General features: G+C 60.4%; 60 protein-coding genes, 1 tRNA gene and 1 pseudogene (2 of these 62 cut by a window edge). 29 read left to right on the forward strand and 33 right to left on the reverse strand.

The features are described 5' to 3' along the window. The 7 genes from QTL96_RS07370 to QTL96_RS07400 form a co-directional block, all read left to right on the forward strand. Positions 1–9: the 3' end of a metal-dependent hydrolase gene (locus QTL96_RS07370; protein WP_289727244.1), read on the forward strand. It extends 696 nt beyond the left edge of the window; 9 of the gene's 705 nt are visible here — the last part of the coding sequence; the start codon falls outside the window, past its left edge; it ends in the stop codon at positions 7–9. 121 nt (positions 10–130) lie between these two features. Then, a complete protein-coding gene (gene gatC / locus QTL96_RS07375) occupies positions 131–418 on the forward strand; it encodes an Asp-tRNA(Asn)/Glu-tRNA(Gln) amidotransferase subunit GatC (RefSeq protein ID WP_113199602.1) in 288 nt (95 codons plus the stop codon). Positions 419–472: 54 nt separating this feature from the next. Then, positions 473–1,954: an Asp-tRNA(Asn)/Glu-tRNA(Gln) amidotransferase subunit GatA gene (gene gatA, locus QTL96_RS07380; protein WP_018900163.1), complete on the forward strand. Its 1,482-nt coding sequence runs from the start codon at positions 473–475 to the stop codon at positions 1,952–1,954. 20 nt (positions 1,955–1,974) lie between these two features. Further along, positions 1,975–2,439 (forward strand): GNAT family N-acetyltransferase, encoded by a 465-nt coding sequence (locus QTL96_RS07385; protein WP_289727245.1) that lies wholly within the window; start codon positions 1,975–1,977, stop codon positions 2,437–2,439. A 23-nt stretch (positions 2,440–2,462) separates the two neighbouring features. Continuing rightward, positions 2,463–2,732 (forward strand): hypothetical protein, encoded by a 270-nt coding sequence (locus QTL96_RS07390; protein ID WP_289727246.1) that lies wholly within the window; start codon positions 2,463–2,465, stop codon positions 2,730–2,732. Positions 2,733–2,898: 166 nt separating this feature from the next. Beyond that, the gene (locus QTL96_RS07395; protein WP_289727247.1) at positions 2,899–3,981 is read left to right on the forward strand and encodes a glycosyltransferase; all 1,083 of its coding nucleotides are present in this window, start codon (positions 2,899–2,901) and stop codon (positions 3,979–3,981) included. A gap of 14 nt (positions 3,982–3,995) precedes the next feature. Continuing rightward, positions 3,996–5,465: a glycosyltransferase family 39 protein gene (locus QTL96_RS07400; protein WP_289727248.1), complete on the forward strand. Its 1,470-nt coding sequence runs from the start codon at positions 3,996–3,998 to the stop codon at positions 5,463–5,465. A 40-nt stretch (positions 5,466–5,505) separates the two neighbouring features. Here the strand turns inward: QTL96_RS07400 and QTL96_RS07405 are convergent, their stop codons facing one another. Continuing rightward, entirely contained in the window at positions 5,506–5,763 is a 258-nt protein-coding gene (locus QTL96_RS07405; protein ID WP_289727249.1) for a YjhX family toxin, read from the reverse strand. Between the two features lie 308 nt (positions 5,764–6,071). Between QTL96_RS07405 and QTL96_RS07410 the strand changes: the two genes are divergently transcribed. Beyond that, positions 6,072–6,578 carry a GNAT family N-acetyltransferase gene (locus tag QTL96_RS07410; protein WP_113199595.1) on the forward strand — a complete coding sequence of 169 codons (507 nt, stop codon included), beginning with the start codon at positions 6,072–6,074 and terminating at the stop codon, positions 6,576–6,578. 1 nt (position 6,579) lies between these two features. Here the strand turns inward: QTL96_RS07410 and QTL96_RS07415 are convergent, their stop codons facing one another. Then, entirely contained in the window at positions 6,580–6,879 is a 300-nt protein-coding gene (locus tag QTL96_RS07415) for a DUF1294 domain-containing protein (RefSeq protein WP_289727250.1), read from the reverse strand. Between the two features lie 147 nt (positions 6,880–7,026). Between QTL96_RS07415 and gatB the strand changes: the two genes are divergently transcribed. The 5 genes from gatB to QTL96_RS07440 all read left to right on the forward strand — a co-directional run bounded on the left by gatB (position 7,027) and on the right by QTL96_RS07440 (position 10,619). Beyond that, positions 7,027–8,532 (forward strand): Asp-tRNA(Asn)/Glu-tRNA(Gln) amidotransferase subunit GatB, encoded by a 1,506-nt coding sequence (gene gatB / locus QTL96_RS07420; RefSeq protein WP_289727251.1) that lies wholly within the window; start codon positions 7,027–7,029, stop codon positions 8,530–8,532. A 63-nt stretch (positions 8,533–8,595) separates the two neighbouring features. Continuing rightward, on the forward strand, positions 8,596–9,102 hold the full coding sequence (locus QTL96_RS07425) for a GNAT family N-acetyltransferase (RefSeq protein ID WP_289727252.1): 507 nt from the start codon (positions 8,596–8,598) through the stop codon (positions 9,100–9,102). A gap of 10 nt (positions 9,103–9,112) precedes the next feature. Next, positions 9,113–9,577, forward strand: a complete 465-nt coding sequence (locus QTL96_RS07430) for a GNAT family N-acetyltransferase (RefSeq protein WP_289727253.1) — start codon at positions 9,113–9,115, stop codon at positions 9,575–9,577. A 105-nt stretch (positions 9,578–9,682) separates the two neighbouring features. After that, positions 9,683–10,081 carry an NADH:ubiquinone oxidoreductase subunit NDUFA12 gene (locus QTL96_RS07435; RefSeq protein WP_289727254.1) on the forward strand — a complete coding sequence of 133 codons (399 nt, stop codon included), beginning with the start codon at positions 9,683–9,685 and terminating at the stop codon, positions 10,079–10,081. 106 nt (positions 10,082–10,187) lie between these two features. Beyond that, on the forward strand, positions 10,188–10,619 hold the full coding sequence (locus QTL96_RS07440; protein ID WP_113010746.1) for a DUF2155 domain-containing protein: 432 nt from the start codon (positions 10,188–10,190) through the stop codon (positions 10,617–10,619). A gap of 10 nt (positions 10,620–10,629) precedes the next feature. Here the strand turns inward: QTL96_RS07440 and QTL96_RS07445 are convergent, their stop codons facing one another. The 6 genes from QTL96_RS07445 to QTL96_RS07470 form a co-directional block, all read right to left on the reverse strand. Further along, positions 10,630–11,559, reverse strand: a complete 930-nt coding sequence (locus QTL96_RS07445; RefSeq protein ID WP_289727255.1) for a DUF2167 domain-containing protein — start codon at positions 11,557–11,559, stop codon at positions 10,630–10,632. A 67-nt stretch (positions 11,560–11,626) separates the two neighbouring features. After that, entirely contained in the window at positions 11,627–12,247 is a 621-nt protein-coding gene (gene aat, locus QTL96_RS07450; protein ID WP_289727256.1) for a leucyl/phenylalanyl-tRNA--protein transferase, read from the reverse strand. Positions 12,248–12,252: 5 nt separating this feature from the next. Continuing rightward, positions 12,253–13,599, reverse strand: coding sequence for an acetyl-CoA carboxylase biotin carboxylase subunit (gene accC, locus QTL96_RS07455; protein ID WP_289727257.1), 1,347 nt, complete (start codon positions 13,597–13,599; stop codon positions 12,253–12,255). Positions 13,600–13,609: 10 nt separating this feature from the next. Then, on the reverse strand, positions 13,610–14,089 hold the full coding sequence (accB, locus tag QTL96_RS07460) for an acetyl-CoA carboxylase biotin carboxyl carrier protein (RefSeq protein ID WP_289727258.1): 480 nt from the start codon (positions 14,087–14,089) through the stop codon (positions 13,610–13,612). A gap of 18 nt (positions 14,090–14,107) precedes the next feature. Beyond that, positions 14,108–14,545, reverse strand: coding sequence for a type II 3-dehydroquinate dehydratase (aroQ, locus tag QTL96_RS07465; RefSeq protein WP_047510061.1), 438 nt, complete (start codon positions 14,543–14,545; stop codon positions 14,108–14,110). 143 nt (positions 14,546–14,688) lie between these two features. Continuing rightward, positions 14,689–15,447 carry a DsbA family protein gene (locus QTL96_RS07470; protein WP_112941509.1) on the reverse strand — a complete coding sequence of 253 codons (759 nt, stop codon included), beginning with the start codon at positions 15,445–15,447 and terminating at the stop codon, positions 14,689–14,691. Between the two features lie 212 nt (positions 15,448–15,659). Here QTL96_RS07470 and QTL96_RS07475 point away from each other — a divergent pair, with 212 nt between their 5' ends. Then, positions 15,660–16,823: an aminotransferase class I/II-fold pyridoxal phosphate-dependent enzyme gene (locus QTL96_RS07475; RefSeq protein WP_289727259.1), complete on the forward strand. Its 1,164-nt coding sequence runs from the start codon at positions 15,660–15,662 to the stop codon at positions 16,821–16,823. 77 nt (positions 16,824–16,900) lie between these two features. Here QTL96_RS07475 and QTL96_RS07480 read toward each other — a convergent pair whose 3' ends face one another. Beyond that, entirely contained in the window at positions 16,901–17,905 is a 1,005-nt protein-coding gene (locus QTL96_RS07480) for a 2-dehydropantoate 2-reductase (protein ID WP_289727260.1), read from the reverse strand. A gap of 77 nt (positions 17,906–17,982) precedes the next feature. Next, the gene (locus tag QTL96_RS07485) at positions 17,983–18,195 is read right to left on the reverse strand and encodes a hypothetical protein (RefSeq protein ID WP_026283302.1); all 213 of its coding nucleotides are present in this window, start codon (positions 18,193–18,195) and stop codon (positions 17,983–17,985) included. Positions 18,196–18,418: 223 nt separating this feature from the next. Here QTL96_RS07485 and ftsZ point away from each other — a divergent pair, with 223 nt between their 5' ends. The 3 genes from ftsZ (at position 18,419) to QTL96_RS07500 (ending at position 20,751) form a co-directional block, all read left to right on the forward strand. Then, positions 18,419–19,450: a cell division protein FtsZ gene (gene ftsZ, locus QTL96_RS07490; protein WP_051110811.1), complete on the forward strand. Its 1,032-nt coding sequence runs from the start codon at positions 18,419–18,421 to the stop codon at positions 19,448–19,450. 207 nt (positions 19,451–19,657) lie between these two features. Next, positions 19,658–20,506 (forward strand): oxidoreductase, encoded by an 849-nt coding sequence (locus tag QTL96_RS07495; RefSeq protein ID WP_289727261.1) that lies wholly within the window; start codon positions 19,658–19,660, stop codon positions 20,504–20,506. A gap of 44 nt (positions 20,507–20,550) precedes the next feature. Continuing rightward, entirely contained in the window at positions 20,551–20,751 is a 201-nt protein-coding gene (locus QTL96_RS07500) for a hypothetical protein (RefSeq protein ID WP_018900141.1), read from the forward strand. Between the two features lie 79 nt (positions 20,752–20,830). Here QTL96_RS07500 and QTL96_RS07505 read toward each other — a convergent pair whose 3' ends face one another. Further along, positions 20,831–21,157, reverse strand: coding sequence for a hypothetical protein (locus QTL96_RS07505; RefSeq protein WP_018900140.1), 327 nt, complete (start codon positions 21,155–21,157; stop codon positions 20,831–20,833). Between the two features lie 501 nt (positions 21,158–21,658). Between QTL96_RS07505 and QTL96_RS07510 the strand changes: the two genes are divergently transcribed. Further along, on the forward strand, positions 21,659–21,838 hold the full coding sequence (locus QTL96_RS07510) for a hypothetical protein (protein WP_047510070.1): 180 nt from the start codon (positions 21,659–21,661) through the stop codon (positions 21,836–21,838). Positions 21,839–21,905: 67 nt separating this feature from the next. On the opposite strand, the gene QTL96_RS07515 is transcribed toward QTL96_RS07510, so the two are convergent. Next, positions 21,906–22,088 (reverse strand): DUF1508 domain-containing protein, encoded by a 183-nt coding sequence (locus QTL96_RS07515; protein WP_289727262.1) that lies wholly within the window; start codon positions 22,086–22,088, stop codon positions 21,906–21,908. 186 nt (positions 22,089–22,274) lie between these two features. Between QTL96_RS07515 and QTL96_RS07520 the strand changes: the two are divergent. Further along, positions 22,275–22,759 (forward strand): annotated as a pseudogene (locus QTL96_RS07520) (BON domain-containing protein). An 80-nt stretch (positions 22,760–22,839) separates the two neighbouring features. On the opposite strand, the gene QTL96_RS07525 reads toward QTL96_RS07520, so the two are convergent. The 5 genes from QTL96_RS07525 to QTL96_RS07545 form a co-directional block, all read right to left on the reverse strand. Next, positions 22,840–26,661 carry a vitamin B12-dependent ribonucleotide reductase gene (locus QTL96_RS07525; protein ID WP_289727263.1) on the reverse strand — a complete coding sequence of 1,274 codons (3,822 nt, stop codon included), beginning with the start codon at positions 26,659–26,661 and terminating at the stop codon, positions 22,840–22,842. Positions 26,662–27,254: 593 nt separating this feature from the next. Next, entirely contained in the window at positions 27,255–27,842 is a 588-nt protein-coding gene (locus QTL96_RS07530; RefSeq protein ID WP_289727264.1) for a hypothetical protein, read from the reverse strand. Positions 27,843–28,027: 185 nt separating this feature from the next. Further along, entirely contained in the window at positions 28,028–28,525 is a 498-nt protein-coding gene (gpt, locus tag QTL96_RS07535) for a xanthine phosphoribosyltransferase (RefSeq protein WP_111561338.1), read from the reverse strand. A gap of 191 nt (positions 28,526–28,716) precedes the next feature. Then, positions 28,717–29,559, reverse strand: coding sequence for a universal stress protein (locus QTL96_RS07540; protein WP_289727265.1), 843 nt, complete (start codon positions 29,557–29,559; stop codon positions 28,717–28,719). A gap of 109 nt (positions 29,560–29,668) precedes the next feature. Then, positions 29,669–30,442: a competence/damage-inducible protein A gene (locus QTL96_RS07545; RefSeq protein WP_289727266.1), complete on the reverse strand. Its 774-nt coding sequence runs from the start codon at positions 30,440–30,442 to the stop codon at positions 29,669–29,671. 294 nt (positions 30,443–30,736) lie between these two features. Between QTL96_RS07545 and wrbA the strand changes: the two genes are divergently transcribed. From wrbA to QTL96_RS07560, 3 genes are all read left to right on the forward strand, one after another. Next, positions 30,737–31,333, forward strand: coding sequence for an NAD(P)H:quinone oxidoreductase type IV (wrbA, locus tag QTL96_RS07550; RefSeq protein WP_289727267.1), 597 nt, complete (start codon positions 30,737–30,739; stop codon positions 31,331–31,333). 735 nt (positions 31,334–32,068) lie between these two features. After that, positions 32,069–32,758 carry a DUF4886 domain-containing protein gene (locus QTL96_RS07555; protein WP_289727268.1) on the forward strand — a complete coding sequence of 230 codons (690 nt, stop codon included), beginning with the start codon at positions 32,069–32,071 and terminating at the stop codon, positions 32,756–32,758. A 93-nt stretch (positions 32,759–32,851) separates the two neighbouring features. Further along, the gene (locus tag QTL96_RS07560) at positions 32,852–34,009 is read left to right on the forward strand and encodes an acyltransferase family protein (RefSeq protein WP_289727269.1); all 1,158 of its coding nucleotides are present in this window, start codon (positions 32,852–32,854) and stop codon (positions 34,007–34,009) included. A 40-nt stretch (positions 34,010–34,049) separates the two neighbouring features. Here QTL96_RS07560 and QTL96_RS07565 read toward each other — a convergent pair. Both QTL96_RS07565 and QTL96_RS07570 read right to left on the reverse strand, forming a co-directional pair. Then, positions 34,050–34,135, reverse strand: a tRNA-Leu gene (locus tag QTL96_RS07565). Positions 34,136–34,197: 62 nt separating this feature from the next. Next, positions 34,198–34,554: a VanZ family protein gene (locus QTL96_RS07570; protein ID WP_289727270.1), complete on the reverse strand. Its 357-nt coding sequence runs from the start codon at positions 34,552–34,554 to the stop codon at positions 34,198–34,200. Between the two features lie 196 nt (positions 34,555–34,750). On the opposite strand from QTL96_RS07570, the gene ilvA reads away from it, so the two are divergent. The 3 genes from ilvA (at position 34,751) to QTL96_RS07585 (ending at position 37,907) form a co-directional block, all read left to right on the forward strand. Beyond that, on the forward strand, positions 34,751–36,001 hold the full coding sequence (ilvA, locus tag QTL96_RS07575) for a threonine ammonia-lyase (protein WP_289727271.1): 1,251 nt from the start codon (positions 34,751–34,753) through the stop codon (positions 35,999–36,001). A 61-nt stretch (positions 36,002–36,062) separates the two neighbouring features. Further along, the gene (locus tag QTL96_RS07580; protein WP_289727272.1) at positions 36,063–36,392 is read left to right on the forward strand and encodes an HlyU family transcriptional regulator; all 330 of its coding nucleotides are present in this window, start codon (positions 36,063–36,065) and stop codon (positions 36,390–36,392) included. Positions 36,393–36,626: 234 nt separating this feature from the next. Beyond that, positions 36,627–37,907, forward strand: coding sequence for a GGDEF domain-containing protein (locus QTL96_RS07585; RefSeq protein WP_289727273.1), 1,281 nt, complete (start codon positions 36,627–36,629; stop codon positions 37,905–37,907). A 69-nt stretch (positions 37,908–37,976) separates the two neighbouring features. Here QTL96_RS07585 and QTL96_RS07590 read toward each other — a convergent pair whose 3' ends face one another. Beyond that, positions 37,977–38,591 (reverse strand): FMN-dependent NADH-azoreductase, encoded by a 615-nt coding sequence (locus QTL96_RS07590; RefSeq protein ID WP_289727274.1) that lies wholly within the window; start codon positions 38,589–38,591, stop codon positions 37,977–37,979. A 144-nt stretch (positions 38,592–38,735) separates the two neighbouring features. Between QTL96_RS07590 and QTL96_RS07595 the strand changes: the two genes are divergently transcribed. Beyond that, a complete protein-coding gene (locus QTL96_RS07595; protein ID WP_289727275.1) occupies positions 38,736–39,704 on the forward strand; it encodes a LysR family transcriptional regulator in 969 nt (322 codons plus the stop codon). Between the two features lie 301 nt (positions 39,705–40,005). Here QTL96_RS07595 and QTL96_RS07600 read toward each other — a convergent pair whose 3' ends face one another. The 4 genes from QTL96_RS07600 to QTL96_RS07615 form a co-directional block, all read right to left on the reverse strand. Then, complete coding sequence (locus QTL96_RS07600; RefSeq protein WP_289727276.1) at positions 40,006–41,994, reverse strand: bifunctional 2',3'-cyclic-nucleotide 2'-phosphodiesterase/3'-nucleotidase; 1,989 nt, start codon at positions 41,992–41,994, stop codon at positions 40,006–40,008. A 124-nt stretch (positions 41,995–42,118) separates the two neighbouring features. Then, on the reverse strand, positions 42,119–42,451 hold the full coding sequence (locus QTL96_RS07605) for a PilZ domain-containing protein (RefSeq protein ID WP_113199570.1): 333 nt from the start codon (positions 42,449–42,451) through the stop codon (positions 42,119–42,121). 89 nt (positions 42,452–42,540) lie between these two features. Beyond that, complete coding sequence (locus QTL96_RS07610; protein ID WP_289727277.1) at positions 42,541–43,422, reverse strand: DMT family transporter; 882 nt, start codon at positions 43,420–43,422, stop codon at positions 42,541–42,543. Between the two features lie 73 nt (positions 43,423–43,495). Then, positions 43,496–43,957 (reverse strand): Lrp/AsnC family transcriptional regulator, encoded by a 462-nt coding sequence (locus QTL96_RS07615; RefSeq protein ID WP_112425295.1) that lies wholly within the window; start codon positions 43,955–43,957, stop codon positions 43,496–43,498. A 162-nt stretch (positions 43,958–44,119) separates the two neighbouring features. On the opposite strand from QTL96_RS07615, the gene ald reads away from it, so the two are divergent. Next, entirely contained in the window at positions 44,120–45,238 is a 1,119-nt protein-coding gene (gene ald, locus QTL96_RS07620; RefSeq protein WP_111561353.1) for an alanine dehydrogenase, read from the forward strand. A gap of 63 nt (positions 45,239–45,301) precedes the next feature. Here ald and QTL96_RS07625 read toward each other — a convergent pair whose 3' ends face one another. The 5 genes from QTL96_RS07625 to QTL96_RS07645 all read right to left on the reverse strand — a co-directional run bounded on the left by QTL96_RS07625 (position 45,302) and on the right by QTL96_RS07645 (position 49,098). Next, positions 45,302–45,772, reverse strand: coding sequence for a DUF1203 domain-containing protein (locus tag QTL96_RS07625; RefSeq protein ID WP_289727278.1), 471 nt, complete (start codon positions 45,770–45,772; stop codon positions 45,302–45,304). An 87-nt stretch (positions 45,773–45,859) separates the two neighbouring features. After that, positions 45,860–46,420 (reverse strand): GNAT family N-acetyltransferase, encoded by a 561-nt coding sequence (locus QTL96_RS07630; protein WP_112941487.1) that lies wholly within the window; start codon positions 46,418–46,420, stop codon positions 45,860–45,862. Positions 46,421–46,422: 2 nt separating this feature from the next. Further along, positions 46,423–47,292 carry a 3-mercaptopyruvate sulfurtransferase gene (gene sseA / locus QTL96_RS07635; protein WP_289727279.1) on the reverse strand — a complete coding sequence of 290 codons (870 nt, stop codon included), beginning with the start codon at positions 47,290–47,292 and terminating at the stop codon, positions 46,423–46,425. Between the two features lie 21 nt (positions 47,293–47,313). Beyond that, the gene (locus tag QTL96_RS07640) at positions 47,314–48,051 is read right to left on the reverse strand and encodes an alanyl-tRNA editing protein (RefSeq protein ID WP_289727280.1); all 738 of its coding nucleotides are present in this window, start codon (positions 48,049–48,051) and stop codon (positions 47,314–47,316) included. A gap of 6 nt (positions 48,052–48,057) precedes the next feature. Next, positions 48,058–49,098 carry a cysteine synthase A gene (locus QTL96_RS07645; protein WP_289727281.1) on the reverse strand — a complete coding sequence of 347 codons (1,041 nt, stop codon included), beginning with the start codon at positions 49,096–49,098 and terminating at the stop codon, positions 48,058–48,060. Between the two features lie 230 nt (positions 49,099–49,328). Here QTL96_RS07645 and QTL96_RS07650 point away from each other — a divergent pair, with 230 nt between their 5' ends. After that, positions 49,329–49,973: a ChrR family anti-sigma-E factor gene (locus tag QTL96_RS07650; RefSeq protein ID WP_026283300.1), complete on the forward strand. Its 645-nt coding sequence runs from the start codon at positions 49,329–49,331 to the stop codon at positions 49,971–49,973. Between the two features lie 100 nt (positions 49,974–50,073). Beyond that, entirely contained in the window at positions 50,074–50,907 is an 834-nt protein-coding gene (locus QTL96_RS07655) for an SDR family NAD(P)-dependent oxidoreductase (protein WP_289727282.1), read from the forward strand. Positions 50,908–51,031: 124 nt separating this feature from the next. On the opposite strand, the gene QTL96_RS07660 is transcribed toward QTL96_RS07655, so the two are convergent. The 4 genes from QTL96_RS07660 to QTL96_RS07675 form a co-directional block, all read right to left on the reverse strand. Next, positions 51,032–52,291 carry a class I SAM-dependent methyltransferase gene (locus QTL96_RS07660; protein WP_289727283.1) on the reverse strand — a complete coding sequence of 420 codons (1,260 nt, stop codon included), beginning with the start codon at positions 52,289–52,291 and terminating at the stop codon, positions 51,032–51,034. Between the two features lie 163 nt (positions 52,292–52,454). Further along, positions 52,455–53,297 (reverse strand): DUF1365 domain-containing protein, encoded by an 843-nt coding sequence (locus QTL96_RS07665; protein WP_289727284.1) that lies wholly within the window; start codon positions 53,295–53,297, stop codon positions 52,455–52,457. Next, positions 53,294–54,631, reverse strand: coding sequence for an FAD-dependent oxidoreductase (locus QTL96_RS07670; protein WP_289727285.1), 1,338 nt, complete (start codon positions 54,629–54,631; stop codon positions 53,294–53,296). Before QTL96_RS07670 ends, QTL96_RS07665 begins: the two co-directional genes overlap by 4 nt. After that, a protein-coding gene (locus tag QTL96_RS07675) for a deoxyribodipyrimidine photo-lyase (RefSeq protein ID WP_289727286.1) crosses the window boundary here: on the reverse strand, positions 54,628–54,931 show its 3' end. Its footprint extends 1,142 nt past the window's final position; the window shows 304 of its 1,446 coding nt (coding positions 1,143–1,446); the start codon falls outside the window, past its right edge; the stop codon is at positions 54,628–54,630. The genes QTL96_RS07670 and QTL96_RS07675 overlap by 4 nt, the downstream gene beginning before the upstream one ends.

The raw sequence follows: 54,931 nt of genomic DNA on the forward strand, positions 1-54,931 counted from the left end.
GTTCTCTGACGCATTGGCACTTCGCCCCGACTTGAAAGGGCGGAAATCTGAATGAACGAAAGGCCATGCCCGTTGCACACAGCGGGCATGGCCTTTATAGCGTGTGGGAAAATCCCATCCGGAGAATATGATGTCCGTCGACCTAGCCACCGTTAAGCGCGTTGCGCGCCTTGCCCGTATTGCCGTCTCCGAAGATGAGGCAAACCGCATGGTCGGCGAGTTGAATGGGATCCTGGGCTTCGTCGAGCAGCTCTCCGAAGTCAATGTCGAAGGCGTCGAGGCGATGACCTCGGTCACGCCGATGCTGATGAAGAAGCGCACCGACGACGTCACCGACGGCAACAAGGCCGCCGATATCGTCGCCAACGCGCCCGTTACCGATCAGAATTTCTTCCTGGTGCCCAAAGTCGTCGAATAAGGCCTTCCGCCGCTTTCCGACCCCGTTGCCATTCAAGATTTGAAGCGAACCATCATGAGCGAACTGACCAGCCTGACCATTGCCGAAGCCCGCACCAAGCTGCGCGCCAAGGAAATCAAAGCAACCGAACTCACCGAGGCCTATATCTCGGCGATCGAGGCGGCCAACGACAAGCTCAACGCCTATATCAAGGTGACGCCTGAAAAGGCGCTGCAGATGGCCGAAGCCTCCGACGCCCGTCTTGCCAGCGGCAAGGGCGGCGAGCTCGAAGGCATTCCGCTCGGCATCAAGGATCTCTTCGCCACCGAAGGCATCCACACCCAGGCCTGCAGCCACATCCTCGACGGCTTCAAGCCGCATTACGAATCGACCGTCACGCAGAACCTGTGGGACGACGGCGCCGTCATGCTCGGCAAGCTGAACATGGACGAGTTCGCCATGGGCTCCTCCAACGAGACATCGCATTACGGTGCGGTCATCAACCCCTGGCGCGCTGCAGGCTCGAACCAGCAGCTGGTTCCCGGCGGCTCCTCGGGCGGATCTGCCGCTGCCGTTGCAGCACATCTCTGCGCCGGCGCCACCGCCACCGACACCGGCGGCTCGATCCGCCAGCCCGCCGCCTTCACCGGCACCGTCGGCATCAAGCCGACCTATGGCCGCTGCTCGCGCTGGGGCACGGTTGCCTTCGCCTCGTCGCTCGATCAGGCCGGCCCGATCGCCCGCGACGTCCGCGACGCCGCCATCCTCCTGAAGTCCATGGCCTCGGTCGACGCCAAGGACACGACCTCGGTCGATCTGCCTGTTCCGGATTACGAAGCCGTGCTCGGCCAGTCGCTGAAGGGCATGAAGATCGGCATTCCGAACGAATACCGCGTCGCCGGCATGCCGGAAGAAATCGAAACGCTCTGGCAGCAGGGTATCGCCTGGCTGAAGGATGCCGGCGCCGAGATCGTCAACATCTCGCTGCCGCACACCAAGTACGCGCTGCCGGCCTATTACATTGTCGCACCGGCTGAAGCCTCTTCGAACCTCGCCCGCTACGACGGCGTGCGCTACGGCCTGCGCGTCGACGGCAAGGACATTGCCGACATGTACGAGAAGACCCGCGCCGCCGGCTTCGGCCACGAAGTCAAGCGCCGCATCATGATCGGCACATACGTTCTCTCGGCAGGTTACTACGACGCCTATTACATCCAGGCGCAGAAGGTCCGCACGCTGATCAAGCGTGACTTTGACCTTGCCTTCCACGCCGGCGTCGACGCCATCCTGACGCCTGCCACCCCGTCGTCCGCCTTCGGTATCGCCGACGAGGACCTGGCATCGGATCCGGTGAAGATGTACCTGAACGACATCTTCACCGTCACCGTCAACATGGCCGGCCTTCCCGGCATCGCCGTCCCTGCCGGCCTCGACCACAAGGGCCTGCCGCTCGGCCTGCAGCTCATCGGCAAGCCGTTCGAGGAGGAAACCCTCTTCAAGACGGCCCACGTCATCGAACAAGCCGCCGGCCGCTTCACCCCCGCCAAGTGGTGGTAAGCGGACTGAAAATCAGAGACATGACGATCGCCGACCACATGCTGGTCGGCGAAGTCGGTTTTGCGGCTTGGAAATCCAGCGACGCCTTTAAAGGCAGCGATCTCGCCGTGGAGATTTCCGAACGCGTCCGGCACGAATTTTCGATCTTCGCAGAGAGCACATCGGGTGATGTGCACGTTGCCGAACTCGATGGCGTAGTCGCCGGCTGGGCAGCGCGGGACGGTGCGCGCGATTACGTGTCCGACCTTTGGGTTCATCCGGATCATCAGGGTAGGGGTGTTGGACGAGCGCTCGTCCTCCACGTCCTCGAACTCATCTCGGCAGACGGCCATCCATTGGCTCGCATCGATACCCATGCCAGCAACACCGGCGCGGTCCGGCTGTATGAACGTTGTGGTTTTGCTATCGTGTGGCGCGGGATCGAGTTTTCCAAGAGTATGGGGATCGATCTCGAAAAGGTGCATATGGAGAAGGCGCTGCCTTAACATCCACGAACAGGAGTAGGTCTATGGCATCGCGGATTTCAACGCTCGTCGAGGCTTTCGACCGCCTGGCCGCCGCGGATTTCGTGATGGGAGCCGAATGGAAGGCCGTGCATGACATCTGCCAGGCCCACGAAGGCGAACAGCCTTTCGATTGGGGGCACGCGCTCTGTCATCGCGTCGAGGGTAATAAGTGGAATGCCGGTTACTGGTATCGGCTGGCGGGCAAGTCGGTTGCGACTGGTTCGTTTGGCGACGAGTGGGCAGCCATGCGTGCGGCGTTGCTGGCAAAGTGAAAAATGACGTGGCATCCGCAGCGACGTGTGTTTGTCACCGGTTCCCTAGCTCGGGTACATCAGTCCACAAGCAACCAAATTGCTGACATCGGCCATCCATGTATCTCGCTGGATTTTTATTTGGTGACCTGCTAGGTGCGGTTGCTTTCTATTGGTGGATAACGCTTTGCCTGCAAGTCGTATTTCTATTATCGCGCCGACATACAATGAGTCGGGAAACGTCATTCCTTTCATCGAGCGTACGAAAGTCGCCCTCTGTGATAAGGATTGGGAGATTATCTTTGTCGACGATAACTCTGCCGACGGCACGGCACAGAAGGTATTCGACTACGCTGCGGATGATCCAAGGATACGGATAATCACGCGTCTCACAGATAGGGGACTCGCGAAGTCAAGTATTCAGGGCATGCTGTCTGCAAAGGGCGGACTGCTCTGCGTAATGGATGTCGATGGTCAGCATGATCCTGAAGTGGTCAAGGAACTGGTCGATCGATTGCATCAGGATGATCTGCACATCGTAAGCGCCGCCCGCAGATTGGACGATGAGCGCCAGGCGGATGCATTGTCGCCGTTGCGCAACACGCTGTCCAAGGTCGGAAACTGGCTGAGCAGCTTTGTCCTGGGGCGCCGCCTCGCCGATCCGTTGACCGGATTCTTCGTTATCAAGCGCGAGGTATTTCTGCGTGTGGCACCGGAGCTTGGAGACGCAGGCTTCAAACTCCTTCTCGATATTCTTTATTCCCACAAAGAACTGCGCCACGCCGAAGTGCCTTTCGATTTTCAGGCGCGGCTTAGCGGCGAATCGAAGCTCGACAGCTATGTCATCTGGAAATTCGTCACCTTCCTTCTTAGCAAGATGACCCGCGGCATCGTGCCTGCGAACCTGATCTCCTTCCTGTTCGTAGGAGGCTCAGGCCTCTTCGTTCACTTGGCGGTTCTCTACAGCGCACTGGCGCTTTCTGTGCCCTTTATGGCAGCACAGACGGTGGCGACGCTGGTAGCTGCCACCAGCAACTTCCTGCTCAACAATCTGCTGACTTTTCAGGATCGACGACTGCGCGGCCGGGCAAAGTTCTGGGGCTATCTCAAGTTTTTGTTCGTGTCGTCTGTCGGCATCGTCGCCAATGTTTCGGCCGCGACCCTTGCCTATGAACGGCTGGTGCACGTGGTCTTCCTTGCCACTCTAGCGGGCATCGCCATCGACACGGTCTGGAAGTTCGTGATCGCCAACAAGTTCATCTGGAAATAGACGAGGCCCACCCCATGCAGTCCAAGACCGTGGATGCTGAAAAGCCTCTCTGGATTATTCTTGCTATCGTCGTCTGCCTGCTGGTGTTGCGTCAGCTGATGCATCAATCGATGTTCTTTGACGGCGCGATCTACGCCAGCATCGCGCGCAACCTGGCCGAAGGCGCTGGTTCACCGTGGCGGTTGCAGTTCTCGGATACTTTGTTTTCGCTCTTCTCCGAGCATCCGCCGTTGATGATGTGGCTCGAAGCGATTGGTTTTCTTCTGTTCGGCGACACGATCGCCGTTGAAAAATGCTTCTCGTTGCTGACGCTGATCGCCAGCGGCTTCATTCTGCTGAAGATCTGGCAAAGGCTTCACGCTAGCGATCCGGAGCTTCGCTTTGCAGGTCCCATGGTTTTGGCCATGGCGCTCGGTGCAGGACGTGTGAGCTGGGGGTTTACCAATGGAATGCTCGAAAACCTGCTGATCGTTTTTACCTCTCTGGCGATTTATTGCGTTGTCGTTGCCTATGGCGGCGCCGATCACAAGAAGGCTCTGTCGCGTTCGGTGTTGATGATCGCCGCAGGGGTTTTGGTGGCGTTGGCGCTGATGACCAAAGGACTGGTCGGCCTGTTCCCTCTTGCAACGCCGGGAATATGGTGGCTGGCATTTCGTCGTCGAAACCTAGTCTCAGTCATCGTTGACACCTTGGTCATGACCGCGACGGTTGTCGTTTTCTTTGCCGCTCTCTGGCAGTTGGACGATGCCCGGGACGCGATCCAGCGCTATCTCTCGATACAGCTATTGCCGAGCCTGACCGGTCAGCGCGGCAGCGGTGGCGGCAACTGGAACGCCGTGCGCGCTTTCATACGCGTCAATGCTTATCCGGCGATCATCACGCTCATCATCGTGCTTTGCGATCGCCGTTGGGGAAACCGCTCCGAAATGCCGCGTGATGTAAGTCAGGCGCGACGCAGGACCGCCGTCTTTCTGGCGCTCGTCGGCTTTTCCGCTTCGCTTCCGTTGCTAGCCAGCCCGCGCGTTGCCAGCTTCTATTTCAATCCGTCGCTCGCCTATTTCGCATCTGCCTTCGCGATTGCGGGCGCACCGGCCGTTGTTCGAGCAATTCGAGCGCTGAACGCACGGGCATATCGGCAGCTGTCGGTCAGCTTGACTGTAGCACTCGCGCTGAGTGCCATTCTCGTCGGCTTCAACTTCGGTCGGCCAGGAACAGATGCGGATACGATCGTCAACGCCGCGCGCATTGCGGATCATGTCTGCCCGTCGTCGGGAACGTGCGAACGCGCAGTCGCGGTCTGCGGCGCGGGAGCCGAAGATTGGGCACTCTACGGCTACCTGGAGCGTCGGCATAAGATTAGCCTCGCAACTATGGATGCCGCCGCGGGCAACCATATCGTCGTGGACGATAGCTGCGGCGCAGAAACGACCGGCTACAGCGACACCGGTCTTCAACTTTCAAAATATCGCCTGCTTCAACGCTGAGGCGATAAAACAGCGCCACCTCAGCGGCGCCGTTTCCCTGTCATCGGTTGTCGAGCTGCGAGCGCACCAGTCGCAGCCCGCGTTCGGTGATCCGGTATGGCTGTCCGGTCTGCGATCTGATCGCTTTCAGCCGTTTGAGCCTTCGAAAGAGCTCGAGGTCGAAGCCGGGGTAGAGCCAGCCGTCGCGGGTGAGGCAGTTGACGGCCTCGATCTTGTGTCTGTCGTCGCGTTCGATTTCGATGCGGCCGCCTTGGGCCAGCAAGTGCAGGATGCGCTGTTCCGCGCGTGAAATATCCATGGAGATGTTGATCCGGTCTCGCGCCGTTTAAGGCGCACAAAAAACGATCTGGCGTCCGGGTGGGACGTCAGGGCTTCGTTCTCGTCGGGCCCGTGCGCGCAAGAAAACTTGCGGGCAGGGCCTTTACCGGGTCTCTGATTGCGAGTTCAACATGAGGATTTGATAGGCTTCGGCCTCGTCGGCGTCAAGGTCGGCGCCAAGCGAGCTCCCTCTTTCGCAATGCGAGATAAGCTTCGCCTGACGTTACGGAAGGCTTTGAGATGGCCTGATTCGGTGGTTTACTTTCCTCGGTGTTTCGGAGGTTCTGATTGATCACTATTCGCAATGCCCATGAGGGCGAAGCCGAGGTTTTGAGCGAAATCGGGTTGCGCGCCTGGCAGAAGGCCATGGCGCCGATCGGCGAGGCGGATGCGATGGCGTCGGCTGCCCGCAGCGCCTTCATGAATTTCGCCGAGACGCGCTGGCTCACCATTACCGTCATCGAATGGAACGGCCACACGGCCGGATGGGCCGCGCGCGAAAATCTCGACGAGACGATTTCCGACTTCTGGATCGATCCGTCATTCACCGGCCATGGGCTCGGCTCGGCTCTGCTGCAGTCGATCGAAAAGGAGGTGGCGGAGCAGGGGCTCGACAGTGTGATGATGCAGACGCACGCCGAAAACAACGAGGCGATCACCTTCTTCAAGAAGAACGGCTATTCAATTCACTGGCTGTCGGTCGCCTATAATCCCAAGCTCGACCGTGACGTCCCCTCGGTTGGGCTATCGAAGCCGGTATCATCGCAGGGCGAGGGGCCTTACGGCGCCTTCTAGATCAGTCCAAACACCCTCGCGTGATTGCTGCTATGAGCGCGACCACGGCAAGCAGATGAAAAACGCAGATCGCCATAAGCTCCGAGCGAAACGGCTCCTTGCGGGTCTTGTGGCGCAGCAGCTGTTGGGCACTCACCGCACCGGGACTGCCGGCAAGGAAGGCAAGCGTCAGAAGCGTCTTTTCGCTGATGCGCCACCGGCCATAGCGCGCGGCCTGCTTGTCGACGAAGTAGATCGCGAACACCAGCCCGTTCCAGGCTGTGAACAGTCCGATGATTTTGGCGAGATCGGTGAGAAGCATGGGCGGACTCTAACGGTGGCCCGTTAACAACCGAAAAATGCCGGCTGTCCGGCCCGCAATGGCCGAGACCATGCCGAAAGCCTTGCACCGGAAGGTCATTTCCGTTACCTCACCAGTTGAATAAGATAGCCTCAAAAGAGCATTTCCATGACCCTTGTCGACGTTCGCACGCCTGATCCGAAACGCTTCATTCCCGGTGCCACTGGCGATTGGGAAGTCATCATCGGCATGGAAGTCCATGCGCAGGTGCTGTCCAATTCGAAGCTGTTCTCCGGCGCTTCGACCGAGTTCGGCAAGCCGCAGAATTCCAACGTCTCGCTCGTCGATGCCGCCATGCCCGGCATGCTGCCCGTCATCAACGAGGAATGCGTCGCCCAGGCGGTCCGCACGGGTCTCGGCCTGAAGGCCCAGATCAACAAGCGTTCGATCTTCGACCGCAAGAACTACTTCTATCCCGACCTGCCGCAGGGCTATCAGATCTCGCAGTTCAAGGATCCGATCGTCGGCGAGGGCCAGATCGTCATCTCGCTCGGCCCGGATCGCCAGGGCCAGTTCGAGGACATCGAGATCGGCATCGAGCGCCTGCACCTGGAGCAGGACGCCGGCAAGTCGCTGCACGATCAGCACGCCACCATGTCCTATGTCGACCTCAACCGTTCGGGCGTCGCCCTGATGGAAATCGTCTCCAAGCCGGACATGCGCTCGTCGGATGAGGCCAAGGCCTACATGACCAAGCTGCGCTCGATCGTGCGCTATCTCGGAACCTGCGACGGCAACATGGACGAAGGTTCGATGCGCGCCGACGTCAACGTCTCCGTGCGCCGCCCGGGCGAAGGTTTCGGCACGCGTTGCGAGATCAAGAACGTCAACTCCATCCGCTTCATCGGCCAGGCGATCGAATACGAAGCCCGCCGCCAGATCGCCATCCTCGAGGATGGCGGCGTGATCGATCAGGAAACCCGCCTGTTCGACGCCGGCAAGGGCGAGACGCGCTCCATGCGCTCGAAGGAAGACGCGCACGATTATCGCTATTTCCCCGATCCCGACCTGCTGCCGCTCGAATTCGACGACGCCTTTGTGGCGGCGCTGGCGGCCGACCTGCCGGAACTGCCCGACGACAAGAAGGAGCGCTTCGTGCGCGAACTCGGTCTCTCGATCTACGATGCCTCCGTGCTCGTGTCGGAAAAGGCGATCGCCGATTATTTCGAAGCCGTCGCCGAGGGGCGTGATGGCAAGATGGCTGCCAACTGGGTCATCAACGACCTCCTTGGCGCCTTGAACAAACTCGGCAAGGATATTGAATCGACTCCGGTTTCCGCCGCTCAGCTCGGTTCGATCATCGACCTCATCAAGGCCGAGACCATCTCCGGCAAGATCGCCAAGGACGTCTTCGAAATCGTTCTGGCCGAAGGCGGCGACCCGGCCGAGATCGTCGAAAGCCGCGGCATGAAGCAGGTCACCGACACCGGCGCCATCGAAAAGGCCGTGGACGAGATCATCGCCGCCAATCCGGATCAGGTCGCCAAGGCGCAGGCCAAGCCCGCTCTCGCCGGCTGGTTCGTCGGCCAGGTGATGAAGTCGACCGGCGGCAAGGCGAACCCGCAGGCCGTCCAGGCTCTGGTCAAGGCCAAGCTCGGCATCGTCGAGGAATAGGTCATCCGGCATCGCCGAAAAGTGTGAAGCGGTTTTCGGATAGCCGATGCCGGAAGGAAGAAAATGGTCTACTTCGTCCGCACCGCCAGCGAGCGCGATCTCGAAAAGGTTCGCGCTCTCCTGGTCGAAACCTTTCATGCGACCTATGACGCGCTGCTCGGCGCGCCGAAGGTCGATGAACTGGTCGCGACGCTCTTCTCGCCCGCGGCGTTGAAGACGCGCATGGCAAACAAGAATGCCGAATTCCTGGTGGCCGACGACGGCAAGGAAATCGGCGGCGTCGGCTATGCCGCGATGTCCGGCGAGATGACCAAGACGGTCATGCTGCACCTGCTTTACGTTCGCCCCTCGCTGCAGCGCGAGGGCATCGGTCGTGATATCTTCGCCGAGCTCGAAACCTGCTTTCCGGCAGCCGAGATCATGCGGCTCGAGGTCGAGCCGCGCAACGAAGCGGCGATCAGCTTCTACCACCGGCTCGGCTTCGCCGATGTCGGTCAGAGCGAAAACAACGGCCCCGGCCAATCCGGCATCCCGGCGCTGATCCTCGAAAAACCGCTCGCCAGCTACTGAGGCATTTCCCGTGGCCAAAGAGATCATCATTCGCGAAGCCCGCCGGGACGATCTGAAGGCATTGATCGCCATGTTCGCCGACGATGATATCGGCGGGCACGGCGACACCCAATCCGAAGACGCGCTGCCGGATTACGAACGCGCCTTCGAGACCATCGCGGCCTCTCCCGATCAGACACTGTTCGTCGCCGAACTGGCCGGCGAAGTCGTCGGCACCTTCCAGACCGCGGTCACCACGACGCTGACCGGCCGCGGAACGTCCTTCATGATCATCGAAGCAGTACAGACGCGCAGTGACATGCGCGGCCAGGGCATCGGCGCCCGGATGATCGAGTTCTGCATCGAACAGGCGAGGGCGCGTGGCCTGCCGCGCGTGCAGCTCATCTCCAATGCCAAGCGCAAGGATGCCCATCGCTTCTATGAGCGGCTCGGTTTCGAGCCCTCGCATCTCGGCTTCAAGATGGCGCTGAAATGAACCCTTTTGCCTTCGGAATCACTGGACAACAGGCGCTGCTGGCGGCATAAGCGAAGGATCGAATTCTGGTCCCGCTTGCTCCCAAGGCAGGCACAAGGAAAAGACATGAAAACTCTCCTCCTGCAAATCTTCACCTGGTGGAACGGTCAGACGATCGGCACCCGCTTCGCGACCTGGCGTTTCGGCAAGCGCGTCGGCGAAGATGAATTGGGCAACGTCTATTACGAAGGCGGCACCACCTCCTTCGGCCTTCCGCGCCGTTGGGTGATCTACAAGGGCTACGCGGACGCATCGGCGATCCCGCCGGGCTGGCACGGCTGGATGCACTACCGCACCGACGTGCCGCCGTCCAAGGAGACCTATGTCGCCAAGGAGTGGCAGAAGGGACACCGCGCCAACCCGACCGGTTCGCCGCAGGCTTACCGCCCGCCGGGTTCGCTCTCCGTTGCCGGGGAACGTCCGCGCGTCACTGGCGACTACGACGCATGGACGCCCGGCAGCTGATCGCAGCCAGTCCGGCCCGGTTTTTGGCCACAATTGACCTATACCCGCAGAATGGCCGCAGACACTGCGGCCTTCTATTTTTGAAATGCGGTGGAGACGGAAAGATATGAAGCTTCTCACGCGGAACCCCGTCCTGCGTGCCGCCGGCATTGCCCTGGCGCTTGGCTCGTCCTTCCTGCCGCAGACGGTTCTCGCCGCCCGCATCGACAATCCTGTCGCCGTCTTTTCCGGCCTCGACAAGATCACCGGCCGCATCACCACCTTCGATGTCTATGTGAACGAAACGGTCCAATTCGGCGCGCTGCAGGTGACGCCGAAGGCCTGCTATTCGCGCGACCAGAGCGAAGTGCAGAAGATCGACGGTTTCGTCGAAGTCGACGAGATCACGCTGGATCGCAAGATCCGCCGCATCTTCACCGGCTGGATGTTCGCCGATAGCCCCGGCCTCAACGCTGTAGAGCACCCGATCTATGACGTCTGGCTGAAGGACTGCAAGGCGACGTCGGACGTGCCTGCGCCCGACGCCAAGACGAACTGACCCTCTGCCGTTACGCCGAGGGTTTCTTGCGGGAGAATATTCCCTTGAGGGCCCGCAATAGCGCTGCTCCCGCGACAAGAACAAGCACGCCGGCCTTCTTGAAGAAAACGGCTGCCATTGCGAGCAGTCCGACTTTAGCCGCGACCTTTGCGCCGGCGGCAGCCGCGATCATGCCGGCCATGCCGTAGGCCGCCAGCTTGTCTCCGCTTTCGTAATCCTTGTAGGTCTTGCCGCTGTCGAATTTGACCATGGTCAGCACGTTGGGGACGGCGGACTGGATTTCCTTCAGTTGGTCCATTCCCGCCACGAAATTGAACATGAAGACGCCTTCGCGCCCAAAGACGCGCACGGAATAGTTCAGCGTGTGCGCTTGGCTCATGTCGTCGCCGAAGATGAGATCGCGCGCCCAGTGCAGCGCATGCGCGGATTGGTCATAGTGCGGGGGTGAAGCCCAGCCGACGAGCGTGATCTTCTCGAAGCCCTGCTTCTCGCGTTCGGGGTTGGATTCCGCGATCGAGTCCTTGATGTTGCGGAGCAGTTCGTCGTAGTCGGTGGATGCGGCATCCACGTCGGAGACGTAGCCGTCAGCACTGTATTCGACGACGGAGCCCCATGATCCGCCCTCAACGGGAGCGTATTTGGCGGGGAAGACCATCCCCATCGTTCCTTCGCCCGCTTGTGGCGGATTGCCCCAAATGTCGACGATCACGCGGCGAGCGTCGGCCGGGCTGAGATAGTAAAATTGCTCGGGAATATTGAGGGTGGCATTCGCGCCCGGAATCTTGATCGCGCCTTGCTGAAAGTCGATCTTTTCCAGGATAGCCTTGTCGGCATCTCCGAAACGATCCGCACCCGGAAACATCTCCTGATATGGTTTCGCCTGAGCCAGCGTTGCTGCCAGAACGAAGAGGGACGTCAGTGCGGCAATTTTCAACTTCATGAACAATACTCCCGTTAAAGGCGCGACAATAGGCGACTTGGGAGTAACGTCAACGTGAACGTGTATTTTATTGTGCAAAAGACAAATGCGGCGAATCCATCGCCGTGGCGAGCATGTGCTCGTACTCGTCCTTCGGAACGTCGATGGCGCCGAAGGTCTTGAGGTGCTCGGTGGTGAACTGGGTGTCGAGCAACACGAAACCGTTCTCCTTCAGCCGCTCCACCAGATGCACGAGGCAGATCTTCGAGGCGTCCGTGCGCCGCGAGAACATGCTCTCGCCGAAGAAGGCGGCACCCAGCGACACGCCGTAAAGCCCGCCGACAAGCTGGTCACCATCCCAGGCCTCGACGGTATGAGCGTGTCCCATGCGGAAGAGGGAGGCGTAGAGCGATCTGATCGTCTGATTGATCCAGGTGCTCGGACGACCTGACGTCTCCTCAGCGCATGCCGCGATCACAGCCTCGAAGTCATGATCGAAGCGGATATCGAAGGGTTGGCGCCGGATGGTCTTGGCGAGGCTTTTGGAGACGTGGAAATCATTGAGCGGCAGAACACCGCGAAGATCGGGCTCGACCCAGAAGATCTCGGGGTCGTCAGCCGATTCTGCCATCGGGAAGAGGCCGATGGAATAGGCGCGCAGGAGAATTTCCGGTGTGATGCCTGGAGATTTCCTGCGCGACCCTGCCATTGCGGTTAAGCCGGCTTGCTGGCCAGATAATTTTCCAGCCAGTGGATGTCGTAATCGCCGTTGGCGATGTCCTGGTTGTCGACCAGATCCTGGAAGAGCGGCAGCGTCGTCTTGATGCCGTCGACCACGAACTCGTCAAGCGCACGACGCAGGCGCATCATGCATTCGACGCGGGTGCGGCCGTGCACGATGAGCTTGCCGATGAGGCTGTCGTAATAAGGCGGGATCTTGTAGCCCTGATAGACGCCCGAATCGATACGTACGCCAAGACCGCCAGGTGCATGGAAATGCGTGATCGTGCCGGGCGAGGGCACGAAGGTGCGCGCGTCCTCGGCGTTGATGCGGCATTCGATGGCATGGCCATGGAAGTGGATCTCATCCTGGGTCACGGACAGGCCGCCGCCGGAAGCGACGCGGATCTGCTCGTGCACGAGGTCGATGCCGGTGATCGCTTCGGTGATCGGATGCTCGACCTGAAGACGGGTGTTCATTTCGATGAAATAGAACTCGCCGTTTTCGTAGAGGAACTCGATCGTGCCGGCGCCGCGATACTTCAGCTTCTTCATGGCGTCGGCGCAGACCTGGCCGATCTTCATGCGCTGTTCGACGTTGAGGGCAGGCGAGTTGGCTTCTTCCCAGACCTTCTGGTGGCGGCGCTGCAGCGAGCAGTCGCGTTCACCAAGATGGATGGCATTGCCTTCGCCGTCACCGAACACCTGGATTTCGATGTGCCGCGGCTTGCCGAGGTACTTTTCCATGTAGACGGCTTCGTTGCCGAATGCGGCAGCCGCTTCGGTACGGGCCGTCGACCAGGCCTCAATCACGTCGTCAGCGCTCTTGGCGACCTTCATGCCGCGTCCGCCACCACCAGCAGTCGCCTTGATCAGCACGGGATAACCGATTTCGGCGGCCGTCTTGATGGCCTCTTCCTCGGTCTTCACTTCGCCGTCGGAGCCCGGAACGACGGGGATGCCGAGTTCCTGCGCCGTCGTCTTGGCGGTGATCTTGTCGCCCATGATGCGGATGTGTTCCGCGGTCGGGCCGATGAAGGTGATGCCGTGCGCTTCGAGAATATCGGCGAACTTGGCGTTCTCCGACAGGAAGCCGTAGCCGGGGTGTACAGCGTCGGCGCCGGTGATTTCGCAGGCAGCAACGATCTGATGAATGTTCAGATAGCTGTCGCGCGACGGCGGCGGGCCGATGCAGACGCTTTCGTCGGCCAGGCGCACATGCATGGCGTCGGCATCGGCGGTCGAGTGAACGACGACGCAGGGAATACCGAGTTCCTTGCAGGCACGAAGCACGCGAAGGGCAATTTCCCCGCGGTTGGCGATGAGGATTTTCGAGACCATGACGTCCGCCTTATTCGACGACCACGAGAGCTTGGCCGTATTCGACGGGGCTGCCGTCCTCGACAAGAATTTCAACGACCTTGCCCGACTTCGGGGCAGGGATCTGGTTCATCGTCTTCATCGCTTCGATGATGAGCAGCGTCTGGCCTTCCTTGACCGTCGCGCCAACTTCGATGAATGCGCGCGCACCCGGAGCCGGTGCCATGTAGGCGGTGCCGACCATAGGAGCGGAAACCGTGTTGGCCGGGTTGCGGGCCGGTGCGGCGGAAGCGGCAGGCGCTGCTGCGGCCGGAGCTGCAATCGCTGCCGGAGCGGCGGCGTAGGCAGGAACACCCATCGGCGCCTGGATATACTGCGTGTTGCCGGCGCGCGAAACGCGGATGCGCAGATCGTCCTGCTCGACTTCAATCTCGGTCAGATCCGTGTCGTTGAGGATGTTCGCGAGATCGCGGATCAGTGCCTGGTCGATACCGTTCTTTTTTTCAGCCATGAGTTTTGCCCTGTCTTTTTATGCGGTGACGTTCTTTAGCGCGTGGAGCGCCAGAATGTAGCTATATGGTCCGAAGCCGGCGATGACACCCTTTGCAGCGGGCGCGATCATCGACTTGTGGCGAAATTCTTCCCGCGCATGCACGTTGGAGATATGGAGCTCTACAACGGGAATGGAAATGGCGCGGATCGCATCATGTAGCGCAACCGAGGTGTGCGTGTAGGCGCCGGCGTTGATCGCAACGCCGATGGCCTTGTCGCCGGCTTCGTGCAGCCAGTCGACGAGCTGACCTTCATGGTTGCTTTGACGGAAATCGACATCGACGCCAAGCTCTCGCCCGGCCGACTTGCAGTCCGCCTCGATGTCCTGAAGCGTCTTGCCGCCGTAAATGCCGGGCTCTCTTTTGCCGAGCATGTTCAGGTTTGGCCCGTTCAGGACGAAAATGGTTTGCGTCATCGAGTGTTCCGTCAAATGTGCGAGGGCAACCTATAGACTCACCAAAGGCTTAATGAAAGCCCTTTGGACAAGGCATCAGGAATCGCGCCACATTGTCCACATGGCTGAAGCACCGGGATTTTAGCAATTTGATGGGGGCCGGTTCAGCAGCTGGTCTTGCCGCAGGTCCGCATGTTCTTGACCTTGGTCTCGAGGTCGTCATAGCCGACCGCGCCCTGCACCAGCTCGTTGCCGATAACGTAAGATGGCGTGCCTGTGATACCGAGGTTCTGCGCCAGCGAGTAGGTTTCCTGCACGGAAGCGTCGCTCGGGCTCTTGGCCATCTCCGCCCGGATCTGCTTTTCGCTGACGCCGAGAGACTGGGCCGCTTCGATGGCGCTCGCCTCGTCGGCGCGTCCGTCGCTGCCGAGCAGGGCTACGTGGAACTTGCTGTACTTCTCCGGAGCGATCTTGCGGAAGGCATCGGACACCTTGTGGGCGGCAACCGATTCAGGTCCGAGGATCGGGAATTCCTTGAGCACGAAGCGGACGTTCGGGTCCTTCTTCAGCATGGTCTGCATGTCGGTCAGCGCGTGGCGGCAGTAACCGCAATTATAGTCGAAGAACTCGACGATTGTGACGTCGCCCTTCGGGTTGCCGATCGTCATGTCGTATTTGGAATCGAAGATCGTCGCCTTGTTTTCCGAGATCGTCGCATTGGCCTTTACGAGTCGCGCAGTCTCCTGCTTCTTCTGCAGGGCGTCCTGCACGTCGAGCATGATCTCCGGGTTTTCGATGAGGTATTGCTTGATGAACTCGCCGAACTCCTTCTTCTGCGCATCGTCGAGGGCCGCGGCCGGCTGGGCGGAGACTACGGAGGCGGTCAGCGCGAGCGCCGTGAAGATTTTCGGGAGAATGGCCATGATATCCTCGTCTTTGCAGGTGATTTTGGTCGTTCAATGCTTCGGGTATCACAGTCCCATGATCGGAACGCAATGCGAAGCAACAAAAATACGGCGCATTCCGGCGTATTGAAACAGGAATTCTCGTGTTCGTTATCTGGTCGCGGGATTGTGAAGATCTCACTAATGCGGCATTTGTCTGGCCGCAAATCGAAGTCGAAAGAGCAGAGTAATTGTTTTCCATTTCCAAGCGCAGTACAGTCGAGCCGTTTCACGCAATGGATGTTTTGGCGGAAGCGACGCGGCGGCGCGCAAGTGGCCGGCCGGTAATCTCAATGGCCGTCGGCCAGCCCTCGCATCCGGCGCCGCGCGCCGCACTTGATGCTGCAAGGGCAGCGCTCGATGACGGCAGGATCGGCTACACCGACGCGCTGGGTACTGTGAGCCTGAAGCAAGCGCTTGCAGCGAATTACCGCGAGCGCCACGGCCTGGACATCGACCCCGCGCGCATCGCGATCACGACAGGCTCGTCAGCCGGGTTCAATCTCGCGTTCCTGTCGCTCTTCGATGCCGGTGACGCGGTGGCGATCGCCAGGCCCGGCTATCCCGCATATCGCAACATCCTCGGCGCGCTCGGGCTGCGGGTGATCGAGGTGCCCGTCACCGCCGAAACGCATTTCACGCTGACGCCTCAAAGCATCGAGGCGGCCCAGAAGAAAAGCGGCATCCGCGTGAAGGGCGTTCTGCTCGCGAGCCCGGCAAACCCGACCGGCACCGTCACGGGCCGCAAGGCGCTTGCCGAGCTGGCGGAATACTGTTCGGCAAACTCGATCGCTTTCATTTCCGACGAAATCTATCACGGGCTCACCTTCGCGAGCGAGGAGACAAGCGCGCTCGAACTGACCGATGAAGCCATCGTCATCAATTCGTTCTCGAAATATTATTGCATGACCGGCTGGCGCATCGGCTGGATGGTGCTGCCCGATCGTCTCGTGCGCCCGATCGAGCGGGTCGCCCAGAGCCTCTATATCTCCGCGCCGGAGCTGTCGCAGATCGCCGCCACGGCTGCACTTGGCGCATCCGCCGAACTCGATGTCTACAGGGCAAGCTACGCCGCCAACCGGGACTTCCTGATGCGGCGTCTTCCGGACATGGGTCTTACGATCGCCTCGCCGATGGATGGCGCCTTCTACGCTTACGTGGATGTGACGCGCTTCACCAATGACAGCATGGAATTCGCCAAGCGGATGCTCACCGAGATTGATGTTGCCGCGACACCAGGCCTCGATTTCGATCCGTTGGAAGGACATCGCGCCATGCGTATGTCCTATGCTGGCTCCGAAGCCGAGATCGCGGAGGCGGTCGATCGCATGACGGGTTGGCTCAAAGCGAGCTGATTTCAAGGCACTGCAGGCGTTTTCGGACTCATTTTCTGAGCGCCTTGAAAGAGCATTGTGAAGGGCAGGTCGGCCGTTTAGGCCGGCTTGCAGTTCTCGCGATCGAGCTGCGAGACCATCGCAAGTAAGGTCTCCGAAACCGGTGTCGGCACAGAGGCGAGCCTGCCGAGAACCACGACCATGCCGACCAGCGGCGTGATCTCCAGCGCCTTTCCGGCAAGCAGGTCCTGCAGCATCGAGGTGCGGACAGGGCCGATCTGGCTCGCCTGCTCGAGCCGCTCTTCCACCGACATGCCGACATTGGCCCCGAGCGCCTCGCCAACCGCCTTGACCTCCTTCATCACCTTGCCGATCTGGTCGGTGACAGCCACGTCGGCCATGAGGTCGGACATGGTGGAGCGCGTCAGCGCGCTAATGGGGTTGAACGACGCATTGCCCATCAGCTTGCTCCAGATATCGTTGCGGATTTCCGGTGACAGCGTGATGTTGAGATCGGCCTTCTGCAGCAGAGCCTGAATGGCCTCGAGATCAGCCGTGATCTCGCCGGAGGGCTCGCCCAGGATGAAGCGGCCCTTATTACTGAGCCTGATATGTCCGGGCTGACTAACCTCCGCGCCCTGATGCGCCACGCAACCGATGACCCGGTGCGGGCCGACAAGTCTCCAGAGCGCACCGCCTTCATCGAGCTCTTCGAATTGCAGTTCGGCGAATTCGGGATGGTCGTCTCGATGGAAATACCACCACGGAATGCCGTTGAGGATCATCACGACGCGCGTGTCGTCCTTCAGGAGCTTCGCCATCCCCTCGGCGGTAGCGCTGAGCTGATGTCCCTTGAGCCCGGTGATGACCAGATCCTGCGGCGGAAGATCGGCCGGATTGTCGGTCGCCACCACTTTCACGTTGATCGGCGTCTCGGAACCCGCTTCATGCAGCGTCAGACCCTCGCGGCGGATGGCATCGAGATGCGCGCCGCGCGCGATGACCGACACCGTGACGTCGCTTCCCAGCGACGCCGCGATCTTGGTCGCGATCATCCCGCCCAGCGCGCCGGCGCCAAAAATGCAGATGGTCTTGATGGTCATGAAATCCTATCTCCGCAATCACTTGAAAGCGGTAGAGATAGGCTATCCGGCCTCGAAGGCGAATGATTTTTTGGTGTTCAGCGATCGCCCGGCAGCAACTCGCTGCGACGCAATTCGTCGATTGCGCTCACCGCGTCCTCTGCCGACCAGCCGGCCTTCAGAGCAGCGGAAATCATCCGCAACTCAGCCTCGGCCTCGATCTGCAGGAAGAGCGGCTCAAGCGCTTCCTGAGCGGTCACGACATGGTCTTTCGGAGGGGCTATCGACTGGCTGGAAGCGAGCATAGGCATCTGCGCGGTACTCCTCTCTTTATGGGCAGGCGGGCTTTCTTTTTGACTGGCTTGAATCGACCTAATGCGCCAACCTCAAAAAAGGTTCCGGATAAACTTTAGAAAAGCCTGCATCTTGTTCTTTCGCCCCGCCTCTGCCTTCTTGCGCCCATAGGCTGATGCGCGATTCGGGTCCCGATAAAGCGGTGTAGCCCACGGAAGAATGCGCACGAAGGAGATTGCGATGACGAACGCCAAGCCCGGGATTTCCGAGATGCGGCCCAGAATTTCGGTGATCGGCGTTGGTGGTGGTGGCGGAAACGCCATCAACAACATGATCGCGGAAAGCCTCGAAGGCGTTGAATTCATTGCCGCAAACACCGATGCGCAGGTGCTTGCGACGTCGAAGGCCTCGCGCCGCATCCAGCTCGGCGCGCATGTGACCGAAGGCCTCGGCGCCGGCTCGCTGCCCGAGATCGGCCGCGCCGCCGCTGAGGAATCGATCGATGAGATCATGGATCACCTAGCCGGCTCGCACATGTGCTTCGTCACCGCCGGCATGGGCGGCGGCACCGGCACGGGTGCTGCACCTGTTATCGCACAGGCGGCCCGCAATGCCGGCATCCTGACGGTCGGCGTCGTCACCAAGCCCTTCACCTTCGAGGGCAACCGCCGCATGAAGACGGCAGATGCCGGCATCGAAGCGCTGCGTCAGGCTGCCGATACCGTGATCGTCATCCCGAACCAGAACCTGTTCCGCATCGCCGACGCGAAGACCACCTTCGCCGACGCCTTCATGACCGCCGACCGCGTGCTGTTTGCCGGCGTCGGCTGCATCACCGACCTGATCGTCAAGGAAGGCCTGATCAACCTCGACTTCGCCGACGTGAAGTCGGTCATGCGCGGCATGGGCCGCGCCATGATGGGTACCGGCGAAGCCTCGGGCGAAGAGCGCGCGATGAAGGCGGCGGAAGCCGCGATCGCCAATCCGCTGCTCGACGACATCTCGATGCGCGGCGCCAAGGGCGTGCTGATCTCGATCTCCGGCGGTTCCGACATGACGCTGTTCGAGGTGGATGAAGCCGCAAGCCGCATCCGCGACGAAGTGCAGGACGATGCCGATATCGTCGTCGGCGCGATCTTCGACCGCAATCTCGATGGCAAGTTCCGCGTCTCCGTCGTCGCCACCGGCCTCGATGGCGCGGGTGCCGGCGTCGCTCCTGTCCAGCAGGGCGCCACCATGGTCCCGGGCCTGCCGCCGCGCACGCTGCAGTAAGCCGCAACAACAACTTGGTCCGATCCGGCCGCGTGCTCCTGCGAGCGCGCGGCCTTTTTGCGTCTGTAGGCAGCAACGTCCCGCCAGTTCTGGAAAAACCGATTGGGCCACCCTAGATCAAAAGGTGCCCCAAGACGCGCCCAACGACATCCCCAAAAAACACCAACGGGCGCTTTCAATTTCAGACGAACATTTCAGGAAAGCACCATGTCTCAAGACAAAAATCCCGTCTGGTTCATCACCGGTTGCTCGACAGGCTTCGGCCGCGAACTGGCGAAGCTCACCATCGCCCGCGGCTGGCCGACCATCGTCAGCGCTCGCGATAAGGCCCGCGTCGCCGATCTCGTGACCGGCCATGAAGACAACGCGCTCGCCGTCGATCTCGATGTGACCGATGCCGCGCAGATCACCGCCGCCGTAAAGGCCGCCGAGGAGCGCTTCGGACGGATCGACGTCCTCGTCAACAATGCCGGCTATGGCTATCAGTCGACGATCGAGGAAGGCAGCGACAGCGAGATCCGCGATCAGTTCGAGGCCAATGTCTTCGGCCTGTTCGCCATGACCCGCGCCGTTCTGCCCGGCATGCGCACGCGCAGACGCGGCCATGTGATCAACATCACCTCGGTGGCCGGCTTCATCGGCTTCCCGGCATCCGGCTACTACTCGGCGAGCAAGCACGCGGTGGAGGGAATGTCGGACGCGCTTGCCGCCGAAGGCGCGCCGCTCGGTATCAAGGTCACCTGTGTCGAGCCCGGCCCGTTCCGCACCGATTGGGCCGGCCGTTCGCTGCGGCAGACCGAAAGCAAGATCGCCGATTACGCAGAAACCGCCGCCGCGCGCATGCGCCAGACGGCCGGTTATAGCGGCCAGCAGCCGGGCGATCCCGTGCGCGCCGGCGAAGCGATCATCAAGAGTACCGAGGTCGAGAAAGCGCCGCGCCACCTCGTGCTCGGCGAATTCGGCTATGGCGCGGTCACGGCCAAGCTGAAGGAGCGCTTGGCGCTGATCGAGGAATGGAAGGATACCAGCCTCGGCGCCGATTTCCCGAAGTCTTGAGGCTCGCGCTCCAGAATGAGCTGGGCGCTGTGGAGGAATATGTGATGGTGAAGCTGGTCTATGGCCTTGAAGGCTTGTTGATCCTGGCCGGTCTGATCTGGATGGGGCAGGGCAGCGGCTATTTTCCGTATCCGGCCGAAAGCTTCATGATCGACCAGACGCCCTGGATCTACTGGGGCGCGCTTGCCGTCGCCGTCGGCCTCATTCTGATCGTGCTGACCAAGAGCCTGCGGGGCAGACGCTAACACTAGTCCAAAACAAATTCGCCGGCTGGAAGGGCAAGAAAACCCCGCCAGCCGGCGATAATCAGTCGCTTGAAACGGATCAAGCGCGGCGCAAACGCGCCTCTGGCAGTTCGGGCCGGGTGCCGTCAGGCGCGCGAAGACCGCGATGCTTGCTGACAAAGATCCACTCGACATTGCCGGGCTCGAACGGCCGGCGCGGATTGCGCAGCGCCAAACGGCGCTCGGACAGGCTGCGGGGCAGGGTGTCGATCATGTCGTTCATGAACGTGTCGAGACACTCTTTCCAGCGGGGCGAAACGGCGACATCGACGCCGCCGTAGCGATGAAAATCGGGATGTTTGCGGGAGTAGCATGCGCCGATCATCCAGGCATGCTGCTGTTTCAGAAAACGCTCTTTAATGGTCATTCGCAGTCTTTTTCATTCCTTGGCGTCAGCGACTCCCTAGCCGTCGAAGCGAGCGATGTTGATCGGCCGTTCCGCTGTCCAGGTGCCATCCGCACGCTGATATTTTGTTTGCAAACCGGCTGCCGATCAAACGATCGATAAGCGACCTGGGGCCGCCGCCGGTGCCTCTACACGAGTAGGAAAAGGTGGCCGATTGAACGCCGTCGAAGCCTGAGCTGGGACGCCATTACGTTCGGCGACGTGCTACCTAGTCGACATTGATTGTTCCTTCAAGGATTTTCCTGAAACAATTTTGCATGGCTGCCCGTCGCGGCGAAAAAACGGTAGCAGCGCCCTCATCGGCTCGCGTCATGGGCGTGAATTTTGCCCGTGGCTGACTTGAGGCTGTATATGGCAGCCGAGGTCAGGGGATGCGACGCCGAATGCGCTTGCGCGGCGAGGGAACGCTTCATAGGCTCGCTGCGTTGATGGATTCGTTCAACGCTTTTCAGTAGGAATCACATGCGCGCTCAATCGAAGCCGTTCGTTGTTGAAATCAAGACTTCCCGCCGTACCGATCGTAGCAAGGAAAAATCCATCTGGGGCAATCTCGACCTCTCCGCCGTCGCGCAGGAGGTGGCCGATGACGTGCCCTTGTCGGCAGCACCTGCCACCGGTGTCGAGCAAAAAGCCGTCCGGTAATGGCCGAAAGGGCGCGCTCCGATATGCAGCCGCGCCCTTCATCGAATTCCGTAAAAGCTGAGTACCGTCAGATCGGATTACAGGTCATGCCGTTGCGCTGCGCATTCGCGATGCAGTCGCTTCGATTGTTATAGCCTTCTGTCGACGCGCCAACGATCCGACCGTTTGGCGCCGTGCGCCGCCAGCGCCACTGACCATTGGTTTGGTATATCTCCCACGTATCGCCATTGCTTGACTTACAACTCGCCATGTCTCCCTCCCTTGCTTTGGCACACCAGGGCTAGGCTATTCCTTCGCGCGTTTCCACGAACTGGCTGCAATCAAAGATCGTACCTCGCCGCAAGGTCGGTTGTATCGGCCGTGAGATGCCAGACATAAGTGGCGAACCATCTGGCCCCTTGGGCGTTGTTTGAAAACACGCTGAAGGAGAAGATCGATGCCAATCAACGATGATGGAAAGAAGCCGCTGTCGCGCAGCGAGGACTATCGCGATTTCGAAGAGCGCAATATCGACGACGGCTGGCCTATGCGGATACACCGGACGCCGCGTCCGCAGCGCCTGAAAATCGCGCCTTTGGCGAAACGCCCGCCAATTTCGACAGCAGCGATAACCCAGGCTTCCGCATCGACGGCATAGACCGCGATGGCAACGAGAACCGCCTGAAGGACTCACTCCGCGCCGACACGATCGATCGCAATGACAGCGACGATCTCGAAGCGCGGGTCACCGAAAACATCGAGAACGTTCCCGAAGTCGACATCGACAGCATCGAGGTGCACGCCGACGGCCATGTGGTCACGGTCGAAGGCTCCGTCGAGACTATCGGCATCGCCCGCAAGGTCGAACTCGCCGCTTCCTCGGTCGATGGCGTCCACCATGTGAGGAACAGGCTGCACACGACGGGCGTGGATGCGCATTGATTTTGCGCCCTGCCTACAACGAGAAAGGCCGCCCGCTTGGATAAGCGGACGGCCTTTTCAATTAGCGCTCTCTAAATCAATCAGCTGCAGCCGCTGGTCGCGCCGCAAGTGTCGCACTTCTCGCAGGTGCCGTTGCGCACCATCGTGAAGTTCTGGCACTCCGAGCAAATGTTGCCGGTGTAGCCCTGCATGATCGACCGGGCGCGGCGCTCGGATTCGATCTTCTTGGCTTCCGTCTTGGCCGATGCGGCGTCAGCCGCAGCCTTGTCGGAGAACAGCGCCGTTGCCTGCTGCTGGTTTTCGGTCGTGACTTCTTCCAGCACTTCCTCGGCGATCTCTTCGGCCAATTCCTTGGCGCGCTCTTCGTAATCGCGCTTGAAGGCGACGATTTCGGAGGTCGAGATGGCGGTCGTCGGCTCGATCTTGCGGGCGGCAGCGCCTGCAAACGACGTTACCGTTGCACCGGACGAGGCGCGGGCAGGGGCGGCTGTTGCCGAGCCCTTGGGCTCGCCGGCAGCCTGGCGTTCGCTGTTCGAAACGATCGTCGGCTTGTAGCCGCGGGTCCAGCCGGTCGAGACGAGGTTCGTCTTGCCTTCCTGGATGCCCTTGCCGAGTGCCGTGTTCGAGAAGTCCGACGTGTCGACATGCGCCAGATCGTGGCGGCCGAGGTAGGAGACGGCGAGCTCGCGGAACACGTAGTCGAGGATCGACGTGGCGTTCTTGATCGCATCGTTGCCGATGACCATGCCTGCCGGCTCGAACTTGGTGAAGGTGAAGGCCTCCACATATTCTTCGAGCGGCACGCCGTACTGCAGACCGAGCGAGATGGCGATGGCGAAGTTGTTCATCATCGCACGGAAGGCGGCACCTTCCTTGTGCATGTCGATGAAGATTTCGCCGAGGCGACCGTCACCGAATTCACCAGTGCGCAGGTACACCTTGTGTCCGCCGACGGCAGCCTTCTGGGTGTAGCCCTGGCGGCGGTTCGGCAGCTTCTCGCGTTCGCGGGTCACGCGCTCGACCACACGCTCGATGATCTTTTCGGTGATGGTGACGGCCTGAGCGGCGACCGGCTGCTGCAGCAGATCGTCCAGTGCGTCCTCATCGCTTTCGTCTTCGATCAGCGAGGCGTTCAGCGGCTGCGACAGCTTGGAGCCGTCGCGATAGAGAGCGTTTGCCTTCAGGCCGAGCTTCCAGGAGAGCATGTAGGCGCTCTTGCAATCGTCGACCGTCGCGTCGTTCGGCATGTTGATCGTCTTGGAGATCGCACCCGAGATGAACGGCTGGGCAGCAGCCATCATGCGGATGTGGCTGTCAACCGAGAGGTAACGCTTGCCGATCTTGCCGCACGGATTGGCGCAATCGAAGACGGCGAGGTGCTCGTTCTTGAGGAACGGTGCGCCTTCCAGCGTCATTGCGCCGCAGACGTGAACATTGGCAGCCTCGATGTCCTTCTTCGAGAAACCGAGGTGCTCGAGCAGGTTAAAGCCCATGTCGCCGAGCTGTTCGTCGGAAACCTTAAGCGTGCCCTTCAAGAAGTCGGTGCCGAGCGTCCACTGATTGAAGACGAACTTGATGTCGAAGGCCGACTTCAGCGCGCCATTCAGCGCTTCGATCTTCTCGTCGGTGAAGCCCTTGGCCTTCAGCGAGCCGGGGTTGATTGCAGGCGCCTGGTTCAGGTTGCCGTGGCCGACAGCGTAAGCTTCGATCTCGGCGATCTGGCTCTCGGAGTAGCCGAGCGTGCGGAGCGCCTCCGGAACGGCGCGGTTGATGATCTTGAAGTAGCCGCCGCCGGCGAGCTTCTTGAATTTCACCAGCGCGAAGTCAGGCTCGATACCGGTCGTGTCGCAATCCATGACGAGGCCGATCGTGCCTGTCGGCGCGATGACGGTTGCCTGGGCGTTGCGGTAGCCGTGCTTTTCGCCGAGCTCGAGAGCCTTGTCCCAGGCGCTCTTGGCATGAGCCACCAGATCCTGGTCCGGGTTCTCGGAGTGGATGAGCGCGACCGGGTTGATCGACAGGCCTTCATAGCCCGACGTCTCGCCGTAAGCGGCGCGGCGATGGTTGCGGATAACCCGCAGCATGGCTTCGCGGTTCGGCTTGAACATCGGGAACGGTCCGAGTTCAGACGAGATCTCGGCCGAAGTGGCGTAGGAGATGCCGGTCATGATCGCGGTCAGCGAGCCTGCAATGGCGCGGGCTTCGTCGCTGTCATAGGGAATGCCCGACGACATCAGCAGGCCGCCGATGTTGGCGTAGCCGAGGCCGATCGTGCGGTATTCGTAGGAGCGCTCTGCGATCTGCTTCGACGGGAACTGTGCCATCATCACGGAGACTTCAAGCACGACCGTCCAAAGGCGAACGGCGTGTTCGTAGTCAGCGATGTTGATGCGCTTGGTGGCCGCATCCTTGAACTGGATGAGGTTCAGCGAGGCAAGGTTGCAGGCCGTGTCGTCGAGGAACATGTATTCCGAGCACGGGTTTGATGCGCGGATCGGGCCGGCAGCCGGGCTGGTGTGCCAGTCGTTCATCGTCGTGTTGAAGTGCAGGCCCGGATCGGCCGAGGCCCATGCGGCGTAGGAGATCGATTCCCACAGGTCGCGTGCCTTCAGCGTCTTCATGACCTTGCCGTCCTTGCGGGCGGTCAGGTTCCAGTCGCCGTCGTTTTCGACAGCGCGCAGGAAGTCGTCCTTGATCGAGACCGAGTTGTTGGAGTTCTGGCCCGAAACCGTGAGGTAGGCTTCCGAATCCCAGTCGGTGTCGTAGGTCTTGAACTCGAGGTCCTTGTAGCCCTGGCGAGCGAACTGGATGACGCGGCCGATGTAGTTTTCAGGAACCTGGTCCTTCTTGGCAGCGCGTACTTCGCGCTTCAGGGCAGGGTTCTTGTTCGGGTCGTAGCAATCGTCATTGTCGCCGTCGCAATTGACGCAGGCCTTCATGATCGCCTTCAGGTGGCGATTGACGATCTTGGAACCGGTCACGAGGGCAGCAACCTTCTGCTCTTCCTTGACCTTCCAGTTGATGTATTCCTCGATATCCGGATGGTCGATGTCGACCACGACCATCTTAGCAGCGCGACGCGTCGTGCCGCCAGACTTGATGGCGCCGGCAGCGCGGTCGCCGATCTTCAGGAAGCTCATCAGGCCGGAGGAACGGCCGCCGCCGGAAAGGCGTTCGCCTTCGCCGCGCAGATACGAGAAGTTGGAGCCGGTGCCGGAGCCGTACTTGAAGAGGCGGGCTTCGCGAACCCACAGGTCCATGATGCCGCCTTCGTTGACGAGATCGTCTTCGACGGACTGGATGAAGCAGGCATGCGGCTGCGGATGCTCATAGGCCGACTTCGACTTCGTCAGCTTGCCGGTGAAGGGGTCTACATAGAAGTGGCCCTGGCCGGGACCGTCGATGCCATAAGCCCAGTGCATGCCGGTGTTGAACCACTGCGGCGAGTTCGGAGCGACGCGCTGTGTCGCGAGCATGTAAGCGAGTTCGTCGCGGAAGGCGGCCGCGTCTTCTTCGGAAGAGAAATAGCCACCCTTCCAGCCCCAGTAGGTCCAAGTGCCGGCCAGACGGTCGAAGACCTGGCGCGCATCGGTTTCAGAACCGTACTGCTGATCCTTGGGGAGTTCCTTCAGAGCGGCCTCATCGGCAACCGAGCGCCACAGGAAGGAAGGAACATCGTTTTCCTCGACCTTCTTGAGGCAGGCAGGGACGCCGGCCTTGCGGAAATACTTCTGCGCCAGAATGTCGGCCGCAACCTGCGAAAACTGCGCGGGAACATCGATGTTCTCGAGGCGGAATACGATCGACCCGTCAGGGTTCTTGATCTCGCTGGTTGCCTTGCGGAATTCGATAGCCGCGTAAGCGCCCTGATCTGCCTTCGTAAATCGGCGTTCTATGCGCATGTGCCTTAACCTCTAGCTCGCGCGCCCCGTCCCCGTTGACCAAGGCGCAAGTTTCCACCTCCGGCGGCGCCGTAAGGAGCGCAGCCAGTTCTCGTTTCCGTATCGTCACAGGAGTGTCATCCGGAGATGGGTCATCCTGTATCTTGTGGTGATGGTGGCTGCAATCACTAAATATAGTATTAACAGCCTTTTTCCGCCAGCCCCGGATGTCGCTTTTTCAGGCGGCAAAAATCGCGCAGAACATACTCATGGCGGCTCACCCCTCATGGATCAACGCCCTGATTCAATGCTCGATTTCTGGTGAGAACCGGCCTCGTCATGTCCGGTTCAGCTGCCGCCGCAACATCGGAGTTCATTAAGTTGAAAACAGGCGATTCCGTCAAGGGCTTGTTCTTAACGAAGTGTTCACCACAAGATATTGTGGAGTGGCCTGTGGAGACTGGGGAAAAACCAGTTGGGCAAGAATTTCAATGGCTTGCTACGGGATGCGCAAGAGAAATGCCAAAGCTGGATTAATTTTGCCATATTTTGTCATTTGGCGGTGGCTTTTCGAGCGCAAATGAGCCTTGTGATTCGCAAGGCCGAACAAGGCGCTAAAGTGCGTCGATGGCGATGGTCACGGTAGCGCTTCCGATCGCCTCTCCACGCTCGTCGCGAACGGTGAAGCTTGCCTGCGTTTCCAGCAATTGCGTGGCATCGTCGCGGCTGGCGCGATCGATGAAGACCTCGTCTGAGTCCCGCGCAAACGTCTTCAGGAACTTGTTTTCGTCGCCCTGCCAGTAGTCGTTGGTGGGCACGCTCTGTGCGACATTGAGTCCGTTCCGGTCGGTCACGAATATTTCCACAATCGTTCCTTGCGAATCATCTTGCTTGGCTTTGAGGTATCGCGAGACCGGATTGTTGAGGAGGCGGGTGACCATCTGCCATTGCCCGCTCTTGATCTCCGAGCGGTAGCTGTTGTCGAGCACCTGGATATCCATCGGGCTGATATCGCCGAACTTCCTGTTCTGCGCCTTGATCGTGGCCAGAACGTTCGGCCTGTTGATCATCGGCTTGACGAGCGTATCCACATATTCGCGCACGACGGAGATATAGGCGGGTTCGGCCGAGACCGCGCGCGGATGCACGTTCAAGCACAGCCCGAAAGCCGCGATCAAGCCGATAAACCGCCAACGCTGCATCGTCGTTCCAGTGTCGCGCTAGCGACCGCCCTCTACCCAAACACCCTGCCGCGCCCTTGCCGCCTGATGCCATATGATCATACGGCGGACGGCGAGGGGCGGACAGCGAATTTGGTGATGTTAGTAAACAAAGATTGGAACAATTTAAAGTTGCCTTCGTCTTTGTCTGCCAAGAGCCTGAAAAATCAGCCCTTGCTGCCCTTGGAGATCGGTTCCTGATAGCTGAAACCCATATCCCACGGGAAGTAGATCCAGGTGTCCTGGCTCACTTCGGTAACGAATGTATCGATGGTCGGCACACCCTGTGGTTTTGCATAGACGCAGGCGAAGTGTGCCTTCGGAAGCAGCGTGCGGACTTCGGAGGCCGTCTTGCCGGTATCCGTCAGATCATCGACGACGAGCACGCTTTCGCCGCCATCTTCAAGCAGTTCGGCCGCGATGCCCTTGAGGAGCATCATCTCGCCCTGGTTCACGTAGTCGTGGTAGGACGCGACGCAGACCGTTTCGATCAGGCGGATGTTCAGCTCGCGCGAAATGATGGCAGCCGGCACGAGGCCACCGCGGGTGATGCAGACGATCGCCTTGAACTCGCGGTTGAGGCCGGCGAGACGCCAAGCCAGCGCGCGTGCGTCGCGGTGAAATTGATCCCAGGAAACGGGAAAGGCTTTATCGGGAAGGGACATGGGCTCGCTCCGAGGCATGAATGATGACACGCCGTTTGCCGGCGGCCGGACGCTCTTCCGTTCACTCGGGTCAAACGCAAATCGCGCAGCCGAGACTGCGCGATGGAAGGACCGAAGCCGGAGCTCGTCGTCGGTCGTGGCAATTAGCGGAATTTGGCTGCAAAACGCAAGCCCCCGCTGATCGCGGCCCGCTAACGCGAAAGCAGCGTCATCGCCGTCATGGAGTGCAGGAGCGTCTTCGTCGTGCCGCCGAAGATCATCTGCCAGAGCCTCGAATGCGTGTACGCGCCCATCACAAGCAGATCGATGCTGCTGTCGGACAGCCGGTTCTCGATAACGGCCGACGTGCTTTTGTCTGAGGTCGTCGCCGTCGCAAGGGTGACGTTGACGCCGTGGCGGGCGAGCGTTGCGGCGATTTCCGCACCCGCGACCGCCGCCGATTGCAGCGCGTTGTCGACCGGATCGACGGAGAAGATCTCAACCTCGTCGGCGGCCTTCAGGAAGGGCAGGGCGTCGAAGGTCGCCCGCGCCGCTTCCTTGGAGCCGTTCCAGGCGACCAGCACCCGCTTGATCGGCTTCGGCTGGCGAATGATGAAGGGGATCATCAGAACCGGCCGTCCGCTCTCAAGCAGGAAATTGTCGACATCGACATGACTGTCCGACGGCCGTGCCGGATCGGCCTGCGAGGCGATCAAAAGATCGGCGCTGCGCGCACTTTCGATCAACGGCGCCGAACCATAGCCGGTCGAGGAGGCAAAGCTGCGCCATTCGAACGAGACGCCTTCCACTTCCGCCTTGCGGCGAACGATCGTCTCGATCTTGACCCTTTCGCTATGCGCCATGTCCTGCAGCGCCTGCACGGCGACGGGGTCAGGGATCTCCATCGGCGCCACGAGCGGCACGACGGCGATCGTTTCCGCATGAAGCCCGATCACATGGGCACCGTGTTCAGCAGCCAGCGCAAACGCCAGATCGGCGACTGCAGTGCAATTGTCTGAAGTATCGAGAATCGCAAGAATGGTTTTGTAAGACATGGGTATCTCCTTGCTCGGATGAAAAAGTCCGTAAGAGAAGCAATGCGCTTGGCCGGCATTTGTTTCCTTGACCGAGATCAAGTCCCGCAGGCCGGCTTCTATAAAGAAATTAGGCCTCCGCTGATGGGTTTTCCAGGACAGTCCGCTCGCGGCGAATGCCTTCGATCATCGCCGCGACATCCGCGCCGGCGACATCGATCACCGCCTGCGAGCGACCGCGAACGACGATCTCGGTCGATAATTTCTGGCCGACATAGCGCGGATAGGAGCCGATGCTGGTTTCCGGATGCGCCTTCTGGATAGCGGCGAGCGGCGTGCCGATATCGCCTTCGCCATAAGGGCACGAGATTGCCAGCGACAGCACCGGCGTTCCGGTTCTGAGCGTCGGGATCACCGCGTCGACCATCGCTTGAAACACCTGCGGCACGCCCGCCATGACATAGACATTGCCGATGACGAAACCCGGCGCGGTGGAGACCGGGTTGGGAATGTGCGTCGCGCCGACAGGCATACGTGCCATCCGCTGGCGGGCCTCGGTGAACTCCATCTCGCGGCGTTTGTACATTTCGCCGAGTAGCGCCATCGCCTTCTCGTCATGATGGCAGGCAACGCCGAAGGCCTTGGAGACGGCGTCGGCCGTGATGTCGTCATGGGTCGGTCCGATGCCGCCGGAGGTGAAGACGTAGTCGTACTTCGTCCTCAGCGCGTTCAGCGCCTCGACGATCGCGTCTTCCTCGTCAGCGACGATGCGGACTTCCTTGAGGTCGATGCCTGCAAGCAGCAGCATATCGGCGAGATGGCCGATGTTCTTGTCCTTGGTGCGGCCGGATAAAAGCTCGTCGCCGATTGCCAGAATGGCTGCGGTCACAATCTGTTGGGTCATGTTAGGTCTCTGTCTTCATTCAGTCTTTGGTGTCGAGCTTATAGCAAATAGAGCGGACGGGAAGCCCGTGCCCACCAATACGGAAATGTGAACGCAAGGCAAAAACGTGCGATAAGATTGAACAGTCCGTCTCTCGCGGCGTGGCTGGCCGTCACCAGGTGCATGCGCTAGCTATTTGGCAGACGCACGATGCGTTGCGAGGCATTCTGTATGATACGCGAATTCATCAAACGGATTTTGGTCGGTGCACCGAGCGCAGCACCCGCCGCAACCCAGAAAGAGGAAACTTCCAAGATGGCTAAGGTTCTGGTTCTCTACTATTCGTCGTACGGCCACATCGAGACGATGGCATACGCCGTTGCTGAAGGCGCGAAATCCGCCGGCGCCGACGTGACCGTCAAGCGCGTACCGGAGCTGGTGCCGGAAGAAGTCGCGAAGTCGTCGCACTTCAAGCTTGATCAGCAGGCACCGATCGCCACCGTGGACGAGCTCGCCGAATACGATGCGATCATCGTCGGCGCCGGCACCCGCTTCGGCACCGTTGCATCGCAGATGCGCAACTTCTGGGACCAGACGGGCGGCCTGTGGTTTGCCGGCAAGCTGGTCGGCAAGGTCGGCTCGGTCTTCACCTCGTCCGCCACCCAGCACGGCGGCCAGGAATCCACCATCCTCGGCTTCATCCCGACCTTCCTGCACCAGGGCATGGTCGTCGCCGGTCTTCCCTATGCCTTCCAGGGCCAGATGGGCGTTGACGAAATCAAGGGCGGCTCGCCCTACGGTGCGTCGACGATCACCGACGGTGACGGTTCGCGCCAGCCTTCGGCTATCGAGCTCGACGCCGCCAAGTTCCAGGGCGCGCATGTCGCCAAGCTTGCAGCAAAGCTGGCCTGAGCCAAAGCCACCTGAAACAGTGAAGGCGCGGCTTCGAGCCGCGCCTTTTCATGTGTGGCGTCGAAACGCCGTCATAATATCGAAGTCGTCGCTGCTGATTGCCGCAGTCGTCTAGCCGTAAAATCCGTGGAATTTTGCCGTGTAAACGAACAGCGGTACCCCAAATACCGCCAGTGCGATCAAGAATGCCGTGCCTGTTCTAAACAGTCTCAGGCGCCGTGTTCTGGCGCCATCCCAATCGTAAGCCATCGTCTTACTCCCACAACAAGACAAGCTTTACAAATACACGCCCTAAAGCCGTAGCTTTGCTGACGGCGGGCATACAATCACATTCTAACGTTGCAAGAAAGAGATATTACTAATTAATTAAGCGATGTCTCATAAATGCATCGCAGCCGCTCGTTTTGTCTTGGGCTATTCTTCGAGCAGTGTGCACTGTGAGTGTTGCCACGCTTATCCGTTACACGATGCCTAGTGGCCGCCGTTTCGCCCTTGGCGGGTACATGCTTCGATTCTTCGCTGTTCGTGCAACCCATCCTTTACGTGTTTGCTGATATTCATGTCAGCACCTGTTGAATAGCATGGGATTCCAAGGTGTTGCGGCTGATACGAATAAGCGCATTGCTGACGATCTTGCTCGTCTGCATGTTTTTCCTCCCGCCTTTCAATGGATACGTTAGTGGGGGCGTTCAATACGTCCGAGACTATTTCGACAAGAGGCCCGAGCAGACCGCCTTGTTCATCGGCAACAGCCGCACATTCTATAACAATATGCCCCAAATGGTGCGCGCGATCGCCGATTCCGCCGGCTATTCCAAGAAGCTGCGCATCGTGATGGATGCGGAGCCGGGCGTCAGCCTGGGCTATCACATCAAAAGCGAGAAAACCCAGGCGCTCCTTTCCCGACGTTGGGATCAAGTCGTGCTGCAGGTGCTGAGCAGCGACCAGTATAGCGCGCAGCAATCGGGCCCCGCATGGGATGATGCCGAAAACCTGATCCGGGAGGCCCAGGCGAAAGGCGACGTGCCGGTCATGTTCGTCACCTGGCGCTATACCGATCAGTGCATCAAGGATGCTGGCATGCCGAAAACGGCTGGCGATTATTCACCGGCGGGTTATGCCGATATGCATCTCAACATCCAGCGGCAGCATGCTCGTCTCGCCACGCTGACCGGCGTCGCTCTCGTCAATGTGGGCGTGATCTGGGAAGCGCTTCAAAGCCAGCCGAAGGATTTCAATCTCTACTATGATTGCAACCACCCCTCAATCTACGGCAGCTATCTCTCGGCGCTGATGTTCTACAGCTACTTTTCCGGAAACGATGTGCAGAACGTGACGTTCCGGCCGCGCGGAATGTCTTCGGAGGATGCGGCGATGCTGCGCAAGGCTGTATCTGACTATCTGGCGAATTCCGCCAAGGCCTGACATATTGTGCAAATCATATGCAATCAAACCGGTTAAATTAACCTATATTAAATTCCCTTGTGGTTGTATATCCCGGGCTTGGGGGCGGGATATATGTTGGGCGACAGGTTCGATGGACGGCGTCACGATCTTGATGCGTTGCGCGTGTTTTTCTTTGGCACGCTCATCATCTACCATTCGAGCCTTGTCTACGGGACAAAGACCTGGTGGATCAACACATCGGGTGCCACGAAGCTGATCGATCTGATCACGGTCGGGTCGCATCCATGGCGGATGAGCCTGCTATTCTTCATTTCCGGCGTCGTCACGGCATCGCTGCTGAAAAAGAGATCCGTGGCTGAAATCCGCAAGACCCGCACGCGGCAGCTTCTGCTGCCCTTCGTGTTCGGCGTTCTCGTGGTTGTACCGCCGCAGGTGTATTTCTCACCGTACAACTTCGCCCCCGATCTTTCCTATTGGGAATTCTGGAAGACCTATGTCGTCTCCGGGCTTCGGCTCGAGCATATGTGGTTCCTGGCCTATCTCTGGATCTATGTCATCGCCTGGTCGATTGCTCAGCCGCAACTGGCGCGGCGCTGGCCCGGCCTATCGGTGTCCCTGGCGGCGTGGCTGCGGGGCAGGGTATTGTTCGTGGCGCCTATCGCGTTTCTGTCGATCCTGAGGCTGTGTCTCTATCCCGTCTTTCGCGAGACGCTGGTCATCAGTTCCGATGTCTATTCTCACGCCGTGTATTTCTCGATGTTCATGTTGGGCACGCTGCTCGCCAACGAGCAGAGCTTTTGGCAGGAGATCGATCGCCAGCGCTGGATAAGCCTCGGCGTTGCCACGCTGTCGCTGGCGGTGCTTGCGGCGCTCTCCGTGTTCATCCCCAGGGAAGCGCGGCCGGAGGCCCTCGTGTTCGCGGTCAGGATCATCCGATCGGTCTTCCAATGGAGTGCCGTGCTTGTGCTGCTCGCCTTCGCGGCTAGGTTCGCCAGCAGGCCGAACCGGGTGATCATGCATCTGAACAAGTCGATCATGACCTACTATATCGCGCATCAGACCGTGATCGTCATTGCGGCCTACTACATCGCGAAGGCAGGCCTTCTCGACATCCGTTCCTTCATACCGCTTGTGGTCATTACGGCGCTTGTCTGCGCGCTCATCGCGGAGACGAAGGGTTTGGCGACCGCGCGCCTCATGCCCTTCCTGGCCGGCATTGTGGTGGCGCGAAGAGGTCTGAGGAAGCCGCTACCCCAGGAAACGGCCTGAGCGATTTTCAGATTGATCTGCCGGTCAGAGCTCTGGCATCTGGTGCGGGCGGCGGGGATCGAACCCGCACAGCCAAAGGCCGAGAGATTTTAAGTCTCTTGCGTCTACCAGTTTCGCCACGCCCGCGCAGGCTTCTCATTCAACGACTGCGGCGATTCAGTCAAGGGCATGCGTGCGCCGGGCAGGCGTCAAGATGCATTCGCCTTGGCGGCGCGAACCCTGTTGAACAGCGATCCGATAGCGACGCCAACCGTGGCGCCCACGGCTTTCACGGCCGCGTCGTGAAGGCGCGCGTGGCGGGTGGGCGACAGATATTGCAGATATTCGATGAACACCGCACCTGCGATGAGCAGCACGGTCACGATGATCCAGTGCTTGGGATAAGCCATGGCAAAGGCGAGGCCGACGACCAAATAGGCGAGCGCCCGGTCGATATTGACTGATGTAATCGTATGAGGGCGAAGGCCGATCGGCGAGACCGTCACGAAAATGATGGCGGCGAGGAGCAGCCAGGCGACCGGCTTGGAAAATTTGTCTGCTGTCATAAAACTCACACTATTGATGTCACCGGGCGGTTTCACCGCACGATTGCGTTATCTCGGTGGCGCACCCGCCTTACGCCCCGGTTTTTCTAAAGACGCGCATCACCGCGCTCTATCGAACCGTTGTGGTTGAAAATGGGCTTCTTTCGAGGGTCTGCCTATGGCATAGCGTGGGGCGCAATAACAAGGGACTGAGACCGTGACCAGACAGAATGTCGAAGCTGCCGAAGAGGCTCTGCGCAGCCTATTTCCGGCAACGCCGCTGCAACTCAACGAGCATTTGTCCGCCCGCTATGGCGCCGACATCTGGTTGAAGCGCGAAGACCTGTCGCCCGTCCGCTCCTACAAGATCCGCGGCGCCTTCAATTTCTTCCGCAAGCGCATCGAGGAAGGCGCCTCGGGCAAGACCTTCGTCTGCGCCTCGGCCGGCAATCATGCGCAGGGCTTCGCCTTCGTCTGCCGCCATTTCGGCGTTCCCGGCGTGGTCTTCATGCCGGTTACGACACCGCAGCAGAAGATCGACAAGACCCGCATCTTCGGCGGCGAGTTCATCACCATCAAGCTGACGGGCGACTTCTTCGACCAGTGCTACAAGGCAGCCCGCGAACACGTCGAGATGATCGACGGCGTCATGGTGCCTCCCTTCGATCATGAGGATATCATCGAGGGCCAGTCGACGGTGGCCTCCGAGATCATGCAGCAGCTGCCCGAGGGCACGGTGCCAGATCTCGTCGTCATGCCTGTCGGCGGCGGCGGTCTGGCGGCCGGCATCAGCGGTTACCTCAAGGACACGGTGCCGAGCACGGGCTTCTTCTTCGTCGAACCGCAGGGCGCACCGAGCCTGAAGCGCAGCATCGAGGCCGGCGAGGTCGTGACGCTCTCCAAGGTCGACAACTTCGTCGATGGCGCGGCCGTCGCCCGCATCGGCGACCTGAATTTCGCGGCGCTGAAGGATTTTCCGAGCAATCAGGTGATGCTGATGCCGGAGAACGCTATCTGCGTGACGATCAACGAGATGCTGAACGTCGAGGGCGTGGTGCTGGAACCGGCAGGCGCCTTGTCGCTGACGGCAATCGCCACGATGGATCCCGAAACGATCCGCGGCAAGACGGTGGTTGCGATCGTCTCCGGCGGCAATTTCGATTTCGAGCGGCTTCCAGATGTGAAGGAAAGGGCCATGCGCTACGCGGGCCTGAAGAAATACTTCATTCTCCGCCTGCCGCAGCGCCCAGGCGCGCTCCGCGACTTCCTCAACCTACTCGGTCCCGATGACGATATCGCCCGCTTCGAATATCTGAAGAAGACCGCCCGCAACTTCGGTTCGGTCCTGATCGGCATCGAAACCAAGGCGCCGGAAAACTTCGCGGCGCTCTTCGCGAAATTCGAGGCATCGGGTATCAGTTTCGAGGACATCACCGAAAACGAGATCCTCGCGAACCTCATCATTTAACTTTCACGGCAGCGGCCCTATTTAACCTTGATGGCATCCGCCCTCATCACAAAGGCGTATCATGGCTTCGATTTTTTCCAGCATTTTCTCCATGTTCTCAGGCGGCGCGAAGCAGCCGGGTGCGGCTTCTTCGAGTGTTTCTTCCGATCCGCAGCCCTATGCCGATTGCACGATCTATGCCGAGCCGATGAAGGAAGGCGGCCAGTATCGTCTGGCCGGCCGTATCGAGAAGACTGTTGGCGACGAGGTGCTGGTGCGCAATTTCATCCGCGCCGACATGTTTTCGTCGACGGATGATGCGATCGAATGCACCGTGCGCAAGGCGCAGCAGATCATCGATCAGAACGGACCATCCCTGTTCAGCGACGGAGCCAAGGTTCGTCAGGTCTGATCACGGAAGGCTGGCGCGCCCTTGCGTGTTGAGCGGTCGCGCCGCCATTCCCTCATGCTATTTTAAAACATTGCGGCGATCCTGCGCTCAGCAGACATCGCAGGAATATCCAGTGCCTCAGAATGCCCGCCGCACATCCGTGATGAATTTCGCCGACAGAGCGGTCGAGATGGCATGGCGTGGTGTCATCGGGCCACTGCGCCCGCCGCATCGCCTTGACGGGAGGTCGCGGCGTTGATCGCAAACGTCAATCTCATCCTCTTCGTCGTCGAAGCCATCGGGTATTTCGCGCTGATGGTGACGCTGCTGCATTTTCGCGCCCGCATCGGCCTCGGCATATTCCTGACGGCGCTCGGCGTCATGCACTTCATGGAGACCTACCTCGCGGCGGTCTTTTATGTCGAATTGCCGTTCGGGATCGTCTCGCCGGGATCGTCGGTGTTTTTCACCGGCAAGCTGATGATGATCCTGATGCTCTATCTTCAGGAAGACGCCGCGGTCGTTCGCCAGCCCATCTACGGGCTCTTCATCGGCAACCTTTTGACCGTTGCGATCGCCTGGATCGTGCAATGGCACGCGCCACTGGAGCTCACATCGGGCGCGCTCCCCAGCGACGAGTTCCTGAAGGAAATGGGCTGGCTGATGCTCTGGGGCACGGCCATCCTCTATCTCGACGCCATCGGCATCATCCTGCTCTACGAGCGGCTCGGCCGCTATTTCAGGCAGCGGCCTGTGGTCCGCTTCATGTTCTGCGGTTTCGTGCTCTTGACCTTCGACCAGATCGCCTTCTTCGGCGCGCTGCACTATTCGGTCGGCGTCCCGCTCGCCGCCTTCTGGGGTGGGTGGAAGGCGAAGATGTTTGCCGTCTGCATCTACACTGTGCTCTTTGCGATCTACGAGAAATGGATCGGCCGCGCAGTGACAACATCAAGCGCGCGCCCGATCGGCGATATCTTCAGCGACCTGACCTTCCGCGAGCGCTACAACGATCTCCTGAGCCGCACCGGTCGCGACGTGCTGACCGGGCTTTACGACCGCACGCGAATGGAGCTCGAGGCGCCGGTCATGATCCGCGAATCGCTGCGCCAGGGACAGTCTGCGACGGTAATGATCCTCGACGCCGACCACTTCAAGAACGTCAACGACGTGTTCGGTCACCTGCAAGGCGACGATGTCCTGCGCGCGATCTCAGCGCGCCTGGGCTCGATCCTGCGGGCAGGCGACCGGGTGTTCCGCTTCGGCGGCGAGGAGTTCGTGGCGATCTGCCCCGTGACCGATCATGCCGAGGGCCTGCGTCTCGCCGAGCGGTTGCGCTGGACGATCGAAAGCAGTGTAGCCACGCCCGACGGCAAGCCGGTAACGATCAGCATCGGCGTCGCCACAGCCAGCGAAGATGGCGATGCCTTCACGGCGATCCTGTCGGCAGCCGACGAGCGGCTTTATTGCGCCAAGAAAAACGGCCGAAACTGCGTCTTCGGTCAGACCGGCGTCCATGGCCTCACGGTGGCCGGCTAACAGTAAGTCTCCATAAACAAAAAGACGGCCGGCAAGCCGACCGTCTTCCTGAACTGACTACCCTTTGAATTAGGCAGCGAGCGCGAGTTCTTCAGCGCGTGCCTTGGCAGCGCCGACAGCCTTCTCGGCTGCTTCAGGACCAAAGGCCAGGCCTTCGACATAGATGGTCTCGACGTCGGTGATGCCCATGAAGCCGAGCACGGTCTTCAGGTACGGTACGGCATGGTTCATTCCGGCAGCCGGGCCCTGCGAGTAGACGCCGCCGGAAGCGAGAACGACGTAGACCTTCTTGCCGGTGGCAAGGCCAACCGGGCCGTTTTCGGTGTACTTGAAGGTCAGACCGGCGCGGGCGACGTTGTCGATCCAGCTCTTCAGCGACGAATAGATGTTGAAGTTGATGAGGCCGGTGCCGATGACGATGGTGTCTGCTGCGAGCAGCTCGTTGACCAGCTCGTCGGAGATCTTCGCGGCTTCGTTTTCTTCGGCCGTGCGGGCGTCAGCCGGCTTGCGGATCGCGCCGGTGAAGAGGTCGTTGATGTGTGCCAGCGGGTTCGCGGCGAGGTCGCGGCGAACGACGACGCTGCCGGCCTTCTGCGACTGGAGCTTGCCAGCGAGGTCTACGGCGATATCGGTCGAAAGCGACTCAGCGCGCGGGCTGGAGGTCAGAAGCAAAATGTACGACATGATTGATAATCCTTTGGTCTTTGCGTTTGCGGCGCGATCGGGGGAAGGTCGAACCGCGTCTTCGAGTGAAGAAATAGGTCTAGCGGCCTATCGAAAAAACTGTGATAATGTCGATCAAGACTATCGATCGATTGGATGGATGTAATGTTGCCCAACCCGACACTGGACCAGCTGCAGGTTTTCCTGACCGTTGCCGAGACCGGCAGCTTTTCGGCGGCCTCGCGCGTGCTCAATCGTGCCCAGTCGGTGGTCAGCTACACCATCGCCAATCTCGAAGCGCAGCTGGAAATGCAGCTGTTCGAACGCTCCGGCGCTCGTCAGCCAAAGCTTACCGAGGCCGGCAAGGCCATGCTTGAGGATGCCCGCCGGCTGATGACCGACTTGCAGGTGATGCGGGCGAGGGTAAAGAGCCTGAAGGAAGGGCTGGAGGCCGAGGTCGATGTGGCGATCAGCGTCATGGTGCCGTCGCAGGCGGTCGTCACCGTGCTGCGTGAATTCCGCGATCGCTTTCCCTCCGTCTCGCTCAATCTCAGCGCCGGCGAACTTGGCATGGTCATGGAGTCCGTCCTGTCGGGTAAAGCCACGATCGGCATCGGCGGAGCGTTGCTGAAGCAGGACGATTCGATCGCCGTCGAAAAGATCGGCCATTCCTTCATGATTCCGGTCGCCGCGCGTTCCCACCCGCTGGCCAATATCGACAGGCCGCTGACGCTTAGCGATGTTCGCGAGGAGGTGCAGCTTGTCGTCACCGATGCCTCGGGGCTGACCAAGGGGCGAGACTTCAACGTGCTGTCCTACAAGACCTGGCGCGTCAGCGACATCGCCACCAAGCATGCGCTGGTCCGCGGCGGCCTGGGTTGGGGCGGCCTCCCGGCGTCGATCATTCGCGAGGATCTAGCCAACGGCACGCTCGTCCACCTCGATCTGCCTGCTTACGAGCAAGGCGAGTATCCGATCTATGCGATACGGCGCATCGCCAACCCGCCAGGCCCGGCTGCGACATGGCTGATCGAAGCCTTCCATTCGAAACTGTCGTTCTGCCCAAACCACGCCGATTTCACCGCGGCGCTGAACGAGACAAAGGATCGCGATCTGCCAATCGCGGCCGAGTAGGCGAGGCGTTAGAGCCTTTCCTGGTTAGATTGAAGCATTCTGTTGGCTCAAACGGAGTCGGATGGTCGTCCGGCCAGCGCGCGTCGTAGCCAACGCATACGGCCAAGCTGGCCGGACGATCAGGCGGCCCGTTTCAGCCAACCCGAAGGGCCGGGCATCTTTCCGCCAGGATCAAAGGCGATCGGCTCGACCGTACCTGGGGTATGCCCTTCGCCAATCGCCTTTGCCCTGACGAAAACCTACTCCGGCAGAATGCTTCAAGCTAACCAGGAAAGGCTCTAAGCCCCGCCTCTAGTCTGTTTCAGAGAACCAGTCGGAACTTGGCGAACCCATCCGTGCCTTCGCCGGCGTCCTCAATCTTCGCGCCCTTGACGTCGGCGATGAACTGCTTCGCCTTCGGCCCGCTCTGGAACGTCGCGGTCGCGCCCGTCACCGGCTTGAACGTCCAGTTGCCGTCGGCAGCCGGATTGATCGTTCCCTGCTCGTGCACATAGCGCACGATCACGTCGCGGTTCGTATCGGGCGCCTGGAACACCACCTTGTCGGTCGCGATCTCCGGGAATTTGCCGCCGCCGCCGGCGCGGTAGTTGTTGGTCACGACCACGAACTTTTGGCTCGGATCGATCGGTTTGCCGTCAAACGCAAGGTTCTGGATGCGGTTGGACCCGGCGTTGATCGCGTTGCCGTCATTGTCGTATTTGCGCGGCTGCGCCAGATCGATCTGGTAGGTGACGCCGTCGATCACGTCGAAATTGTAGGAAGGGAAGTCGGCGTTCAAAAGCTCGGCGTCCTTCGTTCCTTCCTTGATCTCGTTGAACATCCCCGCCGACATTTCCAGCCAGTTCTTCACCTGCTCGCCGGTGATGACGACGGCCTGGACGGTGTTCGGATAGAGATAGAGGTCGGCGATGTTCTTGATGGCAAGGTCGCCGGCAGGAACATCCGTATAGTAATCGGCGCCGCCGCGACCACCCGACTTGAAGGGAGCCGCCGCCGAGAGCACCGGCAGGTCCTTGTATTCGGTATCGGCAAGCATCTGCTTGATGTACCAGGTCTGCGCCTGGCTGACGATCTGCACCGAGGGATCGTCGGCGACCAGCGCGAAATAGGAGTAAAGCGGCGCCGATGTCTTCCCGACGGGGGTGCGAACATAGGCGAGCGTCGCCTCGTGCTCCGCCTTTGCGGCCTCGACCACTTCCTTCTTGTCGGCGACATCGGCCACGACCTTCTTCTTGTCGTCGCGGTGGTAGATCGGTCGCGCTTCGGAGGTGAAGTCGACGATCTTCCAGTTCTTGCCGTCCTTTTCGAGCAGTAGGTCGATCAGGCCGAGATGCGAGCCCCAGAAGCCGGCCATGACGGCGGGCTTGCCATGCAGCGTTCCCTTGACCGGATCGGCGTTCTGAATGCCGTCCCAGGTCTTCGGTCCGGGGAAGACGAGGTGCTGGTGGCCGGTAAAGATCGCGTCGATCCCGTCGACGGCGGCCAGATGCAGCGAGGCGTTCTCCATCTTGTCCGTGGGCGCGCTGCCATCGATGCCCGAATGCGAGAGCGCGATCACGATATCCGCGCCCGCTTCCTTCATCGCTGGCACCCAGGCCTTGGCGGTTTCGACGATATCGCGCGTCTGCGCCTTGCCCTCGAGGTTCTTGATATCCCAGAGCATGATCTGCGGCGGAACGAAGCCGATGAAGCCGATCTTTACCGGGCTCTCGTTGCCGGCTCCATCCTTGATCATCTTTTCGACGATGATGTAGGGCTTGAAGAACAGCTCGTCGTTTTTCGGATCGGAGGCGAGCTGGCCCTTGGTAAGGTTAGCGCAGACGAACGGGAAGTTCGCTCCGTTCAGCACCTTGAACATGAAATCGAGGCCGTAATTGAACTCGTGATTTCCAAGCGTGCCGACGGTGTAGCCGAGCGTGTTCATCGCCTTGATGACGGGGTGAACGTCGCCGTCCTTCAAGCCGCGCTGATAGGCCATGTAGTCGCCCATCGGATTGCCCTGTAGTACGTCGCCATTGTCGATCAGCAGCGAGTTGGCGGCCTCAGCGCGGATCGTGTCGATGATCGTCGCGGTGCGCGCCAATCCCATCGTGTCGTTCGGCTTGTCGGCGTAATAGTCGTAAGGGAAGACGTTGACGTGAATATCCGTCGTTTCCATCAGCCTGAGATGCGCCTGGTTGGCAGCGGCGCGCGCGGTGAATGGATGCAGCAGAACGAGCGCTGATGTGGCGGCAATGCCGGTGAGTAGAGAACGACGGCTCATGGAAGACAGATCAAGATTGGAAGACATGAAAACTCCTTCGAAACATCACGCGACACCCGCCCGGCGGCGAGAGTAGGGTGATTTTCGAAGGAGTAAACCCTGTAAATGACAGGGGAATATCGCTTTTCGCTTTCTGCGTATCGGGCGCGACCTACCGCGCCAGAACCGGCTTCACTTCCTTGTGGAAGAACCGGAAGTACGACGCCACCTGTGCGCGGGCGTTGGAATTCGGGTCGAACTGAATGCCTACTCGGCCATTGTGGCTCCAGCGGATGACGCCGTGGAGAACGCCCAGATCGTCGGCGAGAATCTGCACGCGGCTGCCGGAAGCCGCATGTAGAGGCGAGCGCACTTCAAGCGCAATGCCCGAGATGGACATGTTCAGAATGCGCGCATCGACTTCCTTGGTCAGGTAACGAACCTTGCCAAACAACCGGCACGGTTTGCGCTCGGCCTTTCGGGTAATAATGTTGAGATTGTGCATGACGCGTCTCCCAAATTGAACTGGAGACAGCATACGTCGCGTAGATTGAAATGAATTTATACAATTCGCTAAAATTGCACGGTCGATTTTTACTTCCGCATTGCTTCCCGGCGGCCGACGACATGCTCGCGCCAGATCGTGAAAATACCGGAGGCGACGACGATGACGGAGCCGACGATCGTGTTGAGGCTCAGTGTCTCTCCATAGATCGTCACCCCGATGATCGAGGCGTAGACGAGCTGAAGATAGGTCAGCGGCTGGACGGCCGCGGCATCAAGCATGTCGTAGGCGCGGATCAGGAAGTAGTGGCTCGATATGCTGGTCATGCAGACGAGCGCCATCCACACCCAGTCCGTCGGCGCCATCCAGGTCCAATAGAACGGCCCGACCAGAGTCATCGCGATGGCGCCGACGACACCGGTGTAAAAGAAGCTGGTCATCGACGAATCGTCGCGGCTGACCAGCCGGGTTGCGATGACGTAGAAAGCAAAGAGGAAGCAGGAGAGGACGGCCAGCAGCAGTGTGACGTCGAAGAAGCCGCTATCGGGCTTGAGGATCAGAAGCACACCGACCAACCCCGCGCCGATCGCCGTCCACCGCCGCCAGCCCACCCGCTCGCCGAGCAGCGGCATGGCCAGCAGCGCGATCAGGATTGGCGTCGCCGAGAAGATCGCCTGCGAGTGAGCGAGCCCGATCACCGCGAAGCAGCTGATCACGACAACCACCTGAGCGGCGAGAAGCAGTCCGCGGATCACCTGCAGGACCGGCCGCTTGGTGCGCGCCGTGGCGACAATCCCGCCGCGCATCTTCGCGGCCAGAAGGATGGTGAAGAGGCCAAAGGCCCAATAGCGGATCATCGTGACGAAGACGGGCGGGTAGGCACCGCCCAGATGCTTCGAGATGCCGTCCTGAATAGAAAAGATGGTGATCGCCAGAAGAACGAAAATATAGCCCCGGGTCTTCGATCTCATGGCGTCTTCTTAATGCACCGGCCTTGGCCGTATTCCAGAAGCACCCGCGCAGGCAAGTGATTCCGCTCCTCCGTCACAAGCCCACATTGGGCCGGTCCATCACCTCGCGCAAGGCAAAGCTGGAGTTGATCTTCACGACATGGGGCAGGGCCGAGAGCCAGTCGCGATGGATGCGCTCATAGTCCTCGAGATCGCGGGCCGCCACGCGCAGGATATAGTCGTACTCACCCGACATCAGGTAGCAGACGAGCACATTGGGACAGCGCTTCACGGCGGTCTCGAATTCCGACAGCGTCTTGGCGAACTGGCCCGACAGCGAGATGTGCACGATGGCGATCATCTTGTAGTCGAGCGCCTTCGGCGAGACATGCGCGTGATAGCCGAGGATGACGCCGCTGCGGTCGAGGATGTCGAGCCGCCTGGAACAGGCCGACGCGGAGAGCCCCACCTTGGCGGCAAGATCGGCATTGGTGATCCGCGCGTTCGATTGTAGCGCTTTCAAAATGGCATGATCGATGGCATCGAGTTCCGACATTCGAAGAACTTTCGATTATTGCGTCCGAAACGCATCTTTCTTCGAAAATTGCCGTATATGCAAATCCTCTTTGCAAGGACATTTCGCGCACGCGGTGATTGGATTCCCCTTGTGAACGCTTCGCTCGACGAGGCGGGAAAACAAACGAGGAGGAGCGCCCCGATGCGCGTCGGTTGTCCGAAGGAAATCAAGAATCACGAATATCGCGTCGGCCTGACGCCTGCAGCCGTTCGCGAATATATCGCGCATGGCCACGAGGTCTGGATCGAGACGAAGGCGGGTTCCGGCATCGGCGCCGATGACGCGGCCTATGCCGCCGCGGGCGCGAAGATCGCTTCCTCCGCCAAGGATATCTTCGAAAAGTGCGACATGATCGTAAAGGTCAAGGAGCCGCAGCCGTCGGAATGGGCGCAGCTGCGCGACGGCCAGATCCTCTATACCTATTTGCATCTTGCGCCGGACCCCGAGCAGACCAAGGGCCTGCTGTCGTCAGGTGTCACTGGCGTCGCCTACGAGACGGTGACCGATGACCGTGGCGGCCTGCCGCTGCTGGCGCCGATGTCCGAGGTTGCCGGTCGTCTTTCGATCCAGGCCGGTGCAACGGCACTGCAGAAGGCCAATGGCGGCCTCGGCATTCTTCTGGGCGGTGTCCCCGGCGTCTTGCCGGCCAAGGTCACCATCATCGGCGGCGGCGTGGTCGGCCTGCATGCGGCGCGCATGGCAGCCGGCCTCGGCGCCGATGTCACCATCCTCGACAAGTCGCTGCCGCGCCTGCGCCAACTCGACGATCTCTTCTCCGGCCGCATCCACACCCGCTACTCCAGCATCCAGGCCCTGGAAGACGAAGTCTTCTCCGCTGATCTCGTCATCGGCGCGGTGCTGATCCCCGGGGCTGCCGCGCCCAAGCTCGTCACCCGCGAAATGCTCTCGGGCATGAAGAAGGGCTCGGTCATCGTCGATGTCGCCATCGACCAGGGCGGCTGCTTCGAAACATCGCACGCGACGACCCATTCGGACCCGACCTATGAGGTCGATGGCGTCGTGCACTACTGCGTCGCCAACATGCCGGGCGCGGTTCCGGTCACTTCGGCGCATGCGCTGAACAACGCCACGCTGGTCCATGGTCTTGCGCTCGCCGATCGCGGCCTGCGCGCCATCGCCGAAGACAGGCATCTCAGAAACGGTCTCAACGTCCACAAGGGACGGGTCACCAATAAAGCCGTTGCCGAGGCGCTGGGCTACGAGCCTTACGCTGCGGAAGCCGTGCTCAACGTAGCGTAAAGTCCATCGCGCTACGTCAACTGAAGCCGGTTGCTCTCTCCGCAACCGGCTTTTTTCCGTGAGTTAACCGTCGATCCGGCACTGATAGCAATTGTTGCGCGCCGAGCGAACATGCACATAGGCGACCTCGGGCTTGCGCAGAAGCTCTGCCGCATAGGCAGGGATATCGGCGACCTCGGTCACCGCGCCGGTGCCGTAGACGATGCGGTTGTTGGTGCCATAGCCGCGCAGGATGAAGTTGGGGCTGGTCGTCAGGACAGGCGGCAGCACTTCCGCGGCGGCATAGCGTTCGCAGCGCTTCTGATGCAGGAACACCGGTCCGGTCTCCGCATAGGGCTGTAGCTCCGGGAAGGGACGGTAGGCGAAGACGTAAAGCGCGTCGCCTGCATCTATGTTCTTCAGGCAATGGCGGCAGGGGTGTCCCGGCCCATCGGAAATCATTGTCTCCGGCAGGTGACCATAGGCATCGTTCCCGCCGTTCCAGATCGCCTCGGCGTCGGCAGTGGGCATCGCGGTGAAAGATAGGGCAGTCATGGCAAGTCTCCTTTTCGAGCTTGCCTTGAATGCGCTTCAACCCGAGTGGGAGCCACCCGATCCTTGCGCAACCGCCGAAACGCGCCGCTAGCTTCTCTTCGCCAGCTCAAGCAACTCCTTGTCGCTGAGCGGCCGCACGATCGCGGTGCCCGTCGAGACAGGAGAAAAACCGAACATCTGGTAGAGCTGCAACGCCCTGGGATGGTCGAGATTGTTGGTCGTGGTGGTCACGCGCAAAGGGTTCTGCGTCCAGATCGCATAAAGCGCCTGCAGCAGGAACCACTTGCCGATCCCAAGACCCAGCGCGTGCTCCATCAGCCCGAAATGGCTGAGCTCGATCGTATCCTCGTCAATCGTCAGATACTCGTAGAACCCGGCAGGCGCGCCGTTCACATAGAGCACGCAGATTGTGTTGCGCTTGTCATAGAGCGTGGTGGCCAGTTCCTCGTCGCTCATCCTCAGGCGATCCACCCACTGCCATCGCGCGCCGACCTGGCGGTAGAGATAGCGGTAGAACGGCAGCGGGATTTCCGGCGCGCGCATGATGGCGGTCTGGATATTGACCGGCACTGGCAGGCTCGTCTTCGGCGCCGCCGTCATTTCGAGGCGGGTCACATGGGCCTTCAGCGAAGAGGGAGCTTTTGCCATGGTCAAGCTTTGATCGCTTCTGCGGGGCCGGTAACGATGGGCGTATCCTGACGGCTGCCCCACTCGCTCCAGGAGCCGTCGTAAAGCGCGTTGTCGTCATGTCCAACGCTTTCCAGCGCCAGCATGATCACCGCGGCGGTCACGCCCGAGCCGCAGCTCGTCACGACAGGCTTGGAGAGATCGATGCCCGCGTCTGATATCATCGTCTTCAGCGTGGCCACATCCTTGAAGCGGCCATTGGCCGAGAGGCTCGTCGCCGGCAGGCTGCGGGCGCCGGGCATGTGGCCAGAACGCATGCCCGCACGCGGCTCGGCTTCCTCGCCGGTAAAGCGGCCGGCGCCGCGAGCATCGGCGATCTGCGCCGAACCGTCATCGACGATCTCACGCATGGTCTCGAAGGGGATAACCTTGTCGGCACGGAACTTCGGTTTGAACTCGGCTGGCGCCGGGGCGGTCGTCCCGGTCTCGAGTGCGCGTCCCTCGGCCTTCCAACCATCAAGGCCGCCATCCAGAACGTAGACGTCCTTGGCGCCCATGGTCCGCAGCATCCACCAGACGCGCGGCGCCGAGAAGAAGCCCATGCCGTCATAGACGACGATCGTGTCCGTCTCTGCAATGCCGAGCTTGCCGACTTCGGCAGCGAAGAACTCTGGCGAGGGCAGCGAATGCGGCAGGCCGGTCGAATGATCGGCGATCACGTCCTGATCGAAGAACACGGCGCCGGGAAGGTGGCCGGCCACATACTCCTCCTTGGCGGCGCGCTTGTGGGCCGGCAGATACCAGGAGGCGTCCACCACCTTGAAACTTGAAGTCCCCAGCTGCTTTTCGACCCAATCGGCCGAAACGACGAAGCGGCTCGTGGTCTCGCTCATACTGCTCTCTCCAATCAATGCTTATGCGTCGTCGCCAGGAGCGCCGAAACGGATACGGAAGCGGCGGTTTTCCTTGCCCTTCTTCTCGATCTTGGCGATGTGAATCTGTCCGACTTCTCGTGTTGTCGCAACATGTGTGCCGCCGCAGGGCTGGCTGTCAATCGCCGAGTTCTCGCCGATGCAGACGAGGCTGACGCGACCGAGCCCCATCGGCGGGCGCACGTTCTTGGATTTGACGATCCCTGGATTGGCCGCCAGTTCCTCGTCGGTAATCCACTGCAGGTAAACCGGATGGTCCTGGTCGACCAGCGCCATCAGCTTGGCCGTCACTTCGTCCTTGTCGATCGTGTCGGTCATGTCGAAATCGACACGGCTCTCCTCTTCGCCGACGGCCGCTCCTGTTATCGGGTAGGAGCAGACGACGGAAAGCAGGTGGCAGGCCGTGTGCATGCGCATCAGCTTGTGGCGGCGCTCCCAGTCGAGATGCAGCACCACTTTCTCGCCGACCGCAGGGCTTGCCTGTCCCTCGAGCGGAACATGGATGATGATGTCCTTGGCGGCGCCATGCTTGGTCTGCCCAAGTGTTATCTTGCTGCCGTCAGCGCGCTCGAGAAAGCCGGTATCGCCTGGCTGGCCGCCTGAGGTTGCGTAAAGGCAGGTCTGATCGAGCTCGATGCCCCCGTCTTCGTGGATGGCGGTGACGACGGCTTCGCAGGTCGAGAGATGGAAGTCGTCACGGTAGAGGGCATTAACGGGCATTGGGCCTCACGCTGCGGGTTCGTATGGGATCTTGATATCGACAGGCGAGGTCAGCCATGCCGGCAGCGGCAGCGACTTCGATGTCAGGAAATCGGGATTGAAGAGCTTCGACTGGTAGCGGTTGCCGTAGTCGCAGAGAATGGTCACGACCGTGTGGCCGGGGCCGAGGTCCTTTGCAAGCCGAACCGCGCCCGCGATGTTGATTGCCGACGAGCCGCCGAGGCAAAGCCCCTCATGCTCGACGAGATCGAAGACATAGGGCAGGGCTTCCGCATCCGAGATATTGTAGGCGAAATCAGGCGTGAAACCTTCGAGATTGGCGGTAATGCGGCCCTGGCCAATGCCCTCGGTGATCGAGGAACCCGCGGACTTCAGTTCGCCGTTCTTGTAGAATTCGTAGAGCGCCGCGCCATCCGGGTCGGCGATGCCGATCTTGATGTCCTTGTTGAAGCTCTTGAGGCCCATCGCCGTGCCGGCAAGCGTGCCGCCAGAGCCGACCGAGCAAATGAAGCCGTCGACCTTGCCCGATGTATCGGCCCAGATTTCCTTCGCCGTGGTCTCGATATGCGCCTGCCGGTTGGCGACGTTGTCGAACTGGTTGGCCCAGATCGCGCCATTCGGCTCGGTCTTTGCGAGCTGTTCGGCCAGCCGTCCGGAAACCTTCACGTAGTTGTCGGGGTTCTTGTAGGGCACGGCAGGCACTTCGACGAGTTCGGCGCCCAAGAGCTTCAGCGCGTCCTTCTTTTCCTGGCTCTGCGTCTCGGGAATGACGATCACGGTGCGATAGCCGAGCGCCTTGGCGACAAGCGTCAGGCCGATGCCCGTGTTGCCGGCGGTCCCTTCCACGATCACGCCGCCCGGCCGCAGCAGGCCCTTCTTCTCAGCGTCGCGAATGATGTAAAGCGCCGCGCGATCCTTAACCGACTGTCCCGGGTTTAGGAATTCCGCCTTGCCGAGAATGGTGCAACCGGTCGCCTCCGACGCTCCCTTGAGCTTGATCAGGGGAGTGTTGCCAATGGCTTCTAGGACGGAAGGATGAACGGTCATGGAATCTGCCTCTTTGAAACACTTAGTTTAGGAACGGTCTTTTCCCTTCACAAGGCTGGGTTGGCAAGAAATCCTATTCCTCGCCCTCAACCAACACGGTAAAATTAGACTTCCCGTCCCAGATTGGTTCGCCACGTGCTGATCCGGGTCGCTATGTGATCCGGAGATTGACATTCATCGTATGGATGATGACAAAGCAATCACTGAAAGCGGAAACGACCGAAACCATCATGGTTCACGAGCATATCGACACGGTCGATGCATTGATGGCGTATTATGTTGCGGGTTCCCTTCCGGAGCCGGCGCGCGTTCTTGTCGAATCGCATCTGGAAATGAAGCCGGATCGTCGGATGCTGGTGCAGGACCTTGAGTTTCTGGCCGGCCAAGAGCTTGAGCAGACCTCCGAAGCAAGTCTCGATGACCGCGATGCCAGATTGGCGCGGATCTTCGCATCCGCTGCGCCGGTCGAGCCCAAGCCATTCATCGCGACTGACAAACCAAGCATCTTCCCGCGCGCCCTGCGCCGCCTCGTCGGCTTCGATGTCGATACGGTGCCGTGGAAGACCAAGCTCCCCGGCTTCAAGGAATATTCGGTCGATATCGACGGCTGCGAAGTCAGCGTCATGTGGATCAAGCCGGGCCGCGCCATGCCGGCTCACACCCACAAGGGCATGGAGCTCACGCTCATCCTCGACGGCGCCTTCAACGACAATCGCGGCCGCTTCGGCCCCGGCGATATCTCCGTTGCCGACGAGACGATCGATCACCGTCCGGTGGCCGAAAAAGATCGTCCCTGCATTGCATTTTCCGTTCTCGATGCCCCCATCAAACTGACCGGGTCCTTCCGCCAGCTGATTGGCGACCTGATCGGCTGAAAGCAGCCACAATAGCGTGATAGAGCCATTATCCCGGAAGGTTGAGAGGAACTTCCGGGCGCGTTTCGACGTTCTTCGATACAACCTAAGGAGTCGCGCCATGAACGATTTTGTAGCCCGCCCCGAACATGGAATTGCCTGGATATCAGGCGCAAGCTCCGGCATCGGCCGGGCATTGGCGCTGAAATTGGCAAGCGAAGGCTACAAGGTCGCCGTGACCGCCCGCGACCACGAAAAGCTCGCCGAGCTGCAATCGGAAGCCAACGGTTTGCCCGGCAGCATCATCGTGCTGGATGGCGACGTCACCAATCCTGAAGACATGGAGCATGTGCTCGCATCGATCGAATACGAGCACGGCGCGCTGGCGCTCGCTGTCTTCAATGCCGGCGTCTATCTGCCTGTTCATGCCGAGGAACTGCGCAGCGAGGATTTCGAGCAGAGCTTCGCCGTCAATCTACAGGGCGTGGTCAATTGCCTCGTGCCTGCGGTGCGTCACATGAAGCACAAGGGGCAGGGGCAGATCGCCATCGTCTCCTCGGTAACAGGATATGGCGGCCTTCCCACGGGTGCTGCCTACGGCGCCACCAAGGCTGCTTTGATCAACATGGCCGAGAGCCTGAAATTCGATCTCGACAAGATGGGCATCCGCATCCAACTCATCAATCCGGGTTTCGTCGACACGCCCGCCACCCGCAAGAACGAATTTCCGATGCCGTCGCTGGTGCCGGTCGACGAGGCCGCCGCCGAGATCTATGCCGGCCTGAAGTCGAAGAATTTCGAGATCACCTTCCCGAAGCGCTTTACCTACACCCTGAAGGCTCTCAACCTCATGCCCTACAGCCTGTACTTCTGGCTGGTGAACCGCGCCACAGGCTGGCAGGAGCGCCCACGCGCCGGTGGTCGCCGCCCGGTGACGCCAAGCCCGGCGGAATAGCGCAGACGCTCACGCGTCACCGCGCCCATGCGATGGCAACCACTCGGCTGTTGCTGAGGGGATAGACGAGGCGGATGGCGACCGGGACAGGAGGTCGACTGTCTGGTCCCGCCACCCGCTCTCGTCAGCTCCGCGAAAAGACGACCTGGCGGACGTCTATGTTTCGGGCGCGGAAACCTGCTTCACAATAAAATAAATAGAACTCCCAGAGCCGCTTGAAGCGATCATCGAAGCCCAGTGGTCGAACTCGTTCCCAAACGGACCAAAAACGCTCTCGCCATTCGGCCAGAGTACGTGCGTAGTCTAACCCAAAACCGAAGTCCCGCACCAGTGACAAATTCACTTTTCGCCCAAGCTCGGCCAAATGTTCGCGGGTCGGTAGCATGCCGCCGGGAAAAACGTACTTCTGGATGAAGTCTGGATTGCTCCTGTACTGTTCGAAGGACTCGGGCCGAATCGTTATGATCTGCAGGCCCGCCTTGCCGCCGGGCTTCAGGCACTGCTCGAGCTTGGAGAAATAGGCCGGCCAGTATTTCTCGCCGACGGCCTCGAACATCTCGATCGAAACGATCTTGTCGTAGACGCCGGTTTCGTCGCGATAGTCCTGAAAGCGGAAGTCGACCTTGTCGCTGAGCCCTGCCTTGCGGATGCGCTCCTCGGCGAATGCCAGCTGCTCGCGGCTGATCGTCAGGCCCGTGACCCGACAATTCAGCTCGCTGGCGGCAAATTCGGCAAACCCGCCCCATCCGCAGCCGATCTCCAGCACATGGTCTCCGGGCTTGATCCCGGTTGCCTCGGCGAGAGCTCGGTACTTCGCGTTCTGCGCCGACTGCAGATCGTTGGCGCCGGTGGAATAGAGCGCCGACGAATAGGTCATCGTCGGATCGAGCCACTGCTTGTAGAAGTCGTTGCCGAGATCGTAATGCGCCGAGATGTTCCGCTTTGAACCCTTGCGGGTATTGGTGTTCATCCAGTGGCGGATGCGCTCGACCAGACGGGGCAGGCCGCGCTTGCCGTTGGCATAATCCTGAATCGCCTCGTCGTTGACTATGAACAGCTCGAGGAAGGCCGCGATATCGGGGCTGTCCCAATCGCCGTCCATGTAGCTCTCGGCCACGCCGATCGTGCCGTTTGAAAGCGCCCGGTAGCAGATGTTCCAGTTCTTCAGGTGGATCTCGGCGTGCTGGCCGGGCTTGCTGCCGGTCACCAGCACAACACGGCCATCGGGAAACGCGATCGTCAGCGAGCCATGCTGCATGCGAAGCAATGCCCTCAGCGCAAGCTTCGCGCGCAGCGGCAGTCCCTTCGAAACCTGTCCGATATTCTGCTGCGTCAGCTGGATCGCGTTGCGTTGAGAATCGGTCAAGTCGCTAGCATCACTCATGGTTTTCTCCTCCGGCAAGTTTTGGCCGGTTCAGGACGACGATGCGCTGAAAATCTCCGCCCCCCGGCGATTGCTTTGAACGCTATCGTAAAAATTGGAAAAGCCAAACAATTTTCCAATCCTGTGTTGCGCACGATCGACGCATATATCGAAGCACGCTTAGCTATTCCGCTGCCTCCGCCCTCTCGCGCGGCGCGACCACGCTGACAGGGGCGGGTGGCGCGGGCTTTGCGATGTACTTCGCGCCCTTCAGCCACAATTTCAGCGCCTCCCAGTGAATGCCGCCGACGATCTTGATCGGCAAAAACGGAACGGCGGCCGTGAGCCACGCAAGGTTCCTGGTCGTGAGCCCCACCTGTCGTCCTGAGAAGATCGCCGCAAGCAGCGGGCCATCGGCATCGGTTTCGAGAATACGCCAGCGGATCTCCTTGCCCGGCGGCAGCATGCGGAAATTGTAGCGCATGCCCATCTCGATGAACGGCGAGACGTGAAAGATCTTGTCGCAACTCTGCCTAACACCGGTGTCGCCCATTTCGCCGGGGCCAACGGGGCAGACATAGGTATGCCGTTCGCCGAAGGTGTTGCGAACCTCGTAGATCATCGCGATCAGCTGATCACGCGCGTCATAGGCATGGTAGACGGAAAGCGGATTGAAGACGTAGCCAAGGATGCGGGGATAGCAGACCAGCACGATGCGCTGGGCACGCAAGCCCGCCTGCGCCAGCAGTTCATCGGCATGCGCTCGTGCACCCATCTCGCCGCCATGGTCGCTCTCATGAAACGACACGGCATTGCGCTTGTTCACGGAAAACAGCGCGGACAGCCGATCCGCCTCGTCCAGCCGGTCGAGATCGATCGCCATCGAGAACACGCGGTAGCGAAAGCGGTGGCCGAAGGGCTTCATGCGCTGGTGCATGACGTCGCCGACATAGAGCACGGCCGCGGCCTCGGGCGGCGGCCCGTTGTCGCGCATGCTCACGCCTCGTCCTTCGCGCTCCTGCGTCATGCGACGGCGTCCAGCTCCGGTTCGATACTATCGGTCTTGAGCGTGCTCCACGGCAGCGCCGCGCCGAGCGCCTTGGCGGCCGCAAGGCCAGAACTCAACCCGTCCTCATGGAACCCATAGCCCGTCCAGGCGCCGGCAAAGTAGCAGCCGTTGCGACCCTGTATATCCATGAGCGCGCGCTGCGCCTGAACGCTGTCGGCTGAGAACTGCGGATGCTCGTAGCTGAACTCCGCGAAGACCTTGCTCGGGTCCGGTTCGCGATCGGGGTTCAGCGTCACGAATAACGGGAAGCGATCGTCGATCGCCTGCAGCTTGTTCATCCAGTAGGTGACGGCGACATCGGCGTTGCCGTTAGCCGAGCTGGAGCGCAGGTAGTTCCAGGACGCCCAGACCTTCCGGCGCTGCGGCATCAGCATCGGATCGCGGTGAAGCACCACCCTGTTCGGCTGATAGGGAACGGCCGCCAGCAGCCGTTTCTCCTGCTCGGTCGCATCGACGAGCATGCGTCGCGTCTGATCGCTGTGCGCGGCAAGGATCACCTTGTCGAAGTGGCGCTGCTCGCCGCGGTCGTCGACGATGATGATGCCAGTCTCGGCCCTGATGACGGCGCGCACGCCGAGCCCGAGCTTCAGCCGGTCGCCCAGAGGCTCCAGCAGTCTGTCGAGATAGTTTCGGCTGCCGCCGGTCACCGTGCGCCACTGGTGCTGCCTTGAATAGATCAGGCGGTGATTGTCGAAGAAATTGACGAAATGTTCGGCCGGAAACTGCATCATCTTCGCCGCCGGCGTAGACCAGATCGCCGCTGCCATCGGCACCAGATAATTGTTGGTGAACCCCGGCGAAAAACCGCGCCAGTCGAGATAGTCGCCGATCGAGCGCGCGGCGAGGTGGCCTGCGGCGCGGTCGATGAGGCAGGTCTTGTTGAAGCGCAGGATCTCGCGGATCATCAAGAGGAAGGAGGGGCGCACCAGATTGCGCTTCTGCGCGAAGATCGAAGACAGTCCGCTGCCGCTCCACTCCAGCTTGCCATGGTCGAGCGAGAGCGAAAAGCTCATGTCACTGGCATGGGTGGCGACGCCGAGCCGCGCAAACAGCGCGGTCAGGTTCGGATAGTTCGGCTCGTTGTAGACGATGAAGCCGGTATCTACGGGAATGCGAGTTCCGTCGTAATCGACATCAACGGTGGCGGTGTGGCCGCCGGCGCGCGTCTCCTTTTCATAGAGCGTGACGTCATGCAGCGGATTGAGCGCCCATGCCGCCGATGCCCCGGAGACGCCGGAGCCGATAACCGCGATCTTCAAGCGACTGTGCGGGTGGTGAAAATGCGCGTTCATGCTGCGTCCTTTACGGCGTTGTAGGCTTTCAACGCCCGGTCGCGGGCGGTCGCGTGGTCGACGATCGGCTTGGGATAGGTTTCGCCAAGCCGGATATCCGCCTTGTCGAGCACGCTTTGAGGTGCCGCGAATGGCTTGTGAATGTACTTGGTATCGAGCGCCGCAAGCTCTGGAACGGACTCGCGGACATAGGCGCCATCGCGATCGAACTTCTCGCCCTGCAGAACCGGATTGAAGATGCGGAAGAAGGGAGCGGCATCCGCTCCGCAGCCGGCGACCCATTGCCAGCTGGCTGCATTG

The organism is Rhizobium sp. S163 (assembly GCF_030380805.1).
Classification (GTDB): Bacteria; Pseudomonadota; Alphaproteobacteria; order Rhizobiales; family Rhizobiaceae; genus Rhizobium.

Bases quoted from the DNA above. Each gene is read 5' to 3' on its own strand.
- gatC (WP_113199602.1), top strand. From the start codon at position 131: ATGTCCGTCGACCTAGCCACCGTTAAGCGCGTTGCGCGCCTTGCCCGT.
- gatA (WP_018900163.1), top strand. From the start codon at position 473: ATGAGCGAACTGACCAGCCTGACCATTGCCGAAGCCCGCACCAAGCTG.
- QTL96_RS07385 (WP_289727245.1), top strand. From the start codon at position 1,975: ATGACGATCGCCGACCACATGCTGGTCGGCGAAGTCGGTTTTGCGGCT.
- QTL96_RS07390 (WP_289727246.1), top strand. From the start codon at position 2,463: ATGGCATCGCGGATTTCAACGCTCGTCGAGGCTTTCGACCGCCTGGCC.
- QTL96_RS07400 (WP_289727248.1), top strand. From the start codon at position 3,996: ATGCAGTCCAAGACCGTGGATGCTGAAAAGCCTCTCTGGATTATTCTT.
- QTL96_RS07405 (WP_289727249.1), bottom strand. From the start codon at position 5,763: ATGGATATTTCACGCGCGGAACAGCGCATCCTGCACTTGCTGGCCCAA.
- QTL96_RS07415 (WP_289727250.1), bottom strand. From the start codon at position 6,879: ATGCTTCTCACCGATCTCGCCAAAATCATCGGACTGTTCACAGCCTGG.
- gatB (WP_289727251.1), top strand. From the start codon at position 7,027: ATGACCCTTGTCGACGTTCGCACGCCTGATCCGAAACGCTTCATTCCC.
- QTL96_RS07425 (WP_289727252.1), top strand. From the start codon at position 8,596: ATGGTCTACTTCGTCCGCACCGCCAGCGAGCGCGATCTCGAAAAGGTT.
- QTL96_RS07435 (WP_289727254.1), top strand. From the start codon at position 9,683: ATGAAAACTCTCCTCCTGCAAATCTTCACCTGGTGGAACGGTCAGACG.
- QTL96_RS07440 (WP_113010746.1), top strand. From the start codon at position 10,188: ATGAAGCTTCTCACGCGGAACCCCGTCCTGCGTGCCGCCGGCATTGCC.
- QTL96_RS07445 (WP_289727255.1), bottom strand. From the start codon at position 11,559: ATGAAGTTGAAAATTGCCGCACTGACGTCCCTCTTCGTTCTGGCAGCA.
- aat (WP_289727256.1), bottom strand. From the start codon at position 12,247: ATGGCAGGGTCGCGCAGGAAATCTCCAGGCATCACACCGGAAATTCTC.
- accC (WP_289727257.1), bottom strand. From the start codon at position 13,599: ATGGTCTCGAAAATCCTCATCGCCAACCGCGGGGAAATTGCCCTTCGC.
- accB (WP_289727258.1), bottom strand. From the start codon at position 14,089: ATGGCTGAAAAAAAGAACGGTATCGACCAGGCACTGATCCGCGATCTC.
- aroQ (WP_047510061.1), bottom strand. From the start codon at position 14,545: ATGACGCAAACCATTTTCGTCCTGAACGGGCCAAACCTGAACATGCTC.
- QTL96_RS07470 (WP_112941509.1), bottom strand. From the start codon at position 15,447: ATGGCCATTCTCCCGAAAATCTTCACGGCGCTCGCGCTGACCGCCTCC.
- QTL96_RS07480 (WP_289727260.1), bottom strand. From the start codon at position 17,905: ATGACCATCAAGACCATCTGCATTTTTGGCGCCGGCGCGCTGGGCGGG.
- QTL96_RS07485 (WP_026283302.1), bottom strand. From the start codon at position 18,195: ATGCCTATGCTCGCTTCCAGCCAGTCGATAGCCCCTCCGAAAGACCAT.
- ftsZ (WP_051110811.1), top strand. From the start codon at position 18,419: ATGACGAACGCCAAGCCCGGGATTTCCGAGATGCGGCCCAGAATTTCG.
- QTL96_RS07495 (WP_289727261.1), top strand. From the start codon at position 19,658: ATGTCTCAAGACAAAAATCCCGTCTGGTTCATCACCGGTTGCTCGACA.
- QTL96_RS07500 (WP_018900141.1), top strand. From the start codon at position 20,551: ATGGTGAAGCTGGTCTATGGCCTTGAAGGCTTGTTGATCCTGGCCGGT.
- QTL96_RS07505 (WP_018900140.1), bottom strand. From the start codon at position 21,157: ATGACCATTAAAGAGCGTTTTCTGAAACAGCAGCATGCCTGGATGATC.
- QTL96_RS07510 (WP_047510070.1), top strand. From the start codon at position 21,659: ATGCGCGCTCAATCGAAGCCGTTCGTTGTTGAAATCAAGACTTCCCGC.
- QTL96_RS07515 (WP_289727262.1), bottom strand. From the start codon at position 22,088: ATGGCGAGTTGTAAGTCAAGCAATGGCGATACGTGGGAGATATACCAA.
- QTL96_RS07525 (WP_289727263.1), bottom strand. From the start codon at position 26,661: ATGCGCATAGAACGCCGATTTACGAAGGCAGATCAGGGCGCTTACGCG.
- QTL96_RS07530 (WP_289727264.1), bottom strand. From the start codon at position 27,842: ATGCAGCGTTGGCGGTTTATCGGCTTGATCGCGGCTTTCGGGCTGTGC.
- gpt (WP_111561338.1), bottom strand. From the start codon at position 28,525: ATGTCCCTTCCCGATAAAGCCTTTCCCGTTTCCTGGGATCAATTTCAC.
- QTL96_RS07540 (WP_289727265.1), bottom strand. From the start codon at position 29,559: ATGTCTTACAAAACCATTCTTGCGATTCTCGATACTTCAGACAATTGC.
- QTL96_RS07545 (WP_289727266.1), bottom strand. From the start codon at position 30,442: ATGACCCAACAGATTGTGACCGCAGCCATTCTGGCAATCGGCGACGAG.
- wrbA (WP_289727267.1), top strand. From the start codon at position 30,737: ATGGCTAAGGTTCTGGTTCTCTACTATTCGTCGTACGGCCACATCGAG.
- QTL96_RS07560 (WP_289727269.1), top strand. From the start codon at position 32,852: ATGTTGGGCGACAGGTTCGATGGACGGCGTCACGATCTTGATGCGTTG.
- QTL96_RS07570 (WP_289727270.1), bottom strand. From the start codon at position 34,554: ATGACAGCAGACAAATTTTCCAAGCCGGTCGCCTGGCTGCTCCTCGCC.
- QTL96_RS07580 (WP_289727272.1), top strand. From the start codon at position 36,063: ATGGCTTCGATTTTTTCCAGCATTTTCTCCATGTTCTCAGGCGGCGCG.
- QTL96_RS07590 (WP_289727274.1), bottom strand. From the start codon at position 38,591: ATGTCGTACATTTTGCTTCTGACCTCCAGCCCGCGCGCTGAGTCGCTT.
- QTL96_RS07595 (WP_289727275.1), top strand. From the start codon at position 38,736: ATGTTGCCCAACCCGACACTGGACCAGCTGCAGGTTTTCCTGACCGTT.
- QTL96_RS07600 (WP_289727276.1), bottom strand. From the start codon at position 41,994: ATGTCTTCCAATCTTGATCTGTCTTCCATGAGCCGTCGTTCTCTACTC.
- QTL96_RS07605 (WP_113199570.1), bottom strand. From the start codon at position 42,451: ATGCACAATCTCAACATTATTACCCGAAAGGCCGAGCGCAAACCGTGC.
- QTL96_RS07610 (WP_289727277.1), bottom strand. From the start codon at position 43,422: ATGAGATCGAAGACCCGGGGCTATATTTTCGTTCTTCTGGCGATCACC.
- QTL96_RS07615 (WP_112425295.1), bottom strand. From the start codon at position 43,957: ATGTCGGAACTCGATGCCATCGATCATGCCATTTTGAAAGCGCTACAA.
- ald (WP_111561353.1), top strand. From the start codon at position 44,120: ATGCGCGTCGGTTGTCCGAAGGAAATCAAGAATCACGAATATCGCGTC.
- QTL96_RS07625 (WP_289727278.1), bottom strand. From the start codon at position 45,772: ATGACTGCCCTATCTTTCACCGCGATGCCCACTGCCGACGCCGAGGCG.
- QTL96_RS07630 (WP_112941487.1), bottom strand. From the start codon at position 46,420: ATGGCAAAAGCTCCCTCTTCGCTGAAGGCCCATGTGACCCGCCTCGAA.
- sseA (WP_289727279.1), bottom strand. From the start codon at position 47,292: ATGAGCGAGACCACGAGCCGCTTCGTCGTTTCGGCCGATTGGGTCGAA.
- QTL96_RS07640 (WP_289727280.1), bottom strand. From the start codon at position 48,051: ATGCCCGTTAATGCCCTCTACCGTGACGACTTCCATCTCTCGACCTGC.
- QTL96_RS07645 (WP_289727281.1), bottom strand. From the start codon at position 49,098: ATGACCGTTCATCCTTCCGTCCTAGAAGCCATTGGCAACACTCCCCTG.
- QTL96_RS07650 (WP_026283300.1), top strand. From the start codon at position 49,329: ATGGTTCACGAGCATATCGACACGGTCGATGCATTGATGGCGTATTAT.
- QTL96_RS07655 (WP_289727282.1), top strand. From the start codon at position 50,074: ATGAACGATTTTGTAGCCCGCCCCGAACATGGAATTGCCTGGATATCA.
- QTL96_RS07660 (WP_289727283.1), bottom strand. From the start codon at position 52,291: ATGAGTGATGCTAGCGACTTGACCGATTCTCAACGCAACGCGATCCAG.
- QTL96_RS07665 (WP_289727284.1), bottom strand. From the start codon at position 53,297: ATGACGCAGGAGCGCGAAGGACGAGGCGTGAGCATGCGCGACAACGGG.
- QTL96_RS07670 (WP_289727285.1), bottom strand. From the start codon at position 54,631: ATGAACGCGCATTTTCACCACCCGCACAGTCGCTTGAAGATCGCGGTT.